A 56,795-nucleotide genomic window follows, 5' to 3' on the forward strand; every position below is an offset into this window, starting at 1 on the left:
GCTGCACGAGGGGGAGTTCCTCGAGGTGTTGGACGTCGTGAATCCGGCACCCGCAAATTTGATCTTTTTCGATCCCTATTCGCCGAAGAAAAATTCCGACATGTGGACGCCCGAAGCGTTCGCGAAGTTGCGCGCAAAATGCGATAACGAGCGGGGCGCGCTTTTGATGACCTATAGTCGCGCGACGCCGATTCGCGTGGCGCTTTTGCAGGCCGGTTTTTTCGTGGGCGCAGGCGCAGGAACGGGTTTGAAAGATGAAACCACTCAGGCTGCCACAACTCCCACGCTTTTGTCCAAAGTCTTAGGCAAAGAATTCTTGGATCGCTGGAGTCGGTCGCAAACGCCCTTCCCGTACGGGCACGCCGGTCAGGATCTCGGGGCTTTGCGCGCGGAGCTGGAAGCTCATCCCCAATTTAATTCATGACAGGTCGGTGCCCCTCTGGCACGCTGAGTATTGGTGTTTTTAATTCCCTTAAGTCTTCGCGACATTTCGCTTTTGCGCGAACCCAGCGAGCGCGTACCGCTCGGCGAGCGTCATGATTTCGAGGCCGGCCTTGAAATGCTGACCGACGACCGCCTGATCCGCGCGGACCTGAAGGCCACCGTGATCCCGGGCGATTCCGGGGAGCTTCGCCAATTTCAGTTCTTCTGGGATGATCCGACGCAGGTGAAACCCGTTCGCGTCGAAGCGCTCGAGACGCGCGTCGACGGTCCCCTTAACTTCAGCTGTTCGCACTGCGAAAAGCGGGGGCGCGCCGCCGACAGCTGTCCGCACCAATGGGCCAGTTACGTCGGCCTTTTCCAATCGATGACGGCGCCGCCGGAAGACTTAAAGACGCCGCTTAAAAAGTTCGCGACCGAGCTGCGCGCGAAACTCAATGCCGCGGCTAGCGATCCCCAGTCCGACGAAGCTCCCAGCGGTGATTTCGCGGACGTGCAGCTCGAGTCGCTCAGCCTGGTGCTGGACGAAACGGGTCTTCTGCAAGGGGCGTCACTTCCGCAATTTTTGAACCTCGATCTGTCCCAATTCCGTCTGACGGAGCCCGACAAGGGGCGTGAGCTTCATTCACCACGTCTTTGGAATTTGCCCGAGGTGTTCCGCAAGCGGATCATCGCGAGTTCCGGTCACCAGATGAACGAAGTGAACACGCAAAATCGCGTGACCGAGATGCTCCGCTACAATTTTTCGAACGGGATGCAGATCAACGCGAAGTTTATTTTGCGTCACCCTTTGCACCGGCGGGTTCCGGGGGATCTGCTCCCGCAGCCGCAAACGCAAGGGGCCGAAGAGGTGTTCGCGCAGTGGCCGCTTCTGCAGCGGATGGAAGGCATTTTCGTCAGCCAGAATCTGCTGGAGCCCGTGAAGGTCATGCAGGCGTTGCTCGCCACGATCGCGCGCAAGCTCGATAAGGATCAGATCAAAGTCTATCTGCAAACGCAGCACGGGGGCGCCATGGCGCTGAAGCTCGAAAGTATCGAGTTCAACCCCGAGCGCGAACTCGATTGGCGGGTCGACTTCAAAGAAAAGAAAGAACTTGAAACCGAAATCAAGTTGGTGAACTTCCGCAATGAAGAGCTGCAGTTTTTCGAAAGCTTCGCTTTGGAACCGAAGAACGGCGTCATCATCGTGCACCCCTGGCTGCGCGAATTCCAGCAGCTCGAACGGACGCTCGCGGGATTGAGCCCGGACTTGAAAATTCAAGTGCGCGGCATGCCCGTGATGGATCTGATCGGCGAGTTCGATACCAAGATCGTCCTGCGCTACTTGCGTGGACGCACGATCCCGGTGAAGGTCACCGGCGAATCGCGCACGCTTTCGGCGGATAAAAGCCTGACGGAAGTCCGTCTGGACGATCAAGGGCGTTTCTTCATTCAACACGAAGCCCGCGTCATGGGGCAGGTGAACCTGGTGCGACGAGGGTTCAGCATGCAGAGCGTGCTTTATCTTCAAGCCCTCCAGCAGGGATTGCCGTTTTTCCTGAAGTCCGAACCCAAAGATATCGCCTCGCGCACGAGTTCGCGTCGTGACTGGGATTTGAAGCTGCTGAAACATCTGGGCATCATGCAGTACATCTTTTTCGAGGTGCTCTCTTTGCATTTCGACGGCACGCTCAGCGACGGCACGAAAGCGACGCCCGAAACGCTCTTGACCGAGCTGCACCCGAAGCTGCAGCCGCTCTTGATCGCGGGCGGTGGCGGCACGCTCGTGAAAGATCTCGCGCTGACGGACCTGTGTTCGAAGCCGGTGCTGACCGCGTTCGATGAGTTCGTCAAAATGACCTTCCGGACGCTCTCGCAGAACGAATCCTTCTATTCCGAATCGGGCGAGATCATCTTAGAGGGCGCGGTCGAGCGCGAATTCCGCATCATCTTCGAGCTGATCAAACGGATCGCGTGGGTGACGAAAGGCGAAGTCTTCCGCCGTTCCCGCACGGGGATTCTGCAGAAGATCACGATCCCCGAAAAAGAGGGCGATCCGCGCCTGCGCGAAACGCTTTTCCACTTCCCCGTTTCGGAGGGCTCCGAGGCCGCGTCGAATTTGCACGTGTCCATCGAATGCCTGCAGCCGCTGATCCCGTTCGGCTTCCGCATCTTCTTCCACGACCAGCCGTTGCAAGAGCTGGGGGAAGACGAGTTCCAGGTCGACTTCGCGCTGACTTCGGAAACGGACGAACGTTTCTTCAATTGGTTCGAGCTGAACCCCAAGTTCTTCCTGCGCGGTGAGGAAGTGAATCCCGACCAGTTCCTGAGCTTGGGCGGCGGCGGGGTCGTCGAGTACGCGGGTAAGCTCTACCTCGTGCCGCAAAAGCAGCTCCCTTCGCTGCGGCGATTGGAGAATTTCTGGAAGAAGCTTCAGAAGGGCAAAGACGGTCCCGACGGTCCCAAGAAAAAGGGACCGCAGATCTACCAATTGCCGCGTTCGCAGACGCTGGAGCTTTTGGCGCTGCGGGCCTCGGGCGTGAAACTGCGCGGAGATGAAAACTGGCAGCGCCTTTGCGAGTTTTACGACAATCTCGGTCATGTTTCGCGCGACTTGAAATTGCCGGCGTCGACGACGGCCGAACTCAAAGAGTACCAGAAGGCCGGCGTGCGCTGGTTGCAGGATCTGTATCAGCTGCATCTGGGCGCGCTCTTGGCCGACGACATGGGCTTGGGAAAGACGCTCCAGACGCTCGCGTTCATGGACGACCTGCGGGACAAAGGCGAGCTCGGCCAAGCGCTACTCGTCGTGCCGTCCAGTTTGATCTTCAACTGGGAGCAAGAGGTCGCGAAATTCACGCCGAAGCTGCCGCTGCGGGTTTTTTCGGCGAAGGACCAAGATCGTTTGGGAAAGGCCTTCGCGCGCGGCGAATCCCAGGTCGTGATCACGACTTACGGGCTGCTCATGGAGCACGGTCAGTTCTTCAGTCAATACCGTTGGAAGATCTTGGTCTTCGATGAAGCGCAGAACCTGAAAAATATCACGACCAAACGCACGAGCGCGGCCCGCGCGTTGACCGCGCAGTTTAAGATCTGCCTGACGGGAACGCCCATGGAAAACCACTACGGCGAGTTCTATTCGCTCGTGGATCTTTTGGTGCCGGGAAGTTTGGGAAAGATCGACGATTTCCGTCGCAAGTTCGTGAACACCGAAATGGTCACGCGCGAAGAGATCGACGATCTGAAACTGAAAATTCGCCCGCTGCTTCTGCGCCGGACAAAAAAAGAGATCCTCGATCAGCTGCCCGAAAAGCAAGAGACCAAAGTCAGCATCGCGTTCGAGGACAAACAAAAGCAGATCTACCGCGACATCGCGCTGTCTTACAATCAACGCGTCCAGGAAACGATGAAGGTCGAAGGCGAAGCGAGCGTGCAGTTGCAGATGCTGACCGCGCTGCTGCGTCTGCGTCAGGCGTGTTCGGATCCGGCGGCTTTACCGAACGTGAAATACGATAAAGTCCCGCCGAAACTGGAAACCTTGATCGATTCGTTGGGTGAGATCGTCGAAAGCGGCGAGAGCGCGCTCGTGTTCACGCAGTTTTTGCAGACGCTCGAACATACGGAAAGCCTGCTCAAAGCGCAGGGGATTCCGGTTTTCGTTCTGCACGGGGGCGTCCCGACCAAACAGCGCCAAAAACTGCTGGGTGATTTTCACGCGCTGAAAGGCGGCGGCGTGATGCTGATGACGCTGAAGACGGGCGGCGTGGGTCTGAACCTCACCAAGGCGAGCTACGTTTTCCATCTGGAGCCGTGGTGGAACCCCTCGGTGGAAAATCAGGCGACGGACCGGGCGCACCGTCTGGGGCAAAACCGCGCGGTGCAGGTCTTCCGCTACATCATGCACGAGTCCCTCGAAGAAAAGATCGAGCTCCTCAAAGAACGTAAGGACCGCAAGTTCCAGGCGCTGTTCACCAGCACCGAAAAAGAGGTCGAAGTGGGGTCGGGCGGGGCTTCACTTTCCAAAGCCGATTTCGATATGCTTTTGGGAATCGGGGACGGCTAAATCATGGCCGCAATGTCGACCGCCTTCATCTTCGCCTACCGCGCGCTTTCGGTCTTGCGCGTTCTGTTCGTCGTCCTGAGCCTCAGTTTACTTCCCGGATTGATCGAGAATTTGGTTTTGCCCTATTCGGAGGATTTCGGTTCACTCGATAATTCCCGAGTGAACGGTCAGTGGGCGCGTCTGCACGCGCAGCTCGAGAGCCCTAGAAATTTCGCGGGCCTCGATGATGAGGGCCGCCGACGAGTCCTGACCGCCTGCCAATTGACGGCGCAAAGTTTATGGAGCCTGGACCGCGCGATCGCGGGCGAAATGCACGCGGATCAGGGGCGGCGTAAAGAGATCCGCGAGATGATCTTGAATCTCGCCGAAACGGTGCTGAAACCTTCACTGCATTTCGCGCCGGAAGTCACGGCGACACGATTTCCCGCGGGCGGGTACTCGGCGTATTACGGTCCCGTGAACGTGGTCCTCGTGGTGCATCGGCTTTTGACCGGAAATTCCCGTTGGGATCGCGAAATCGAAGGGATTTCGACCTACCTTTGGCGCGAAAGTCTGCGTTGGCCTTCGGGTTTGATTCCGCCGCTCGCTCCCGCCGCGCAAGCTGCGGCTTTCATCGCGGATCAAGCCGTCGTGCTGTTCGCGATGAGTTTGGTTCAGGATCTGAAGAGGGCGCCGTCGCCTCCGGCCGAACCGCGCTGGTCCCCGGCGCCGAAACCCGTGGCGAAAAATCCGCGCCCCAAGAAGAAGGCGAAAACGGAGCCGATTCCAGGGCAGGTCGGGGCGACTCCCGTCGTTCCGTCGCTTCCCGAAAATCCGCGTCGTCCTTGGCGTCTGCCCGAAGGCGCGGTCACGCCGCTACACGCGTTCGCGCAGGCGCTCGCGCAAAATCCCGTGAGTCGGCGCAGCGGACTTTATCCGGCCGGTCTCAATCACGAGCATGCCGATTTGCCGCGGGGGTCTTCGACGGCCTACGCATTGATTCATTTGGCGCGCCCGATGCCCGAAGGGGCCGAGGCCATGTACACGAACTTCCGGTCGCAGATGTTTCGTCGCGCGGCCGTGGGGGGCGGCTTTCGGGAGTGGCCGGTCGGACTGGAGCGGGGGCGCGATGCCGACTCGGGGTTGATTTTTTGGGATATCGGCATGGCTTCGTCCGTTTACGGTTTGGCCAGCGCGCGTCGGTTCGGGGACGTCGACTCTTACGACGCGATTTTGCGTTTCACCAATTGGATCGGCGGGTATTGGGAGTTCGGTCAGGGGCGGCGTTACCTGTTGATCGATCTGCCGCTGGCGCTGATGAAAGGTCTTCGGCCCGGATCCCGCGGAAGTTACGAGGCCCTGCAGTTCTTGGCGGACGCCCGGCTATTTCGCGCATTCACCCTGGTCCCGGAAGTTCGACGCGGGGGCGAAGACGGGCGTTACCGGGATCGTCGGTGGCCGTGGACCGAGGCCATCCTGCTGATTTTGGGGGTGACGGGCTGTTTTACCGCGACCCAAGCCCGTCGACGCATCGACGATTGGTTGAATCGTCGTGAGCACCGCGCGCCATCGCTTTGACCGCTTGCGCTTTGCCGTTTCGGGTGAATAGGATTCACGCACAACCAATCTGAAACTCCCGGGGGGGAACATGGCATACGGATATGCTGGATGTTGGGCCGCAGTGATTTTGCTCGTGACGGGTCTTGCGCAAGCGAAGCCGGTTCCGCAAAAAAGCTTAAGTCCTGAGCGCATTCAAGTTCTGAAGTCCTATCACCAAAAACTGAACGCTTCGCCGCTTTTGCGGACGCCGATCCCGGCGACCACGCCCGAGCGCCCCTTCTCTGAACTGGAGGAAGCGGGTTACCTGTTCTTCAGCTCGAACATGAACTACAACTCGCGGATCGCGAAACACGAAATGGCGAAGAATCTTCCCGCCGGCGTGACGCTCGTCATTTTCACCGAGCCCGGAACGGATGCCGCGCGCATTCGCCGTGAGTATCAAGGTCTGATCGAACCCGAGCGCCTGAAAGTCGTGGAACTCGAAGACGCCTCCAGCGGTTTCTGGACCCGCGACGGTTTCCCCGTGCCGATCTGGGGCGTGGATCGCGGCATGAACCTGGTGGGCGCGAAGTACTACCACGGTTTCGAGCCGGACGAAGCGGTCAGCGGTTGGTTCGGTGGACGTCTTTCGGAGCATCGCTATTTCTTCGAGGGCGGAAACTTCGTGACGAACGATCAAGGCGACTGCCTGACGATCGATAACGAGCTTTCGGTCGATATTCCCGACAGCATTTTCCAAACCATGTATGGTTGCCGCAAGCTGGTGCGCTTCCCGCACGAAAAAGGGATCGGTCACGCCGATGAATCGCTGAAGTTCGTCACCAGCGACACGGTCATCACCGACAGCGCCAACTATCAAAAGACGCTCGAAAGCCACGGCTACAAAGTGATCCGCGTTCCGCGCCCGCAGCGCAAGTACGAAACCTACATCAATTCGCTGCTCGTGAACGGGACGATTTACGTGCCGATCTTCAATCAGAAAACCGATGACGAGGCGCTCAAGGTCTACCGCGACGCGGGCTTCACGGTGATCCCGATCGAAACCATTCAGCTGGCGAACAACGGTCTGGGCAGCATCCACTGCATCACCATGACTTACCCGCCGGCGCCGTTCGAGATGCTGTTGAAACGTCTGGGCGCGCGCGAGCTCTAAAGCTCACGGCGGTCCGCTTTGCGCGAGCTAAGGCTCACGACCCTCAAGGCGAAGGAGGTACTCCTTCGCCGATATTCCGCCGGCGAATCCCGTCAGCGCCCCGTTGGAGCCGATCACGCGGTGACAGGGGACGATGATCGATAAGGGATTTCGACCGTTGGCCGCACCCACCGCCCGTGAAGCGGTGGGTTTTTTTATTTGGCGCGCGATTTCGGCGTAGCTGCGGGTTTCCCCGAACGGGATGGTCGCGAGCGCCCGCCAGACCGATTTTTGAAACTCGGTGCCGTGGGGATCGAGGGCGACGCCGAAGGACCGGCGTCGTCCGGCGAAGTACTCGCGCAGCTCTGCGGCCGCCTGGCGCAAGTGGGGATTGGCATCGTGCCCGGGGAGCGGCTCGCTCGCGAAGCGCACGCGGCCTTCGCGATCCTCGGGCCAAAGCACCGCGACCAGACCTTGGGGGCTGGCCACCAGACGAAGGGGACCGACCGGACTTTGCAGGGTCGAAATATGCAGTTCCATCTTCAGCGTTTCCTCTTTCCGGTTTGAGAGAGCGTTTGGGCGTAAAGATGCCACAGGTGAATGGCGGCGTAGGCGCGCCAAGGCCGTAACTTTTCGGTTTCGAGTCCGGGATGTCGCTCAAGGGCGCGCTTCAAAATCAAATCCGTACCGGGAAAGGCATCGGGATCACCTAACGCCCGCAGCGCCATGTATTCCGCGGACCACTCGCCGATGCCCGAGATCTGGCGCAATCGATTTTTGAATCCGGCGAAATCCGCGCCTTCTTCAATCAACAAATCACCACGGGCGATGAGGCCCGCGATTTCGCGGATCGCGCTTTTGCGTTTGGCGGTCGTGCGGAGGCGGTTCATCTTCGCGCGTTGCAGGATTTCGGGCGACGGAAAGCGTCGCGCTTCGGGATGTCCTTCGACCGGCGTGCCGTACTCGCGCACGAGATCCCCCATGAGTTCGCGCGCGAAGGCGACCGAAACGAGCTGCCCCAGCACGGTGCCGATCATCGCCTCGTGGGCCGAGAACGCGCGGGTTACCCGCAGGCCCGGGGCTTTGCGGACCAAGGGGCCCAGCGTCGGGTCTTGATGAAAATGCGCTTCGATCCACAAGGGATCGGAATCCAGATCGAACATCCGCCGGACCTTTTGCGCCAGCGCGAAAAGGGGCGTGGGGTCGTCCGTCCAAACTTTCAAGGCGAGCGCGTTCTCGGCGGCCAGGTTGCTGACCTGAAACCAACCCTGGGCGAACGCGCGGGCGTAGGTGACGTCGTCGATGAACTCGACTCCGGGGATCTGATGGTGGCGGAAATATCCCAGGGCGTGCGCCCAGTCGAAAGGGGGACGGTAAGCGAGTTTCAAAACGAAGGCGCCCGCCTCGGATTTCGGTTGGCCCCGGTGCGTGCGCGGCGACTCTTTGAATCTTTCAAGGAAGGCGTCGTTGAAACGTCGAAGCGAGCCGAAGCCCGCGGCCAAGCAGACCTCCGTCATGGGAAGTTCGGTTTCGCGAACGAGCTTGCGCGCGAAGTTCAAACGTTGGTCGCGCATGATTTTTTTCGGGCTTTGTCCCAGCTCTTTCTCGAAGAGTCGACGCAGGTGTCGGGCCGAGACGCCGAAGCCTTCGGCGAAGTCCTCTTCGCTTTCCAGGAGGCGGAGGGGATCGTGAATCGCGCGCAACGCGCGTTGCACGAGGGCCGAAGTGCCAAGCCAAGCGGGCGAAGCGGGGGCGGCTTCGGGACGGCAGCGTTGGCAGGGTCGGTAACCGGCGGCCTCGGCCTTGGAGGACATATCGAAAATCTCGATGTTTTTCATCAAGGGCTGGGCGGGACAAATGGAACGGCAATAGATGCCGGTGGTTCTCACCGCCATAAAAAGACGTCCGTCAAATCGCGGATCGCGCCGACGGATGGCGGCGGCCTCCGCCGGGGTCGGGCGTCGTCCGGAGAGGGGGATTTGACGTTGCGGAGTCTGTCTTTGGGCCACGGCGACAACCTAACCGAAGTCCTGCGAAAAAACTCGCCATTTTCGGACATGGTCAAAAAAATGCGGGGACCGCCTTGACGAAATTTCGAGGGCTCCCAAATTGATGACGTGGACGAGAAGTCCCGAATCAGAGAAAAGGAGAAATGAACATGAGACGCGCCATGATGGTTCCCTACGTCACCCGCCGCGCATTGGCGAGTGATCTCTTCACTCAGATGAATCGTGAATTCGATCGCCTGTTCGAAGATTTCGTTCCCGCCCAACGCGAAGCTTGGGAAAATCGCGAGGCCTTGGCGAACGCGCATACCCACGAAGACGAAAAGTTCTTCCTGGTCAGTGTCGATATGCCGGGCATGAAACGCGAAGATATCAAAATTGAAGTTCTCGATCACATTCTGACCGTGACCGGTGAGCGTAAAGAGCGCAGCCCGGCCCGTCAGTACATCCTCAAGCGCAGCTTTTCGCTGCCGCGTGAGGTGAACGCCGAAAGCGTCGAGGCGAATTACGAAGACGGAGTTTTGAAACTCTATCTGCCGAAAGTCGAAGCGCCGCAGGCCCGTCAAATCGAAGTCAAAGCCGGTCAAACCGGTGTCTGGGAGCAACTTGCGGCCACCCCTCAAGCCCAAACGAAGGCTCCCACTGAAGGCTCCCAGCACTAAACGCGCGGAGCTCCCTCCATCGAAACCCCGGCCGTCGGCCGGGGTTTCTCTATTTCAGGCTCCGGTAGAATTCCGAACGATCCGGGCGACAGCCGTGGCAAAATCGGATAGATTTACGCTGTGGAAAATTCGGACACGACGAAATCGAACTGGATCAAGACTTCACTCATTCTGGGAACGACCGCGGCCCTCGCGTTGGTTCTGCCCGATGAGCCCGTCGACCCCTGGCAAATCCTCGACCTCAAAAAAGTCATGTACGTGATCTTCGCGCTCGCGTTTTTGCAGACTTTGGCGGGCGTGGTTGTGGACAAACTGGGCTCGAAGGCGGGAATCGTCCTGTTGGGATTTTTGGCGGGTTTGGTCTCGAGCACGGCGACGACCGCGACCGTCGCGCGCCAGAGCCGGGATTCCAAAGACGAGGACACCAACGCCGAAACCGTCGTGCTGCTCAGCGCGACGCTCGCCATGTTGTGTGAGGCGGCGGTCGTACTGACCATCTCGCTCAGGCCACCCAAGCCCCTCCTTTACCTGATGTTTCTGGCACCGATTCTGGTTTGTTTGGGGCTGACGTTGACGCTCACCCGGCGGGTACGTCACATGCCCGAGCAGCTCCAACCGCAGGGGCTTCAGCTCAAACCTCTTTTGAAATTGGCCGCATTTATCATCGGGATTCTGGCGCTCTCGAAGTTCCTGCGGGGCAGCCTGGGTGACGCGGGACTGATGTTCTTAACTTTTGGCGTTTCGCTTTTTGAAATTCACGGTTCGATCATCGCGAACATCCAGCTCGCCAACGCCAAGGTCATCGAGCACTCCACGTTGATCGGGCTGTTCTCTTTGAGCGTCGCGGCTTCTTTCGTTTCGAAGATGGGCCTGATCACGATCTTGGGCTCACGCGCCCTCAAGGTGCGCATCGCCTGGATCACGTTGATCATGATCGTGACCCAGGCCTTGAGTTGGGCGCTCGTCCGCGGGCTGCTTTAAAGGAAGCTAGGGAGCTTTGCAGTTGAAGAGTTCGTCGTTCGTGAACTCGAAACGCAAAGAGCCGAGCATCAGAATTTCCGAGCCTTCGCTGTTCGCCGACTCGGTCGCGAGACCTTTCACGCTGGATGAGCGCGTGGTGACGACGCCATTTTCCATGGGGCCTTTGTAGTAACGAGTGACCGTCACGTAAGCCATGTCCACGCCATCGACATTCAGTTTTTTGAATTCATAGACGTTGTTCGGCAGGTCCGCGACGTTTTTGCACTCGAACTTGCGTTCGGGCCAAGCATGGGCGGAAGCGGCGGCGAGGGAGATCAGGGTCAGGGTGATGAGTTTTTTCATTTGGGGTCCTCCGGCTCCGATCATTGCGCGGGAGGCCCCAAACTCAAGCGATTGCGGATCGCGTTAGTTCCAATCGTCGTATTCGTCTTCCGGGTGACCATCTGAGCCATCATAGTTTTCATCTGAGATCGTGACGACGAGCTTGTGCCACGGGAAACCCCATTCGTCCTCACAAATGACCTCATAGTCGCGCCAGAAGCCTAAACCTTCGAATTGCTTTGGTTCGGTGCCGATCGGCGTGGTTCTGTCGATCAGATCGTTGGTGAGGAGGTAGTTCACCCTTTCTCCAAAGTAGTGACGGAGTTTGAATTCCGATTCCATCGACTTTGAAAACGAGGTCGTGCCGAACGTAAACCCGACGATTCCGGTATTGGCGGGGAACCCATCGACGAGGTAAACCGCGGCTCCGCCGAAACACTTCGGACTTCTTTCGTGAAAGGGCGCATCGCATGGAGGAGCGGCGGTCTCTCCCGGCGGGATATAAACGTTGTCACTTGCGCGTTGGTAGACGTAAGGAAAAAAGCTAATCGCGCGGCAGCGGTCCGGACGATTCGTGGCCCAGGTGAATTTAGTCGACGAATAGAAGAGACGTGCCTCTTCGATGCTGAGCGAGCAGGTCGTGGTGGAGCCGCGAACTGCGTTGGGCTCGACTTCGCAAACTTTATGCGTATGGAAAACCGGGGCGGGTGTGCCGTCCCAAGCCGTCGAGACCTCCAAGGTCAGCGGCGAGAGCGTCGCCGGATCCGGAGTGGGGGTGGGCGTCGGAGTCGGCGTGGGCTCGACAACCGAAGAACCGTCATTGGAACCACCGCCCGGAGGGCTGCAACCCAGCGCGAGTCCGAGGCCCACAAGAATACCCATCAACACAGCGGCTTCCGCGATTTTCAGAGAGGCTTTCATCATGATTCGAGCGTCTCATAATTTCCGGAAGGCCCGCAACGGGACCCCTCGCTAAAGGTCGAGGCTTTCAAGTCTTCTTAAGCTGATTCCAGCGCTTTTCCGCGAGCGCTCGCGCCCAGGTAAATTAAGAAAGCCAAAAGCACCGCGCCGACGGACAAAAGAATCAGCCACTTGAAATCCCCCGTCTGGGGAAGCAGGCTCGCGAGCCCCAAAAGTACGAAGGTCATCGCGTTGTTCAGAACGCTCGCGAAGCCGTTCACGCGGCCGCGCTCACCCGCCGCGATGGACTCCTGTCGCAGTTGCGTTTCGCCGAGCATGAAGCCGTAAAGCCCGATGCGCGAGAAAAGAACTGCGCCCAAAAACGCGAAGGTCGTGAAGCTCGTGAGGGCGAAAAACTCCGCCCGCGCGAAGGCGAGACCCGCCCCCACGACGGTGATCGTTTGGAAGCCCAGAAAAATCCCCGCGGCGCGGGTCAGCCCGAAGCGCCGGTACGCCAGCGGAAAAAGAAACGTCGCCGCCAAACCGAAGAAAGCGCCGGCGCCGCGAAAAAGTCCGATCTGCCATTCGGGAAGTTGCCAGGCGTCTTTCAAAAATCCCGTGAGCAGCACACCGTGCGGACTGAGTGCCGAAACCCATAACAGCGAGTACGCGATCATTACGGGCGCCACGCGCTGCGTGCGGAAAAGCGCGTAGCCCGCACGGACGCGCGCCGCGAACCCCAAGCGCGTTTCGGTGCTGATCTGGACGTTCGCGCGCGAGAGCTCGGGGCGATCGCGAAAGACCGAATCGAGGATCAGCCATTCGGGCAGAAACGAAATCATGTTCCACGCGGCGACGGCCGCGAATCCGTAAAGGGGCGAAGTGAAGGCCACGATCAAAAGTCCGGCCGCGACCGGCGCGCCCACTTCGGTCGCCAGGTCCACTTGACGAAAACGGCTATTGAAACGGGTCAAAGCGTCGCCCACGAAAAGCGACGGCGCCAAATCGGCCGCGATGGCGATGTCCATCAGGATGGCGCCCAAACTTCCGAGGACTCCCGCGCATGTCAGCGCCGCGAAGAAGAAAAAGAATTCGAGATCCCCGCGGGGATCTCCGATCAGCGTGAGTCCGACCAGACTCCCCAGCACGCCCAGAAACTGAAGGCCGAGTCCCCAACGCGTCACCCACCGGCGCGAGCGCGTGTCGATCAGTCCCGCGATCCGCGGGGTGAGCAGAAGGCTGAGCGCTTTCACGCCGAGATAAAAAAGCGACGCGAGATCCAGTCGCCCCGGCCACAGGGCGAGCAGCGTGAGCGGCAGCGCGAAGTCCCAGGCCTGGTCCCCCGCGCGGGTGAACAAGCGCCCCCAAAGAAGGCGCGTTTCGATGCGCACTTTTTAAAGTCCCAAACGATCCGCGGTTTCCAAGTGACGACGGAACGCCGGGCGGTCTTGGCACAGGTTCACGTAAGCTTTGAAACTCGCGCGTGCGGGAATCGCGTTCGTCATCAAGGCGTAGCTCAACTGCGACGACAACGCGAGATCCGCCGTCGAGAAACGGTTTTTCAAAACAAAGCCGTCCCGAATGGCGTGTTCGACCGTATTCAGCACCGCTTCGAACGTCCCGTGGCCGATGTAGCTCGACGGCGGGGTCTGCGCGCGCGGGAAAATCTGATCGACCATGCCCGGTTCGAAAACCGAAGGGGCGAAGAACAGCCAGCGGTAGTAAGCGCCGCGCTGGGGATCGGTCACGTCGGGCGCAAGTCCCGCCTGCGGGAAGGCATCGGCCAGGTAGGTGGCGATGGCGGTGCCTTCCGTGATGACGACGCCCCGGTGCTCGATCATCGGAAGTTTTCCCATGGGATTTTTCGCAAGGAACGCGGGAAGTTTCTGCTCACCCTTCATCATGTCGATCCGCTTGACGTCGTAGGGCGCGCCGACTTCTTCGAGCATCCAATGGATGCTGCGGGCGCGGGACATGGGGTGATAGTAAAACGTGACTTTTTCGGACATGAAGCCTCCCTGATGAGGGGAAGCTTAGCGGGAGATGTCCTGATGTCAATTCGTGGGTTGACTTGCCGGTTGCCGATCGCGCGCGGCTTCTTCTTCGCGGACTTCACGGGCGTTGGAGCGCAGCATGAAGCTCTTCTGCATCGCCTTCAAGAGGACCACGGCCTCGTCCAAGGCTTCGACGGCGCGACGGCTGGAGCGCGGCAGATCCGGTGCGACTTCGGCCAGCGCGGGCAACAGCACTTTTGAGCTTTCGGTCAGGACCGCCAGATTGGCCACGAGCTTTTCGAGATCGTCCGCCATTTTGGGAGCGCGGGATTTGATCTCGGGCAAGAGCGCGTTGAGTTCGCGGGTCGTGATCGAGAGCTCTTGCATCACGATCGCGAAGCGGTCGTCTTTGGTCGCCTGTTTCGAGAGTTTGACGACTTCCATGGACATCGTATTCATGTTTTTGAGCAAAGGATCGATGCGATCGAAGATGCGCACCAAGTCCGCCGTGCGGTTTTTATCCAGGAAGGCTTCGGCCAGGAAACGCAGGTTTTTGACCATCTCGCCCATTTCGCCGAGGGCCGACCCCAGGCGACGACCGCTCAAGAGTGTCATCAGATCCACCGTTTCGGCGGAAGCGACCTCGCCGCCGAGTTCCACCGCTTCGGCTTCGGGCGAACCGACGGTCAGCTCCAGAATCCGTTCGCCGATGATGAACGGACGCACGAGCTGTGATTGCGAGTCGCGGCGAATTTTGTTCGAAAACTTCGAAAACACACGGAACTCGACTTCGATTTTGTTGTCGGCGCGAAGCTCCACGCTATCGACCGCACCCACGCGCAAGCCCGCCATGATGACGGGCGTTCCGGTATGAAGTCCCTCGGCGCTTTCGAACACCGTGCGGAAGGGCGTTTTGGATTCAAACCAACCTTGTTTCACGGCGATGCCGATCATCGAGAAAAGAATCCCGCCGATGGCGACCAGTACGAAGAGGCCGGCGACGCGTTCGAATTTGTTGAACTTCACCCGCATCATCATGCCGCGACCGCTTTCTTTTCTCCGGAATCGTCTTCCGCTTCATGGAGGTAAAGTTGACCGTTGTCGATGGCGACCATCGTGGGGTTCACGACGCTCATGAGTTTGTCATCGAATGAGCTCAGGAAAACGTGACGGAGTTCACCTTGCTGACGAAGTTCATCGACTAAATCGAAGAATTTGAGCGCCGTTTCCTGCCCCAATCCCACCGACGGATCGTCCAGCAAAAGGATCTGCGGATGCATGATCAAAGCGCGAATCAGACAAACGAGTTTGCGCACGCCGCCGGGAACGACCGAGGGGCGCAGGTGTTGGTATTTCGAGATGCCGAGATCTTCCATATAGATCATGGCCCGTTGGGCGGCTTCGTTGGGCGACAACACTTTATGGTACAGAAGCGGGAGCGTCAGATTTTCCTCGAGGGTTTTGTTGTAAAGGACGCCGCCCAGGTCGAAGCCGTAGCCGATGTTCAGACGGTAAGGCAGGAATTCTTCGAAACTCATTTCGCTGACATTTTCGCCGTTCATGACGTAGGCGCCCTGTTCGGGAATCAGTAGACCCGCTTGCAGTTGCAAAAGCGTCGAGCGCCCCGCGCCGCTTTCGCCTTTGATCCACACGATCTGATCCAGCGGAAAGTCGAAGGTCGTGTTTTGGAAGATCTTCGCGTTGTTTTCGAACCCGAAGGTCAGGTTTTCGAAACGGATATTGTCGACACGCAGGCGGTGAAGTTGGCTCATCCCAAAACTCCCAGTTTACGAAGTTCGTTCAGATAGAAAAGAGCGGTGACCGAAAAATTGAAAACCACGACGTAGATGATGGCTTTGACGACCGCTTGGGTCGTCGCGATGGGGACTTCCGTGGGGCTGCGGCCGACGGAAAGGCCTTGGTGACAGCTGACCGTGAAGATGATGATACCCGAAAAGGTGTTCTTCAGAAGGAAAAGCCCCAAATCGCCGACCGCGATCGCGCGCGCGAGCGAGTCCGCGTAAAAGCCGAACGGCAGATCGTGCAGCATGCGGGTCAAAAGGTAGCCGCCCAAAATCGAAATCAAGGTGAAGTAAACGGCCAGCGAAACGACGCTGATGACTCCGCCCAAAACGCGCGGGAAGACGATGTAAGACAGCGGATTGATACCCATACTTTCCAGCGCTTCGATTTCGCGGTTGGCGCGCATGTTGCCGATTTCCGAAGCCACCGCGGTGCCCGAGCGCGCGATCACCACGAGAGCTGTCATCAGGGGGCCGAGTTCGCGGACGATGATAATGACCAGAAGCTTTCCGATCATCTCGGTGCCGCCCAGCAAATTCAAATTCGTGGAGCTTTGCAGGATGACGACGCCCCCCGCGCCGAGCGCCAACACCGAGATCAACGGCACGGCTTGCCAGCCGGTGAAGTAGATCTGCGAAGAGACGACGCCAAAAAGCGTGCGCAAACTCTGCGTGCGATCGACGATGGCGGCGCGAACCGAAAGATAGAACGTGAGCAAAACGTGGAGGGTGTACTCCAAGTTGCGGGTCACGTGTCGGCCAAGGCCGTCGATCTGGTTGAAGAGAAAACTCATTGGATTTCTCTTCGGAATTTGCGGGGCGCTTAGAAAGCCCAGACCGAGTAGAACATGGTCTTCATGACCTCGGTCCAGTATTCCGAGAAGTTGGAATTACGGACCAAAGGGGGGACGGGGTGTTTCGTGATGGCGATCGAGTCCGGGAAACTGCTGTTGAATGTCTTCGTGGCCCGGTACATATGCAGTTGCGAGGTGATCAGCTCCAGTTTGCGACACCCTAGACCTTCGACGATGGGCAGCGACTGTTGGGCGTTGCCGTAGGTCGTGGTGGAGCGTTTTTCGAGGACGATCTTGTCCATATCGGGACCCCAAACGAGATCCCAGGGCGTCACCAGATCGGTGAGCTCCGTCGTCGGGTGCACGCCCGCGATGATGAGGTGACGCACTTGTTTGCGCGCGAGCATCGCGAAGCCCTCGCGAATGCGGTGGGGGCCGCCCGTCAAGACGAGGGCGCAGTCGGCGTCGGTGTCCGTATCCCAACTGGCCATGACCTCGTCCTGCAGTCGGCGGTGCGTTTCCACCAGCAGCAGAATGAACAGGCCCGCGAGGATGAAGCCGACGCCGATGTAGCGACTAGCCTTGAGCAGCCAAGACTTCAATTTCGACCTTCACGCCCTTGGGAAGTCCCGCGACCGCGACGGTCGAACGGGCCGGAGGATTTTCGGGGAAGTGTTTGCCGTAGATTTCGTTCACCGTGGGGAAATCCTTCATGTCGGTGATGAAGATCGTCGTTTTCACGATGTTCGAAAATTTCAGGTTCGCGGCCGCGAGCACGGCTTCGATGTTCTTCATGACCTGCACGGTCTGCGCGGCGACGTCGTCGCCACCGACCGTCTGGCCCGAGGCGGGATCAAGCGGGATCTGTCCCGAACAGAACACGAGGTTTCCGAGTTGGATCGCCTGGCTGTAGGGACCGATCGCGGCGGGGGCGTTCGCGGTGTGGATGACTTTTTTCATGTGCGACTCCTTAGAGGTAAAAGAAGATGCCGGCGCCCAAGAAGGACTGGCCGAGCGTACGGAAACGGACCTTGTCGACATTGGAAACGCCGATGCCGGCTTCGAGGTTGAAACCCAAATTCTCAAGGCCGGGCAGGAAGAATTCGGTCGCGACGAGCGCGGAAAGCTCGTAGCCGGATTTTTTGACGGTGGCGACCTCTTGGGTCAGCAGGGTGAACGCGCCGCCCATGTAGAAGTTGAGCTGATCTTCCTCGAAAATGCGTTTACGCAATCCCAGCTGCAGGCCGAACTTGGAGTTGTTCTCTTCGGTGTCGATGCCCAGCGCGCCGGTCATGCCGAATTCCGAGTTCGGGTAGTAGTTCATCGCCAAGGCGGGAAGTCCCGCGATCGCCATCGAGTCCCGGAAGCCGAGACCGAGCCGGCTTTCCATCATCTTGCCTTGCGCGACGAGCGGCAGGGCGAGGAACGTGAATGTGGATAACAAGACCAAGCTAAAGCGGCGCATAATCCCCCCGTTTATCGATGTGGGCCAAGGCGGCCATTTGAACGTGAAATTGCGCTTGCTTCAAGGGGGGAGATGAAAATAACCTTGCATGCATGCCGTCACTTCCGCAGCCCTGCGGAGAGCGTAGGCAAGATGGGGATGTAGCTCAGCTGGGAGAGCGCTTGCATGGCATGTAAGAGGTCGTCGGTTCGATCCCGATCATCTCCACCAATACCAACCCTAAGTACACCGCCGTCCTCAGAGATGCGGGGTGGACACTTAGGGTTCTTTTTTATGGCATAGACGTTGTTAGATATGGCCTCGGAGTTTTCTTCCGAGGCCATTTTTTTAGGTGGGATTGGCTGAACAGTGACCCGCTCTTTGGCAGTCACATAGTAGGCATAAAGCCCTTCACGAGTGTAAACGAGGCTATCCACAAGGCGACGGATAAGACGGCGTTTCATGGCATGGCTGGCTTTCGTCCAACCTTTCTTAAACTCGTGAGCATTGGATTCAATAACAGAACGGCTGGCCCTCGCATCGTTGATTTCATCAATTTTTAATAACAGATTCTCGCGGTCAGATACTAAGAGCCGCTTTTGTGCTGCCAATTTCTCAAGTCGTTCTTGAACAAGATTGATGACATCGGGGTTTTGGGAAACCTGTTCCATGAGCTTCATGGCTCCTTCGATTTCACCTTCGACTCCTACAATCTCGCGCTGAACGCGGTCACGCTCAGACACAAGATCGCCTCCTTCTGCGCCAATAGATTTTTTCAAATTGTCTTCCACAAGATCAAAATGGCCGCTACGGAAAAGAATCTTGACCGGCCGGGAATTTTGCTACCACTTACAATGTTAAAACCTAGCTGACAAGGTTCATGTTCACCGTTCGCGTTTCTGGTGCTTTCGGTGGTCTTCCTCCGAGTGACGAATGCGGTCTAACCTCGTTGTAATGCCGACGCCACGATTCGATGACGACCCTTACTTCGAGTAACGAGTAAAAGATTTCACCATCGAGAAGCAGATAGCGCATTTTGCCGTTGAACGATTCGCAGTAGCCGTTCTCCCAAGGTGATCCGGGCGCGATGAAGAGCGGCTTCACCCTCAGCGTCTTGAACCAACTCAAAAGTTTCTTGGCCACGAACTCAGGGCCATTGTCTGACCTGATGTGCTCGGGAATTCCATGTTCTATAAACAAATCAGCTAGAGCCAAGATCACATCTTGCGAACGAATACGCCGAGCGACGAAAGATGCAAGGCACTCTCTCGTATACTCGTCGATAATGTTCAAAATTTTGAATTTTCGCCCGTCGTGAGTTTGCTCAGAAACAAAGTCGTAACTCCATACGTGATTGCGATGAGTAGGTCGTAGCCTGATACAAGAGCCATCGGCGAGCCACAGTCGTGCACGCTTCGGTTGCTTCTGCGGCACCTGAAGGCCTTCTTCACGCCAGACCCGGTGAACAGCATCGCGGCCAACTTCGAACCCTTCAAGCTGCATCATCGACGTGATCGTTTTGTATCCGTAGCGACCGTATTCTCCAGCAAGCTCCACTATTCGCTCGTGGGCTCGAACTCTGGCTGGATCCACAATCGGAACGTAACGTTGAGTTGTCCTGATTTGCCCCACGACGCCGCACGCTTTTCTCTCCGAGACCTTGAACATCTTCTGTAGATGGATCACGGCCTCTCGACGGCGAGCGGGGCTTAGAAGTTTCCCGAAGCGACTTCTTTTAGCATGGAGTTTTCCAACGCCTGATTTGCGACGATCTTTTTGAGCCGAGCATTTTCCTGCTCGAGTTCTTTGAGCCGCTTAGCTTGATCGACTTTCAAACCGCCGAATTCGTTTTTCCAACGAATCACGGTTTGCGAGGTCACGCCGATTTTTTTCGCGGCCTCTTCGAGAGTTGCGCCACGACCTTGTTCGAGCTCGACAGTTCTGAGGTGCTGAATAATCTCTTCGGCTGAATATCTTTTTCTAGGCATCTGAATCTCCGACTTTCTGGTCCGAGATTAACATTGAATCTGGACCGGGTTAAGCCGGCCAGGTCACGCCGAGAAATTTCCAAGCTGACTTTCCGTTGTCGGGCAAACTTCACGATAAGATTTTGTTCCTGGCGAAGTAGACCAAACCATTGCACCCTTTGCCGTCATTCCAGCAACACCGCAAGTAACGACATCGCGGAGAAAGTTTGCGGTTGCTTTCACGCGGCCTTCTTCCATGCGAGCATTTATCTTCAGGAGATCACCCAACACAAGGGTTTGGTTGTCGATGGTCCAATAACCAGAAACAACCCTCTCTTTATTGCGTTTATGCGTGTAGCCGTTTGCGGTGTAGCTCTCGATTTCCTTTTCTTCATATTGCGCGACGAACTTGCGATCCGGAGTAAGTACAACCCGTACCTCGGCCAAGAGGTCATTTCCTCTTTCTGATTTTCCAACCAGCGTATCTTCGATCAAAAGATACTTGAAGTAGACGCCAGATTTTCCTCGACAAGTTCCTTGTTCGGCATACATCAATTTATTGAAATCGAATTTATCCTGCGGAACATAGTCTGGCTGACGATTCGGAACTGGCGTCGGCTTACCCGTATTTGCAGACTGCGAATGTCCACTTGATTTTTCTGAGCAAGCCACAAGGCTCACACTCAACAACATTAAAAACGTAACGATTGCTTTTTTCATTTCACACCTCTTAGTGATTTTTGTTTCAGCCGTTGCCAATCAACGACTTTCGAGGTGTGCGTATTTCAATGAGTGGGCCATACCAGAATACCTGCAAGGAACAAAACTTAACTGCCTGTAATTGCAGAACTATTTTCCGCTCTAGGGGCGTTAGTTATTCTGCAAAATTCGAGTTGTAGTTCCAGATTTTTGCAGGGCAATCGGCGAATCTTACAGAATTTTATGGACTTAGAAAATCTACGAAAACTTGGACGTCCTACAGAAAATCGTATTGATCTCTGCAAATCGTAGTAGAGAGATATGCACGCCGAGACATCGCGAACGCTCCTGACGAGTAGACCTCAAAGAATGTTATTTCGGGTTGATACAGAAAAATAGGAATGTACCCAGAGTGATTCATGATGACTGCGCGCCGGGTTCTATACGTCGCTATTATGTAATCAATTGCGAGTTTTCGCGAGCGAAGATGCTATCGAATTTGTAGAGCTTTGTAGGGCTGAAGAATCTATTTTTGCGATTCGACGGGCGTGGCGTCCTCCCTCGAAATTAGTATCAATCCAGGTGTCTACGATTGTTAAAAGCTGATCCTCACCGATGAGGCGCTGGCCAATTGATATTGCGTTTGAATCATTGTGCATCCGAGCAAGTCTTGCCATTTCGACGTTTAGGCAGAGACAGCATCGGACGCCCCTGAATCGATTGGCGACGATGGCCTCGCCGTTGCCCGAGCCGCCCAGAACAATCAGCCGATCAACCTTCCGCTCTTGAAGGGCTCTTGCGGCCGGAGCAATGTAGTCGGGATAATCACAAAGCTGCTCATCACTCGTTCCAAAGTCCTCAAACTCAATCTGCTTAGACGATAGATATTTTTTCACGAGCTCTTTGTATTTGAAGCCAGCATGATCTGAGGCAATGGCTATCTTCATGTGACCGCTGTCTCCACTATTCACACATCGACGTGTCGTGCTCTTGGCAGACAGCGATTTCCAAAGGTGACCTGACCTCCGGCAACTTCTTTGCGAGATCCCTGAGCGCCGTTCTCAAGCCCTCTTCAACAACAGGATGATAGAATGGCAGCTGAAGCACTTCTCCTACTGTCATTTTTTGAGAGATCACCCATGCAAGGGAGTGCGCGATGTGTTCACCTGATGGAGCGAAAAGTTCAGCTCCTAGGAGGCGATTATTTCTCTTATCACCATAAACTCTCAGGTGGCCTTTTTCACTCAACATCACGATTGATCGACCCTGGCCTTCGAAGCTAACTTCTCCATATTCAAAATCTATTTTTTCCTTCACGAGATCGCTGTAGCGTTTGCCGACCGTCGCGATATTCGGGGAAGAGAAGGTGATTCCTAGCCAAGTTCGTCTTTCGTACTCTTCCGCCTTCTCGTGACAGGCGTTATAGCCTGCTATCGCGCCATCATCAGCAGACTCATGCAGAATTGCTTTTACTCCATCGACATCGCCCGCGATGAAGATGTTCTGTGCATCACGCAACTGGCAGCTCTTTGCGTTAAAGTAGGGAATTCCGCGCTCATCGAGACTGAGCCCGAGGTTTTCGATGCCAAGATTCGATAGATTAGGTTGTCTGCCTACCGAAATCAGTGCCTTTTCGACAAGATATTCTTTGTCCGCAGTCTGGATGGAGAGCTTATCATCCTTTCTGGAAAGAGTCTGCACGCCGGAAAAATCAAGACTCATCTCTTGCGACAATTTTTCAGACGTATATTCAATCAGCTTTGGATCGCTCAGACCTGCAATTGTTCGGCCTTGAGAAATTCCAACCACATCAATGCCTAGGCGGTGCAACGCCTGGCCAAGCTCAATGCCGATAACCCCCAAGCCGATGACCCCAATAGATTGAGGTACTTTACGAAGTTCAAAGAACGAGTTCGTATCGATGAAAAAATCTGAAAACGCCAGCCATGGTTTCGGTATGACCGGACTTGATCCTGTCGCGATAATTATTTTCTTTCCACTGATTTTTTCGTCTCCAAGATCAACGACGTTCTTATTTACAAACCGGGCTCTTTTTGCAATAAAATGCTCATTTTTCCACTCTTCCATTCCACCAAGCACAGACCTGACGAATCGGTCTCGGAGTTTTCGCGTGTGGGACATGACTTTTTCGGAATCAATTTTTAAAAGCTCAGATCCGTCTATACCAGTTTCCTGAAACGAATTTCGTCGATGAAAATCGTTAGCTATCTGAATAAATGCTTTTGAAGGCATGCAGCCTACACGAGCGCAGGTCGTCCCTAAAATTCCGTCATCAATGATGACATAGCTCTGCGTATATTTAGAGACAACTTTTCTCGCAGACAATCCAGCGGTTCCTGCTCCTATGATTACAACGTCGTAATTTTTCATTTATATTCCTTAACTATCCAATATCGAAAAAATCTCAATCGAACCTGAATTTTGATTTTCGCTCACCTGCGAAATCCGTATTGGTGTAGATGTTCATTCTCTCGATTTTTCATTCTGGCGAGACTTCAGTGAGAATATCGTTCGCGTTTAGATTGCTAAATTTATCCGACCCTGTATGCCTTCTGCGCTTCTTGCGGCAGTTTTTTGAGCCACTGCGAAACGCTGAATCCTTTTTTGGCGTCGCTATTAAGTTTAGTAAAATACAAATGCTCATCCCACCTCGAACCAAAATCTAATTCCGCCAAACTCACTAATTTTTCATTTCGGCGAAGTCGATATTTTTGGTGGTAATCTTCCGCAGCCCAAAAGTAGGCCTTTTGATTTCCTGCCTCGATCACTTCCGGCGCGTTTTCTTTGCCCAGTGCTTGAGTCAACTCCTCAGCTACTTGCTTCTGTTCCTGATCAAACACGAACAGGATCGGGCGATACTGACCCTGCTTTTTACCGGGAACAAACCACGATTGAAAGTTGCCAACCAATTCTCTGTGGCTGATTTGGTTTTTGTCATAAATCACCCCTTTAACTTCGCATGGCCTTTAATATCGCGGTAGCTCGGCTCCAGAGTGGAAGCACCCGCATAACCTACGCGCGTTTGGACGACCCCGGTCATTCCGCCAAAGTTAGCATCAGGCCCCCAGAAGCAACCCATCGCGAAAACCGTTTGATTTAGCTTTCCTGCTTTAACGGCCTCCTCAATCGCCTCTGGAGTCGCAAAACTATAGTTCTCAAGGACGTCTTCTTTATTCAGTCGTTGTTCCAACATATTTTCCTCCTAACTTTCGAGAATTGTGGCCACTCCCATGCCGCCAGCAGTGCAGACGACAATGAGACCACGTTTGCCAGGTCCGGCTTTGTGCAGGATTTTCGCCAGTACCGCGACAATTTTAGCTCCAGTCGCGGCAAAGGGATGTCCTAGCGCGACACTACTCCCTCGCACATTCAGTTTCGAGCGTTCAATTTCTCCGAGAGGCTCGGAGCGACCGAGCCGCGTTTTACAATACTCTCGAGACTCCCAAGCCTTCATTGTGCAAAGAACTTGTCCGGCAAACGCTTCATGGATTTCGTAAAAATCGAAATCTTGAAGTTTCAGATTGTTCCGCTTCAACACTTCGCTGACCGCAACGGTCGGAGCCATGAGCAAACCTTCACCAGAGACGTAATCAACCGCCGACGTGTGCGAGTCCACAATCTTTGCCAATAGTGGCCAATTGTTCTTCTTCGCCTCTTCTTCTGAAGCCAGGAGGACGGTAGACGAGCCATCGGTCAGGGCACTAGAATTGCCCGCGGTTAGCGTGCCTTTTTCTGATCTGTCAAAGACTGGCCTCAACTTGGAAAGTCTTTCGAGCGTCGTGTCTCCACGCAAAATCCCATCGGTGTTTTTGCCAAGAAAAGGAAAAACCAAATCGTCGTAGAAGCCTTCTTTGTAGGCTTGAGCCGCATTTCGGTGGCTCGCCAAAGCCAATTCATCTTGCTCTTGGCGAGAAATTTTCCACTCCTTCACCATGAGTTCGCAGTGCTCTCCCATCGACTTGCCAGTGCGAGGTTCCACGACAGCTGGTAGTACGGGTTTAAAATCGTTTGGTTTGAAATCCAATATAACCTTGATCTTGTCGGCGAGTTTTCGAGCCGAGTTCAATGCGATCAATTTCTTCGAAAGACCACGACTTATCATGATTGGCAAATCGCTGTTGCTGTCGACACCACCTGCGATGCCACTTTCTATTTGGTAACTTGAAATCTTATGAGCAATCTGGATGGTATTTTCCAAACTGGTGCCGCAAGCCCGCTGGACGTTGTAAGCCGGAGTATTGGGATGAAGGCCTGAGGACTGCACAACTTCGCGGGCAAAGTTCCAGTTCGCCGAACTATGCATGACAGCGCCAAGGGCAACATCGCCGACGGTTTTTCCCGCCAAGTTATATTTGTCCACCAAGCTCTTAAGGCTCGCTATCATCAGGTCCGATGTCGTGACATCTTTGTAATCTGTCATTGATTTCATAAAAGGAACTCGTGCTCCTCCAATGACATATGCGGTTCTTGTTTTCATAATTTCCTCTCGGGCTTTGTGTGCCGCTCAAAAACTTCTCCGACCTTCACGTCGTAAGATTCAAAAATATATTCTTTGCCAAGCATCTTCGCTTTTTTGTGCTCAGGATGCTTGTCCCATGCTTCGAAAGCCTCGCGAGTCAGAAATTCGACCACCAGCACATCTTCGCCATTGGCGGAGGTAAACCTTTCGTGCTTGCCGTATCCCGGAATCGCCGCCACGAGAGCGGACATTTCGGAGTATCGTCTTTCAAATTCTTCTATGTGTTGTTCCGCCACACGGCTGCGGAAAATCGCAATAACCATTGTTCTAGTCCTTATAAACTCTATTCAAATAAATTTCGCTATTTCATCAAAGATTCCAACCACTTGTCAAGATCTTCGAGCTTCGGATTTCTTAGCTTTTTGGTCCCAATCAAAATGGTTGGAAAGTTCAATTTTGCGGTCGTGTAAAGTGATCTCAATTCGTTCGCAGCCGCATCGTCTTCATGAACATCCAGAAAAACGAATTGGACCCCTTTCTTCTCTAAGTGAGAGCGATAAAGCTGGGTTTTATGGCATTCTTTATGTCCGAACAGCTTAATCGACACGTCCTGTTCCTTTTTTCCTTTCAAAGAGCTTGGCGTATTCGCCATAACCCTCCGCTTCGAGCTTCGCCTTTGGAACAAAGCGAAGCGAGGCTGAGTTCATGCAATAGCGAAGGCCAGTTGATGTGGGGCCGTCGTTGAAGACATGGCCCAAGTGCGAGTTGCCGTGTTTGCTTCGAACTTCAGTGCGCGTTATGCCGAACTGACGGTCTGATTTCTCTACTAAATTCTCTTTCACAATGGGCTGGGAAAAACTCGGCCATCCCGTGCCTGAATCGTATTTGTCGAGAGAGCTAAAGAGAGGTTCGCCGGAAACCACATCAACGTAGATTCCTTCCGCTTTATTGTCCCAATGCTCATTGTTGAACGGCCGCTCGGTTCCAGATTCTTGCGTGACGTGATATTGCATGGGAGTTAGCGTCTTCTTAAGATCTTCCCGGGCCTTCGATTTTGAATCCTCTCCGTCCCATGCTAGAGCGAGTTGGGCTAAGACAACCGCTGTCACGGCAAATACCATTAAAAAATTCAGTTTCATAAATTCCTCCACTTAAAAGATTATTCGACGAACTTCAACGACTCCGAATTGATGCAGAATCGGACTCCGCTAGGTTCTGGCCCATCCGGGAATACGTGACCCAAGTGAGCGTCGCATACGTTACAAAGAACTTCGATTCGACGTCCGTAGGTCATGTCCAATTCGTATTGAATGACATTGTCCTCGACAGGCTCGGAGAAACTTGGCCACCCGGTTCCCGAATCAAATTTTAGATTCGAGTCAAAAAGTTCGGTATCGCAACCCGCACACGCATACCTTCCGGCTTCATAAAAGGAACACAGTTCACCCGTGTGAGGCCGCTCCGTGCCCTTTTTTCGCATGACGTGAAATTGCGCCGGCGTGAGGACCTTCTTCCATTCATCTTCGCTTTTTTCGACTCGTCTTGGTGGCGCGGGAGTGCCGTTGTCGAGATGATTAGTGATACTTTTCCAGGTGAACATAGATTACTCCTTTGATTTCCTTTAGTTTCCAGACTTCTATTAGCCCTCAATCCACGAGAAGAAGTCAGTAGCTCCGCCGATAAATTTCCCATTCACAAAGATTTGGGGAACGGTTTGATGATTTGTTTTTTCCTTCAGCTCCATATAAATTTTCGGGTCATCGTCCAGACGCACTTGTTTGAAGTCGACCTTCTCAGCAGTTAGATAGTTCTTCACTCGCGTACAAAACGGACAATGGTCCTTCGTGTAGATCACGACATCCTTCAGCTCTTTCATCTCTTTTCCCTCATTAGTTAGGTTCATTGTTTAGTCTCTTTCAAAGTGGCAGGAGTAACCGTTCGGGTGCTTCTGCAAATAGTTTTGGTGGTATTCTTCGGCATCGTAGAAGCCTGATTCCCTCGCCACGTTCGTAACCACAGGGTTCTCGAAGCGACCTAATTCGTCCACTTCCTCAATAACGTCTTCAATAACCGATTTTTGAGCATCGTCCCGGTAGAACACCGCAGAGCGATACTGGGTTCCTATGTCGTTACCTTGACGGTTCTTCGTGGTCGGATCGTGAATCTTAAAGAAGTAATGGAGTATCTCTTTAAGAGAGATCTCGTCTTCGTCGTATTCCACGCGGACCGCCTCAGCGTGACCGGTAGCGCCTGTTCTAACATCGGCATACTGTGGATCGTCAAAATCTCCGCCGCTATATCCAACTCTGGTCGCTGTTACGCCGTCTAAACTTTTCAGAAGTTCCTCAAGACCCCAGAAGCATCCTCCAGCAACGATCACATAATTCAGTTTCATATAGCCTCCTTCATTTTCAGCTCTCAACTTATAGAATTGACTTTAAGGCATAAAAGGGTGGAATAATATGCTCGATAGTTCGGATAATATGACTTATAAGCCAACTGCGGAGTATTTATGGATGTCCTCAGTGCCATTTTAGATAAGGTCCAGCTCACTAGTAGCTACTGGTATCGGACGTCGTTTGCTGGTGATTGGGGAATCAATCTTCCAAAGGAAGATAATTTCGCCAGGTTCCACATCGTGACTCACGGCGAATTTTGGTACGAAGTGCCGAAACTCAAACTCAAGGCCCTGGCAGAACAGGGAGACATCTTGATTTTGTTTAAGGGAATGGAGCACACCATGACAAGTGCTCCAAAGATCAAGGCTGAGACCGCTGTTGAGTTTAGAGCTAAAGGTCATCTTACTGAGGCACAGGTTCTTGAGTATGGTGATCAGAGCAAACTAAAAACGAATCTCGTTTGTGGGCATTTTTGTTTTAATGGTGGCCCCGATCATCCATTTCTCAATTCTCTGCCACAAATCGTTCATGTCAAAAGTGTGGAGAACGCCCATTCGCCGTGGCTCGCAATGCTCTTAAGTATGTCCGAGCATGAAGCCAAGTCTGGCTTACCGGGTAGCAATGCTCTGGTGAGAAAATTGACCGAAATCATTTTTGTTCAAGCCTTAAGAATTCACATGCACAAGGCTAACAAAAAAACGGGGTTCTTTCGGCTGATCGAAAATCCTCACATCAGTAAGACGCTTGAAGCAATCCATCAAGGTCTTGAGCAGAAATGGGGCCTCGAAGAACTCGCCGAAATTGCGGGAATGTCCCGCACCAACTACAGCGTCAAGTTTAAGGAGCTGTCCGGAATGACACCTCTTGATTACCTAACGTATTGTCGTCTTGAAAAGGCGAAGCAACTTCTTACGGAATCCAGCAAGTCAGTACCCGAGGTAAGTGAGGCAGTTGGTTATCCGGCTCATGAACATTTTCAGAAACTCTTTAAGAAAAAAATCGGTCAAACGCCTAGCGCATACCGAAAAGCGAATGCTTGAAAGGTTGAAGTATGATTAAGAATTCCACGCCAATTAACACCGTCGCTTTCTGGGTGATTCTCATCGGAGGCGCATTCTGCCTGCTGATTCCTATGGTTGCGCCGATGCTACCCATTCAATACCTGAAAGGATACGGTGACATTGGAAGCGCTATTGGAGGCATATCGAGCCCGTTCGTACAAATCCTTGGCTCAGCAGTTCTATTTCTAGCCTTGAAAGCGCAGATTGATGCAAACGGAATCCTTCACTTGCAGATCGAAAAAGAAAATAAAAAAGAGCAGTTGAGGCACGAGATAAATCAACTTCATGAACTTTATTTGTTCGTCGAGAGGAACATTAAAAATTTTAGTTACGATCAAAAAATGATTGTTGATGGCAAGTCGCAGAAAATCCTTTTGCATTCACGGCGAGCAATTAAGTGTTTCATCGAAGATTTAGAGAATCTCGAAGTTGATATCCATAATGATGCTGACGTGCTGATGTACGACGGGGTCAAAGAAATCATGAGCATCTTGAACAGTGTTGAGCTTTTTTTCGAGAAGATTAAAAACAGCAGCATCGAGGCCTATCACAAAAATTTTCACAAAACCTTGATGCAACATGAGCTTCTATTCAGCATTTTCCCATATCAAGAATTGGACAACAAAGCACACTTAAAGCAGGAGCCTTGTCCCGAGTGCGGTGAATATCATGCGAACTATCCACCTCTTATTTATGATCGCTTACAGGAGATTAAAAAAAGTTTCTTTTAAAATTATGAACTTCTGAAATATCGATTGGGCAATTTAAGTGGGTGTTCCTAGAGGAAAACAGCGTCACGGAGAAAGTTTAGACTTTTCGAAATAGGTTGCTCACACGGCTTTACATGAACTGTTTCTCTTGTTTTGTATACATTCAGGCTGACGTAATCCTTTCCTCCGGCCTCCTCAGCATACAGTTTGAAGCTGTTTCCGTCGTTAAAAGTGCTTTTATTAACAATATAAATTCGGTCCTGGTACCGAGCTTTAGAGATGCCATCACGTATTATTGAGATTTTCTGAAAGAACCAATCTGGAAAGACATTCGAATATTGATCGGGATTCTTCTCTTTCATGAGGAAAGACTATTACGCTTCTACATAGGGTATCTAGTCAACGAAAACCTTGTGAGACAGACATCTAAATCTGAACAGAATGGCTCCGCATTTTGAGTTGAAACTCAAACAAGCGATTGTCCAGTCTAAGCATTCTAAAAGGAAGGAGGAAATTGATTTTTTCAATTATTGAATACAAATCGTTGCTTCGATTCATTTGCTAATCACTTCAAGTTCTTCGTACCAGACTTTGAACTCTGCAAATTCCTCACTAGCGCCATAGATTTCCGAAAGCCATCTGACAAATTCTAGTGTGGGAAAGCCAGCACCAAAAAGGAAACCCTGGGTGATCTCTTCGGTGATATCGTTAGTGCTATCCTCGAATTTTTGGATGAATGCAGGTGTGAATGGAAATTCCAGCCAAAGAGAAGGGTGTCGGCGCGCAAGCACTGATAGATCATTGTGAGAGTTCAAGAGAAAGCATGTCTGTTCTTTCGAGACGCGACGATGCTCGCGAACAATTTTGATGAACTCACCACGGTAGCGCCTGTGCTTCGAGCTGGATTCTGGGCTCGCATTAACCATTTTCTTCTGAAGAGGTCGGAGTCGGCGCGGAAGCGTTTCAAATATTTTCGTAACTTGTTTCGGTTTCTTTTCTTCAAGCGATTGAGTTCGGAAAATGGCGGCGACTCTCCAGTGCTTCTCCTCATTTCGCAACATCAAGTGTAGATGGTAGTGCTTCTTTGCTCGCATCTTCACGCGCCAGAATGCACTTCGCAGCTGCGATCTGAAGCATCTTGCAGGATTTAGAGATTTTTGTACTAAAATCTCCCAAAGACCAGGCGCTTTTTTCGGCGCGACTACCGCAACAAATTTTTTGTATTCAGCTTTGGGAAGAGACACAACTTCGTCATGTTTCATCGGCACTCCACAGAAGCGAAAGCCCGCAAGTGAGAGCTAGATTCATGGAGGTGTTTAATAGGCCCCAAGAAGCATGGCGCTGATCCAAGAACTTGGTGAACTGTGTGTGCGTGAAAGGTTAAAAACTGCAACATTTTGCTCAAGCGAAGCTCCTTTCGGCCCATTTTTTAGGCACGCGACCTTTTGGATCGCCGCATCTATAGGGAAAGAATAAATAAAATAGGATATAACCTATCATATATGAGCCTCATATAAAAGGCTCATATATGGCCAGTCAGCGATTTAGGTCACGAATAACCTAAGTCTATGAAACCACGCGATAAAAATTCCACCTCACCCCGATCTGACGCAGAATTTCGACTTCTCAAAAAAATTGGACAGCGAATTCACAAGAAGCTGCACGATTTAGACAAGCCCGTTGAGTGGCTGGCCTGGGAAAGTGAAACTTCCAGGGCCACGGTACGAAGAATTTTTGATGCTAACAGGAATGTTGGACTACTAACTTTGGATCGAGTAGCCCACGCGCTCGGCTACAAAGATGGAGTAATTGGTTTACTCAACGATCTTTAAGTAGAAGGGCCACTAGCCCCCTTCTTGCTCGATGAAGTCTTCAAGAGTTTGGATGCTGAAGTAAGTAGATCCATTGTCGAAGGAAAGGATGTTTCCTTCGGATTCCTCTACGGATTCATAATCGCCTAGCGCACAACGCCAGCCCACAGGATCGTTTTCTTTCATTAGAGTTACCGTATCGAAAGTCATCCAACCAACTGTGGTTTCTTCAGGATAGCACTCACGCATAGATTGCTCGAAAGTCTCTTCTAGATCGACCGCTTCAAGCTCAGCTTTCAGAATGTGCTTGATGATCCAGTCGGTGCCGTATTCACAGCCGACTTCAGGTAGTAAGCGCATGAGATCATCACTGCCACAAGATTTGCAGCAGCCAGTGGGAGCCTCTTTATAGCATCCGTAGCAGAATGGAATGGAGCGATTAAGGGCAATTTGTTCGAGTTTTTGTTGGATTTCGTTTTTCATAGGAATCTCCTCTTTAGCGTTGTCGTTTCCCCTCGTTTTGAGGGCTTCTTCGCCCTGGCCTTGGAAGCCCGACGAGGGGAAAAGGAAGAGCAGGTAAATTCCCTCGGACCGACTAGCGAAGCGGGAAGCGAGAGTGAGTGCCAGGAGCGTTAGCGTATGGCGCGAGGGACGCGGAGGGACGAATCAGGGAATTTGTTGGAACGACCGCCAGCAACGCTAAAGAAATCAGGAGATGCCGAACGAATCCGGCAAATCCTCGTTCTCTTGCCCACTGCTACTTCTTTACTGGTAGAAGCATAGGTCGGCCCCACTTGGACGCTTGCGAGTCCTTGAGAAGCTGATATTGGGCCACGCGCACTTGCTGGATGAACTTCGGGAGCTGTCCGGTAGCTGCGGCAGCAAGAGCAGCGGCCACGGCGATTTGAATAAGTTTGTTTGGAATCTGGATCATGACTATTTCTCCTTGTTTTGAGTTTCGTGTTTAATGATTTGGTGAACTGTTTCATGGTGCCAACGCAGCCCTCGACGGGGTGGAACTTTGCGGTCATTCAGGTGATTTGCGATAGCCGTGAGGCTCTTACCTGACTGCCACAGCCTGAGAATTTGAAGGACATTTCTATATTCTTTGGGGTCTTTCACAAGCTGACCCTCTAGCCTTGCGTAGCCATAGCGTTGGACAGGAGAGCTTGCTTGAATGGTCCGCTTCGCCTTCTTAGTTGGCTTTCGGTTGCCAACTCTCAAGGTTAGTCCACTAGCGGTAAGGGCTTGTCGAATGGAACTTTTCGCAAAGCCTGTCTTGCTCTCTATTTCGCGTAGAGTATATCCGGCCTCGTAAAGAGGCGCGGAAACCTCGAAAATCCGCTCTTGTGATTTTGGAAAAAACTTAATAATATCATGGGGTATATTGAACTTTAGTGGCGGTGTACTTAGCTGTGCTCCACGTCCACCATTCGTCAGTCTTTTCGAACCACCGACTTTTAAAAATTTGGAAAGCGGTTGGGATTCTTCAAATGACTGAGAAATACAATAAAACAGAGCTACAAGAAGCTCTGAAAGTTTTAAAATCCCTTCTTGATAAATGCAGTAAGGCCAAGACTTCCGTAAAAGAGAAATCCTCGCAAGAAACCCTGCTTGCTCGTCAACTGACACTCCGCTTGAGCCTTCGCCGTAGCTCGATCTCTAGCGAAAACGCTCGATCTGTGGTTTGAGCGTTTCCCAGCACTCTCGTGTGTATTTGCGGAAGAAGAAGGGTTGAAGCGAACGGCCACGCGTATTTTTCGTCAATATACGTTGCTTCAACCAAGGCATTTGGAAGCCCGACCACTCGCCGCCAGGAAGTGCAAACAAGTTGAACCTCAAAGCGGGAAAGACTTCAAAGAAAAGGATCTCGCGTAATTCATCGATCGTGTATTTTGAGTCGGCGCAGGCTTTCGCCATTCTTTCGAAATTGATCTCGGTATCCATAAAGAGCATTTGCATCGCATCCCAGACCGGTTCTCGATCGGCGACGTCCTCTTCGATCTTTTTGGCGGCGACAGATTGACTCATATTCACGAGTTTCACGTTGAAGACATCTTCGGTCAACAGGTCGCCGTTTGGAAAGAGAGGCGCGACGCCTTACTTCGCCGCGCGGGTGGAGTTGCCCCGCACCGTATTGCCATCTTCGTCCACGCGGATCATGTGCTCGACCGGTAGCTTGTAAATCACGTTCCCGGTGACGACGTTGTCGCGGGCGAAATCGCGGTTGTCGACGCTGCTGCCCCACGGGAAGCCGGCGTCCATTTCGCAGTACGAGCGGCCGCCGTTACGCGAGGCGATCCAAATCGACGGATCGCGCCCTTGGTAACGGTTGTAGTAAAAGAAGTTGTTTTCGATGCGGTTGAAAGACGCCGTCGCGTGACGAATCGTGCCGCCCTCGCCGCAGTTACGGTAAAGAAAAATTCCGCCTTCGCTGAGCCCCGACAGATAGTTCCCGCGGATCAGATTGTGGCTGGAGGCATCGACGGCGATGACCTCGCGTGAGGTCTTCACATGCAGTTGGTTGTTCTCGATGCGGTTGTGGGCGGACTCGGTGTCCAAATAGATGGCGACGCTCGAAGAACGGCCGTTCAGCACCGAGTGGCGTAAAGTGAAGTAGGTCGTGCCCGGCGAGACATAGAGCGGAATGCCCGCGTTTCCGGTGATCGTCGTTTTTTCGATGAGCACGCGAGTCGGCGCGGCGGCGCGCGCGCGTTCCGTATGGCGCTCGTCTTCGCGGGACGAAGCGCGCAGGTTTTCGCCCTCGCCGTTGCGGTCCATGCCGTAGATCCGCACGCTGCCGGTGATACGGCAGTTTCGGATTGTCACGTCGCTGGGTCGTGACCAGGTGGCTTTACCTCGCGCATCCATTCCCTTCACGCTGCGGATGAACAGCGCTTGGCCATTTTCGGCGATCAGGCGCGCGCCCCGACAGTCGAAGGTCAGTCCGCTCGCGGCCGCGCCTTCGATGAGCACGCGTTTGGTGATGACGTCCGTGGATTTCAGTGTGGGCGCGCAGCGAATGCGGATCTGGGCCTCACCCCGAGTGGCCGGAGCGAGAAGCGCGCTCATCGTTTTGGGGCCGCAAGTGGGGGTGGCGGCGTGGACCATCGGTCCCGCCGTCAGAAGAGTCAGAATCGTGTAAAGGGCGCAACGCATGGAAGCCTCCGATCGAGTCTTTAGCGTACGCGGGGGGTGGTGGTCATTCCAGTCACACGCCGCACGCGATCGCCTCATTCCGGGATGGGGGCGGAGGATTTACGCCCCATTTTCTTGGGATCTGTCCCAGAATCGGTCGCCGGACCCGGACCTGGACTTTGCATTTGGCCCAGGATGATGAAGATGATCGAGGACTCCCGATCCATGACCGCATCTTTAGGGCCCCATCTTGAAAGCCAATTTTCTAGGCTGAGCGCGCTCTGGCGTAAGAAAAGTCCCCAAACAAATCACGCGCGCATCGATGCCCACGTTTCCCTCACTTCGGAGCTCGATACGTTGATCCTCGAGATTGCGCGCGGCATGGCGCGAAACGAAGACCGTCTTTCCAGCGAGGCGATCCTGGCGGTGAACCGCTACCACGAAGGTTTTCGTAAGCTCGGTCGCAAGGACGTTCACCGACTGACGCAAGATTTTTCATTGTGGCGTGAAATCGTTTTGGATGAATTTCTGGAGGGGCCCGTTCGGGATCCTCGCGAACTTCATCGCTTCTTGCACCTCTTGGATGAGGCCGCGACACGGGCGACGTCCGCTTTTTTCGAGCGCGCGCGCGTCGACTCCGAAAGAAAACTACGAATCGAAAAGCACAAACTGGCCGCGCTGTTCGACCAGACACCGGCGGCGTTAGCGCTCTGGCGCGGCGAAAAACTGATCTTCGAAAAAGTGAATCCTGAATACCAAAAGATCTTTCCGCAACACCAGCTGGAAGGTTTGCCGTGGGAGATCGCGCTTCCCGAACTCATGGATCAGCCCTTCGGCGAGATCCTGCGTGAGGTCTTGCGGACCGGGAAGCCCTACATCGCCAAAGAAATGCGTTGCCTGATTCCCACGTCGCCCGGCGGTCCCATGGAGGAGCGTTATTACGATTTCACCTACGCGCGCATCCTCGACGCCGAAGGGAAGCCCTACGGTATTTTCGACCACGCCGTCGACGTGACCGAAAATGTGCGCGCTCGCCGTCGTGCCGAAGAAAGCGAGCAGATCCTGAAGCTCACCGCCGATGCGGTGCCCGCGTTGATCGCCTATCTGGATCGCGATTTCAATTACCGTTTCGTGAATAAGGGATACGAAGAGTGGTTCGGACATCCGGTGGAGCACTACATCGGTCGTCCGGTGCTGGATATCGTGGGTGCCGAGGTCTACGCGCGGGTGAAGGGGCGGTTCGAGCGGGCCCTCGCCGGAGAGATCCTGCAGTTCGACGAGGAAGCGCATTATCCCCAGGGGGTCCGGCAAATCCGCGTCTCTTACGCGCCGGATGTGGACCCCGCGACCGGCGAAGTCCGCGGGATCGTTTCTCTCGTGCAAGATGTTTCAGAGCAGAAAGCCGCCTCCGACGAACTTCGCTACGCGAAAATGAAGGCCGAGGCCGCGAACGAGGCGAAGACAAATTTCCTCGCGAACATGAGTCACGAAATGCGCACGCCGCTTGCGGCGATTCTGGGGTTCGTGGATGTCCTGAAGGATCCGAACTCCACGCGCGCCGAACTTCAACGTTATCTCGACATCATCGAAAGGAATTCAGGGCAGCTCCTGAGCATCATCGACGATATTCTGGATCTCGCGAAAGTCGAGTCGGGTCGGCTGGATTTTGAGAGCGTCCGGGTTTCGCTTCCGGGTCTCTTGGCGGACTTCGCGTCGCTCATGGGGTTTCGCGCGCGCGAGAAAGGGATCGCGTTCCGGGTCGAGGCCACGACCGCGATTCCGAACTGGATCGAGACCGATCCCATGCGTTTGCGGCAGATCCTGACGAACGTCGTCGGGAACGCCATCAAGTTCACCACGCACGGGCAGGTCACGCTCCGGCTCGAGGTGAAAGACGAGAAGCTGAGCTTCGAAATCGAAGACACCGGGCGCGGGATTTCGACCGAACAGGCCGCGGTGCTTTTTCAACCTTTCATGCAGGCGGACGCGTCGACGACCCGAAAATTCGGCGGAACGGGGTTGGGGTTGGTTTTGACAAAACGTCTGGCACGGTCGATGGGTGGGGATTTCGAGTTGAAGCGCAGCCAGCTCAACGTCGGAAGCACGTTCGCCGTGTCGGTCGCCGTGCGGGTTCCGGAGAAGACCTCTTGGTCCGGTGCGGGCGAAGTTCATTTCTCTTCGCGGGCGGTCACGTCCTTGCCGATCAAGACTCCGCCGCTGCAAGGCCTGCGGGTTCTCGTCGTCGACGACTCTCCGGATAACCAGGCCCTCCTCGGCGTTCTGTTAACGAAATCCGGTGCCGAAGCCGAGTTCGCGTCCGACGGCGCGGAAGGGGTGCAGAAGGCGCTCGACGGCAAGCCGGATCTGGTTTTGATGGATATCCAGATGCCGCGGATGGACGGTTACCAGGCCCTGGCCGAGCTTCAACACCGGGGGTTCGACACGCCCGTCATCGCGCTCACCGCGCACGCCATGAAAGAAGAGCAAGAACGCGCCGAGGCGAAAGGTTTTACGGACTTTGCGACCAAACCGCTTCAACGCGACAAGTTCATGGAAATTTTGGAACGTTACCGCCGTCACTAGTTCCGTGCTAAATCTGAAGCATGCGCCAAATCCTGATCCTCGGTGGAACCCGTTTTTTCGGACGTCATCTCGCACAAAAACTCGTCGCGCGCGGCGATGAGGTCACTTTACTAAGCCGCGGTCGCGTGGACGATGGCCTAGGGGATCGCGTTCGTCGGATCACCGCCGATCGCACGCAACCCGATGAGCTTCGCGCGGCGCTCGGCACGCGCGATTGGGATCTCGTCTTTGATCAGATCGCGTTCACCGCGGCCGAGGCGCGCGCCTTGGGCGAAATCCTACGCGGTCGAACGGAGCGCCTGATCTTCACCTCTTCGCAATCGGTTTACGGAATGGGGGCGGGGCTCGCCGAAGAGGCCTTCGACCCGCTTCGGGCCACCTACGCCACCGCGGTCAGCGCGCAGGACGATTACGCCGAAGCGAAACGTCAAACCGAAATCGAATACATGAAGTGCGCGGCGCTTCGGCCCGTTCTGGCGCGGATGCCGCTCGTGATCGGTGTCGACGACTACACTCAGCGTTTGCGCTGGCATGTGGAGCGTGTGCGTGAAGGCAAACCGATCTTCCTACCGAATCCGCAGGCGCGTTTGGGTTTCATCCGCTCGGACTTCGCCGGTGAGGTGCTGGCGCAACTTGCGGATAGCGCGCTCGTCGGTCCCGTGAATACGGCTTGCCCCGGCGACATCGCGCTGGAAGAGCTTCTCGGATGGATCGGCGAGGCTGTCGGGCGGCCGGTCGTTTTTGCGGACGCGCCCACGGATGAGAACCACTCTCCCTATGGTGTGCCGGAAACGTGGACGATGAGCTTAGCGAAGCTCGAAAGCGTGGGGGTGCGTGCGCCCGAGCTGCGGCACTGGCTTCCGGAGTTGATCACGACTTTGGCGCGCGCTTAAACGCGCGAGTTAAATGGGGCCCGCGAAGCGGATCCAGGAGTAGGCCGCAAACACGATCAACGAGGCCAGGCTTGCGATCAGCACCGCGCCCGCGAGCGCGTCTTTCGCGAAACCGATCTCGGGATGATGTTCGGGATGCAGGCGATCGATCATCGCCTCGACGGCCGAGTTCAAAAGCTCCAAAGAGATCACGAGCGCGGCGGCTAGCGTGAACACCGCGATCCAGGGGGCGGGTGTTTGGTCCCAAACGCAAAACACGATCAGAAAAACGACCGCCGCCGCGTGTACCTTCAGGCTCGCTTCGCGCCGAAACGCCGCGAGGACCCCGCGGCCCGCGAATCCCAGACGTCGGCCGAAGTTTTGTCCTTTGGCCGAGCTCATAGAACAAGCACCAACGAGCCCGCGAGAATCAGCGCGCCACCCAGCCAGGTCTTCAGATCCGGGCGTTCACCCAGAAAAATCACGGCGAGAAGGATGGCGAACGCAACGCTCAGCTTATCCACGGGCGCGACTTTGCTGACGGGACCCAATTGCAGCGCGCGGTAATAGCATAGCCACGAGGCCCCGGTTGCGAGTCCCGACAGCAATAAAAACCACCACGTCTTGGAGCTCAGCGACGTCAGGCCCGTCCATTCGCCGCGGTAACTCAAGATCAAGGCCAGAACACCCAAGATGATCAGACAGCGGATCCAAGTCGCAAGATTCGAGTTCACGCCGACCACGCCGAGTTTTCCGAAGATCGCCGTCAAGGCCGCGAACAGCGCCGCGCCCAAAGCAAAGATTCGCCAGTCGTCCGTGGGGAACATCTCGCCTCCGTGCCCCAAGGCTAACGGGGAGCGGAGCGCCACGCAAGAAGCTTTCCGCGTGCCTCGGCCCCGCGCCCGCGGTAAAGACGGGGGATGCCGATCAAAATTTATGAATACTCGAATTGCAGCACTTGTAAGAACGCCCTCAAATTCGCGGAGGCGCGCGGCGTGAAGTACGAGAAGCTTCCCATCGTGGATCAGCCGCCGACCGTCGCCGAGTTGAAAACCATGCTCGGACACTTGCGCGAGCAAGGCTTCGACTTCAAGAAGCTCTTTAATACGTCAGGTGTGCAGTACCGCGAGCTCGGGATCAGCGAGAAAATCAAAGCGGGCATGACCGAGGCCGAAGCCTTAAAACTCCTCAGCACGAACGGCAAACTGATCAAACGCCCTTTTCTCTTAACGGCGAAGGGCGGAACCGTGGGTTTTGATGCGAAGACCTGGGGCGCTCTGCTGTAAGACGCCCGGCCTTCAAGCCGCTTTCTGGCCTTCGATGGTTTCGCGTAATTTCTGAATCGTGACGTTCAAAGACGCCGACTGCTCGGACAGTCGCGTCGCCGCGTCGGCGGATTCATGACTGCGTCCCGCGTTTTGCTGCGTGACTTGATCCAGCTGGTGCATCGCTTTGGTCAGCTCCCGGACTCCTTGATCCTGCTCACGACAAGCCGTCGAAATTTCGGCCGCCATATTCGAAACCTGACCGACGTTCGTCACGATCTCGGACAGGACGCGGGCGCACTGCTGCGCCACGGTCGTCCCTTCCTCCACGCGCGATTGGCCAGAGGAAATCAACGCCCCGACTTCGGTTTGCGTACGGTTCACAATGGATTCGACTTTACTGAGGCTGACCTCGAGCAGTTCCCCGATCTCTTGCGAGGCGCTGCCGCTGAGCTGCGCGAGTTTGCCGACTTCCTCCGCGACGACCGCGAAACCTTGGCCGTGTTCGCCGGCGCGTGCCGCTTCGACCGAGGCGTTGAAGGACAAGAGCTGCGTTTTAAAAACGATGTCGTTGATGACCTGGGTCTTCGCGCCGATATTTTGGATCACGGCGACGATCTCGGCCATCTCGGTGCTGGATTGGGTGATACGTTTCATGATGTCGCTGTTGGCGTCGTGGATTTGCGTCATGGATGTCATCATCTGCGCCATGACCTCGTGGCCGTGTTCGGCCTTCCGGCGCGACTCGGCCGAGGTCGAAGATGTCGAGTTCGCGTTCTCGGCGTTTTTCGCGACCATGCTGCTCATCTCTTCGATCGAGGCCGAAGTCTCTTCCAGTGACGAAGCCTGGCGCGAAGCCGAGTCGGAAAGTCCACGCGCGGTGCCCGCGATCTGCTCGGACGCGGTATTGACGTCTTGGCTTGCCTCGGTGAGGCTCGATACGACTTGGGTCAAAGTGCGTAAAGGACCGCGCAGCGAAAGCGATGCGATCAAGACGGCGCACACTCCGCCCAGGATGATCGCGATGATCAACCAGCCGGCGGGATCGATCCACTGGCCTTCCACGCGCGCCGCCGCGACTTCCGCGATGTTTTGCGAGATCGCGACCACGCCGTGAAGTTTACCGTCGCTCCAGTTTTCCATCGGGTAGCCCAGGATGTCGCGTCCGTCGCCCCAGGGGCTTTTCTCGGGGGCTCCGTGGCACGTCATGCAGCCCTGGCTTTCGCTCAAGCGAACGGGGCGGTACATCTTGATGACGCCGTCCTCTTTCACGATGAGTTCCCGGAGCTCCGGTTCCTTCTCGAATTTTTTCAGGATCTCGATCTCGGGTGCGGTCGCCTTGTTCTCTTTGCGACGGGGATTTTCCGCGAAGATGCGAAATTGGTAATGATCGTTTTCAGAGTTTTTACTGCCGATCATCATGGTCGCGAAGATCGGGACCTGCTGCAGGATCTCCATGCGTTCCGCCTCGCTGAAGTGTTCGGGCGAGGAATGTTTCTCGCGCATGCGCAGGACGACGGAATCCAAACCTCCCTGGCGCGCGACGTAGTCCGTGGCGGCTTCCAGCTGGCGATGGATCGTGCGTTCACGCGCGATGATGCCTTCTTCCAATTCCTGCGCGTTGAAATGCAAAAAACCGAGAATGGCGACGATTGAACAGAGGGTTCCGGCCATGGCGACGATGGCCAGGATGCGGACTTTGAGACTCAGCTGCTGAAACATAACCTCTCCAAACGTGAAGATCTAACGAACACGCTTTCGGTCAATACGCGTGTAAGTTGAGAGGTTAGTCGGTCCTATTTTTACGGATTCTTAAGGTCACGGACGCGAAAGGTGACGAAGTCGGCCTTCGGTCGAGGTGAAGACGCGGGCCCGGCGTGCGGGCCCGTCTCAGAATGAGGGACTATTTCTCGTTCGTGAAGTTCACGAACTCTTGGAACAGACCTTGCGAGTACTTGATCAGACCGAGGGCCAGGCCGCGGTCGCACGAGTTTTTGTCGGCCACATCCGACGACGCGCCCGCGATCAAATCCGTCAACGCATCTTTCGCTTTCAACGCCGCGCCGGTCGCGCCGCCGCCGATTCCCGAAAGCAGGTACTGACGAATCAAGGTGCCCTTCACGCCGGTGAAGAACTTCGAACCCATCGCGATGTTCGACAAAAGGACCACGCGGGTTTTCGCGCCTTCCGGATAGAATGCGAAGACGGTCTTCGCGCCGCGCACCAGGTGATCGGCGTAGATCGCCTCTTGCGTGATGACCGCAGCCGGACGGCGACCGAAGTAGGCTTCGGCTTGTTGCATATCGGTGGATGAATTGAAGTCGACGCGGCTGATGACGTAGATCGACTCGTTACGGAGCTTTTCTTTGTCGGGGTTTTTCGAGAAGTAGTCGCGAATCCCGTCCTTCATGACCGCGCAGCCGTAGTCGCGCAGATCGAACACGGACAGCAGATAGTTCCGCGACAGATCGAGCGATTTGTAAGCGATGTGGTCCTCTTCCAAGGCTGAAGCGACGAAGCTTCCGGGAATCTGGAAGTGGTAGTGATCCAGGTCGACGACTTCCGCCATGTTGGCGACGCGCTCGGCGGTCAGGTTCATTGAGTTGAAGTCGCGATCGATCAAGGCGCTCAGCTTCACTTCCACGACGTGGGTGGTCGCTTCGCTTTGCGCGAGCATGGTCGCGGCGTCTTTGGACATCTTTTCGATTTTCGCGCGGCCGCCTTCGTTGCGTGAGTTCACGACCTCGGCGAACTCCGCGGCTTGGTTTTGGTACTGCGAAGCGCTCAAGGTCTGGGGTGCGGGCATCCGCAGGCCGCCTTGTGCCATGCCACGCAGCACGGGGGCGACTTCCATCGCGAAGGCTTTGCCCGACGCTTGGGTTTTCCATTCCGGGTAGGGGCGGTAGCTGTAAGCGTAGGAAGCGCGGTTCGGCTTCGTGTCTTCGAACATTCCGAAGTTTTCGCTTTTTTCGCTGAAGTTCAGGGTGGGGGCGGCGAAGGCGACGGTGCCGCAGCAGAGCAGCGCGAAGCCAAGGACGAAACGTTTCATTACAAACTCCTTATCGAGGGGGGAAATCATTGGACGCAACTTTGGTTATCAGTTTCGGGAAGCGGAATTCCCACGGCATCGCGACGAAGCGCGCGGGGGAAATATTCGGTGATGGCGTTCGAGGGCACGCGGCAGATCCCGTTGGTCGCGCGGTATACGCGACCCGAGCCGGGATCGATCTTTTCGGCGCGGATGTCCGGAAGCTCCGACGGCAGCGGCAACGGATCTTCCAGTCCTTCGGGATGAAGCTTGTAGTAAGCCTCCATGAAGTTCTCGAAAATCGGCAAGGCGACGTTTCCGCCGGTGCGTTTGTCGCCCAGGTCTTTATAGATCTTGGCGTCGTCGTAACCCACCCAGATCACGACGGCGATTTTGTTCGTGAAGCCCGCGAACCAAGCGTCACGGCTGGAGTTCGTCGTGCCGGTCTTACCGCCGATCAAGTGTGACCAACGCGCAATCCGCGTCGCCGTCCCTTGCGACAAAATCCCCTGCATGATGTAACGCAGCTGCGCGACCGCGCGGGGATCGACGTCGGTGATCGCCTTGAAGGCCTCGGGTGCCCGCGCGAAGCCGTACTTCAAAGAGTCGCGGTAAGCGTGCAGCTCGTTCCAACGTTCCAGCGAGCGGTCGATCAGGATCGGGTCGCCGTTCTTCAGAACTTCCTTCAAAAAGACGGCGTCACGACGAAGCCCGCCGTTTCCGATGGCCGCGTACATCTGCGCCATGCGCAGTGGCGTCGTCTCGTAACCGCCCAGCAAAAACGGGAAGCAGGGTTCGTGACGTTTCAAAGACGGCAGAAGTCCGCGCTCGGGATACGCGCCGAAGTGCGCGGCCAGGTCGTAGATCTCGTCCAGCGTGCGGCTCAGCGGCACGCGCGCGTCCGCGGCGATATCGCCCAAGTCGGTGAAACCACCCGTCGAGCGGAATCCGCTCAACCCGATGAAGAGATTCATGAGCGAACGGTTCACCGAGTCCTGCAGCGCCGTCCGCAAGGTCATCGAGCCAGGTCCCGCCGAGTAGTTCTTGGGCGTCCACACGTATGGGCAGTTCGGCACTTTCGGGAAGCGGACCGGATCGTTCGACAAAACTTGCGTGGGACTCACGCCCTTGTTCAAAGCGTACAGGTAGGTGATCGGCTTGATCGTCGAGCCCGGCTCGCGCAAAGAGACCGTCGCGCGGTTATTTTGCGCGAATTTGCCGTAAGGTCCGGCGCTGAAGCCGCCGGTCAAAGCGAGGACGTCACCGGTCTCAAGATCCAGAACCACGCCCGCGCCTTGCACCTTCGGCACGCGGCCCAAACGCACGCCTTCGGCGCCGCCCAGATTTTCGACGAGCGCGAGGTCGTAATCCTGCAGGCGCTGGAAGATCGCGCGGTCTTCGCCGCGCACGGGCACCGCGACGCCGGTCTCGAGCGTCCACTGGTTCGTGCGCGGAAGTTTCACCGCCATCAGCCAGTTCGTTTCGGGGTAGGGGTGAGCGACCTTCAAGCCGAAGAAAATTTCCGACAGCGAGGGGATCTCGTCGTCTTCATCCTTCGGGGTCAGGCGCGCTTTGATGTTCACGTTTCGCCCGGTGGTTTCGTCCAGCCAGGGGCTCCACTCCAGACGCGCGCCCCGGTGCCCGGCGGTCGTCGCTTCATAGTTGATGAGTCCTTGTTGCAGCGTCCGGGTCAGGATCTCTTGCAGGTCCGAGTCGTAGGCGGTCTGGATGTCGAAGCCGCCCAGAAGCCAGCGCGGGTCGCGCGCGTGCTGACGTTTCAACCGCGAAAAGTCGTTCGTGATGTGGCCGGTGAAATAGCGCGACAGAACGCGCCGACGATCGGCGCCCGCTTTCGGGATGACGTTCATGGGCTCGGCCTGCGCGGCCGCCTTTTCCGCGGCCGAGATGAAGCCCTGCTCTTCCATGACCTTGATCACGGTATCGCGACGAAGCTTCGCCTCTTCGGGGTTGCGGTGAGGATTGTATTTGCTGATCCCCTTCGGCAAAGCGGCCAGCAGCGCGATCTCAGAGAGTGTGAGCGTGGCCAAGTCTTCTTTGCCGAACAGATCGATGGCCGCCATCTTGACGCCTTGGGCGTCGGGCGTGAGGTCGATCAGGTTCAGGTAGTAGGCAAGGATCTCGTCTTTCGAGTAGCGCTTCTCGACCATCGGGATCATCAAAATTTCTTTGAGTTTGCGGCGCAGCGTGCGCATGCCGTGCGTGCGCTCGATCTCGACGTCGTCGTTGAAGAACGCGTTTTTCACGAGCTGCATGGTGAAGGTCGAGCCGCCCTGCTTCGAACCCTGCACGCCGCCGTAATAAAGCCGCTTCACGGCTTCGAAATCGAAACCGTTGTGGTCGTTGAAACGTTTGTCTTCGATCGCGGTGAAGGCTTGGTACATCCGGCGGGGGATCTCTTCGTGACCCGCGAGCCGGCGCCGGTGGCCTTTACCGATGTAGCGTTTGCCGTTGCGTTCGGTGAACGAACGGTCAAAGATTTCGCCGATGCGCTGACGGTTTTTGTCGAAGACGAAGCTCGCTTGGGGCATTTCCGGAAGCTCGTTGACGTTCGGCAGCTCCTCCAGAAGTCCCTGCAGGTATTTGTACCCGCCGGTGAAATCGACCTGCGCGGCGACCGCTTTGCGATCGACTTTCCAGTGACAGAGGGCGGTGACGACTTTGTAGACGTCCGAGGTCACGAGCTCACCATCGGCGGCCTCTTTCAGGACCTTGCCGACGAACTCCTGCAGTTCGGGTTGTAAAAGCACGACGAGCTTCGAGCCCAGATCGTCGCGGTTCGCGGTCTCGCCGCGCATCCACTGTTCACGCTCCAGGAAAATGCGGTCCTGCAAAGCCGAGCAGATGTGGTTGAGCTCGGGGACGAGCTCCGCGTTGGACATCTGCAGATAAGTCGCGAGCGGTTTGGGCTGAAAACGCAGCACTGCGGCGACGTCGCCATCGGTCGCGCAGTGCATTTCCGCCGTGTTCATTTCATTCTCGAGGCTTTGGCAGACCTGTTTGTACTTCGCGCGGTTGTCCTTCAGGCGTTCGCAGCGTTTTTGCGCGTACTGGCCTTTGAGTTCCTCGTATTGCGGACAGGCGTTGCGCTCGGCAACCGCCTTCACGGCGGCGTCAATGGCGGATGGGTCGATCGGTTCGATCAACTGACCCAGCGCAAGAAGTGCCGCGACGACGATGTCTGCGGTAGAGCCCAAACTCATCATGGTGCTTTAGCCTTTACAGTCGCTCATGAGCCCGCGCAGACGGGGCGCGGCGCCCGCTTCGCGGCGCAGTTTCAGTTTGAGGTTTTCGAAAAGAAAGGCCTGCGAGGAGTCCTGACCGAAACGGCAAAGACTGCGGCCCAAACGCGCAAGCTCACCATCGGCGAGATCCGCGAACTGACGGAAAAGCGAAGTCGCCGCGAAAGCCTCGGCGCCGGTACCGCTTTCGATCATGCGTTCGAATTCGAGGTGGGCACGTTCGACCAAACGGGACTTCAAGGTTTCGTCCGCGGGGTCGAGCGCGGCGCTGATGATTTGCGTTTTCGCGAGGGGATCCAGACCCGGCAGCTCCATCGCGCGCATGAGCGCCTGACCATCGGGAAGTTCGGCCAGCAGATTCGCGGCCAGGGCCGCGTGACCCGGCGACAGGCGCAGGACCGCCAGCAGCAGGTCGCCCGCCGCTTTCACGTCGGTCAATTCATCCAGCTGGATGAGCGCCTCGAGTTTTTCGAGATGATCGAAAAGATCCGTGTCCGAGCGACGGTGTTTGCACGCGTTGCGCGGCAGACGGCACGCGAGGTCCGCGCGCAGCTCTTCCAGGATACCCGATTTTTCGGGCGAAGGGGACGTGGCCGGGGTCACCGCGTTCAGGTGCGCCGCGATCTCGGCATTTCTTTGCTCGAGCTGCTCAAGTGTGTCCTCGAGCGCCGCGACGCCGTCGGTGGACGCGCCACCGGCGACGGACGTGCGGCCCGCGCTCCAGAGCGCGAGGCCCGCCGCCAGGACGAGCATCAAGATCAGCATGAGGATACGCGGATAGCGCAGGATCACGGCTCCAGGCTCCAGGTTTTCGCGTCAAGTTTTCCGCCGAGTTGGATGCGGGGCTCTTGCGCGCTCCGGCCCGAAAGCCAGGTCTGCACGAAGCCGCCGTACTCTTCCACGGGCACGTAACGGGTCACGCCGCCGCGGGACTTCACGACTTTCACTTCCACGATGCGCACGCCCTGAACCTTCGCGTAGTCGGTGCCGGCCGCGTCGACCGCTTTTTGTCCGGCGACGGGTGTGGCGCGCTGACCGTCTTTTTGGAAGAGCTCGCAAGCCACATAAGTCTTGTTGATGGACGCCGCGGTCGTGCGGCGATTGCCGCGCACGAGTTGCCACATGCCGCCGCGGAACTGGCCGGTTTTGAGTTCCGGCAGGAAGCGGGTGACGACTTCATCCGAAGGCAGATGGTTCGTGAGGACGGTGACCACGCGGCGAACGGGGCATTTCGAATCGTCGCCCAGATCGTAAACCGCGCGACCATTGTCGTTCAGTACGCTCTGTTCGCTGAGGGCGAAGGCGGGCATGTACGCGGCGGTGCCGGTTTCAACGCCTTGGCCATCGACACGCGACACTTTGACCCAACCGGCGCGCATCGCGACCTGCGGATCGCGCGCGTCGATCGCCAGGATCTTCACTTGCTCACCGCTCATCACGAGGCCCTGGATCTTTTGATCCGCGCGGTCGACGGGCGACGCGTAAAGCTCGGCGCCTTCCCACGACAGGACTTCGCGAACTTCGCCGACCTTCAAGGTCAGTCCTTGCAGCTGTGCCGCCGACGGAGCGGGCGTGGCGAACCGGTACTTCGAGGTTTGGAAGCTCGCTTCGCGCGCTTTCGCGGTCGACGCCGTATAGTCGTGGGCCAGCACGCGGATCAGCGCTTTGACCAAACGATCGCGGCGCGCGTCCAGGTTCTGCTCGCTATTCAAAGTCGACATCTCGCTCATCAACGCTTCGACCGCCGCGCGCTCGATCAGATCTTGCGCTTGGGCTTGGTGCGTTTTCGGCAAGGTTTGATCCAGCACCGAACCGCGGAACTGCAGCTGCGCCGTCAGCGCGGACCGGTAGCTCTGACCGGCCGCGACCGCTTGGCACACGCCCTGCGCGCGCGCTTTCATGTCGGCGCCGGTTTCCCAATAGCCGACCGCACCCGTCATCATCGGGAGGACGGAATTCGCGCCGGCCTCCGCGCAGCTCACCGCCGCGGGATCGAGCAGACGGCTCATGCTGAGGTCGTAGTTTTCAAAAATCGCCCGTACGCTCATTTCGACGTAAGCCGCGACGTCCAGCAGGACGCCGTTTTCGATGGCGTTCTGGAAGCCGGTGAAGGGCATGTGGAACATCCCCCAGCGGCCCGCATCCGCGGTGGCGCCGGTTTGGATGACGTTCGAGCGCGCAAGGTAGATGCCCGTGTCTACCGAATCGAATTTCATGCGGCTCGAGCAATCGGTCTCGAGGAACCAGCCCATGTGTTTCGGGCTTTGGTAAGTCGCGATGACCTGTTTTTGCGACTCGATGTCCGCGTTTAACTTATCCCACGCGGCATCTTTGTTTTTCTGGGCCGTATCGATCTGGGTTTTGTAAGCCGCGAGCTGCGTTTCTTCCTTGCGCAGCAGTTCGAAGGACTGATCGCGCAGCTTCGACGCTTCGATCAAGGCGCGGGTCAGGTGCGACAGCACGTACTCGGAAAAGTTCGAGTGGCGTGAAGCCGTCTGGTAGCGCTCGTTCGCGGCGGTCGCGGCGGCCGTGCGGGCGTTCAGCTGCTGGGTGAGTCCTTTTTGATCGTCGCCCAGCTGCTCGTTCACCGCTTGGATTTGCAATTTCAAGGTGTCGATCGCGCGGCCCACGAACTCCGATTGGGTCAGGATGGCCGAAAGATTCGATTGAACTTGGCTGCGGCTCTGCAGGATTTGCGGCTGACGGATTTTGATCGCGGCGATGCGCGCGCCCCGCGCGGGGGTCTGCGCGATCAGCGCTTTCACTTCCGATTCGGATTTTTCGGTCGACATCAGACCGGTCTCGAGTTTGTGCGCGACGGTTTGCAGCTCTTGCAGTTCGGTCGCGAGCGTCGCTTGCTCGTCGTTCAGTTGTTTTTCGGCCGCGAGTTGCAGTTCGCGATCCGCGCTGAGTTTGCGCAGTTTCTCTTGGTTCGCTGCGAGTTCGGTTTCGAGCTTCGCGCGCTGGTCTTGCAGCGCTTGCACCGCACCGCGGACGGCGGCGAGCGCCGCTTCGTCGGTTTTCAGTTGGATGTCGGCTTCTTGCAGAACGCTGAAGTCGCCGCGGGGATTTTGCATGTTCTCCGTGGTGAATTTACGCCACTGCTCCATCAGGCCGTTGGTTTTGAAAACCTCTTCGGCTTTCGCCATGCACGCCGCTTCGGGCATGGCGGTGCCGCGGCTCACGCGGTCTTTGATGGTGCTGAAGCACGCCATCGTGTTTTCGATGAGCGTCGATTGCTCTTTCACCTTCGCGGTCAGGCGTGCCAGCTCGGCCGTCGACTGTTGGTGCAGGCCGATCGCTTCGCGCAGACCCATGGCCAGGCGATCCTGTTCGGCGCGCAGTCCATTGATCTTCGTTTGCACGTCGGCAAGCGGTGCGACCGAAAGTCCCGCCGCGCACTGTTTCAGCGCCGACTCTTGGAAGTGCTGCAGGTCCGAGGCTTTCATGGCCTGAGTCAGCGGCAGCACGAGATACGGAAGCGTCGCCATACGGGTCATGGGGCGCGCGAAATTGCGGCTCAGGTCCTCGAAACCTTCCGGCAGACGGCCCAGCTCTTCGAGTTTCGCTTTGTCGAAATCGACTCCGCGCAGTTCGGCCTCTTCGACCAGGCGGCGCGCCTGGGCGGGGTTCATGCCCATCTGTTTCATGGACTCTTGCAGCACGCGTCCGGTCATCAGACGGTAATAGAGTTGCGCGTTGATTTCGTTGAGCACCGGGCCGCGGACGTCGAGGCTTTTCAGCGTTTCGACCGAACCTTGCGAGACACCATTTTTCTGGAGCAGAAACCAATCCTGCGCGCCCAGGCGGACTTGGGCATCGCCCTGGGACGAGGCCTTCAGCGGCGAGAAGCCCACGTCGGCCGGCAATTTTTCACCGGGAAAGAGCCACTCGGGGGACTGAGCCCAAGCGAGCGAGGGGAGAGTCAGCGAAACAACCAGAGCGTAACGAAGACGAGCGAACATGCGCGAGTTCCTTCCAAGGAGCGTCGGTTTCTAAATTTGGACACGCCGTATCACGATCCGTGATGCCTCGGAATTAAACTGCTGATTATCTAGGCGAAACTGCAAAAGTAACACGTAGCGGTAAGATTTTGGAACCACTCCAAATGGGTTTAAACTGGCGCTCAATGCTTTGGGACTTCTTCTGGCGTTTTCTTTTTTCCAAACGGGCGGGGTCCATTGTCCGCAAGATTTCGTGGCTGAGCTTCGCAGCCCTGACCGTGAGCGTAGCTTCGCTTGTGATCGTCATGGCGGTCATGAAGGCGCTGAACACCAATATCCGAAATCGCCTGCTCGCCGTGGAACCCCACCTCGTGATCGAGATCACGGACAATAACGAATACAAAACCGCCATCGCCCAGATCGAAGAGCGCCAGGTGCTGAAGCCCGAGTGGCGGGTCTTTCCGTTCGAAGTACAGGACGTGATCCTCCGTTCAGTCGAGGGACGCTTTCGCGGCGCGGTCGCGCGCGGACTCACGCCCGAATCGCTCGACTGGATTTTGTCGGAGATCAAACGCGCCCAGCAGAACGAACGCCGCGAAGAGGGGCCGGTCACCGCGCCCGAGATCAACCCCGACGGCACGGTGCTGGGCGAGCGCGGCGCGCTCGAAGCGGGCGAGATCATGGCCGGGCTCGATCTCGCGCATTCGCTGGGGATTTTTGAGGGCGACTCGCTGACCGTGGTCGCGCCGGAGGGGCTTATGCTTCCCGCGGGCGAGACGCCGAAGTTTGAGCGCGTGATCGTCAAAAAAATTCTCAGCACGAATCTGCAGGACTTCGACGGCGAGGGGCTTTTTTATCTGCAGAACAAAACGCTGCCGAGCTTTCAGTCCTCGGCTTCGCTTCGTCGCGGTTACGAGATTTGGACCGAGGACTCGGCGGGCGCGATCGAACTGAAAGAGGATCTGATCCGCCGGCTCGAAGGTTTGCCGGTGAAGGTTCAGACCTGGCAGGACCGCAACGCCGCGCTTTTTCTGTCGTTGAAACTCGAAAAGCTCGTGATCGGGCTTTTCCTCAGCATCGCGTCGCTCGTCGCGGGCTTTTCGCTTCTCACGGTGCTGGGGCTTTTGATTTCGCAGAAAACGCGCGAGATCGGTCTGCTCCAAGCCATCGGGCTTTCGCGGCGGGAAGTTTTCTTTTTGTTTCAAGGGCTCGGCGTGCGGCTGACGGGGCTTGGACTTTTCTGCGGCTCGTTCATCGGTCTCGTGATCGCGACCTACATGGAACTTTATCCGCTGAAGGTCCTTCCCGACATCTACTACGATTCCACGGTTCCCGCCGAAGTGGATCTGCCGTTCGTGATCGTCATTGTCATTCTGGGCTATCTGCTCAGCTACTTCGGCGGCCTTTTGATCACCCGGCCCCTGGCGAAATTCCAACCCACCGAACTTTTACGGATGAAAAAGTAGGAGGCTTCTTTTGGCGACTCAACCGGACCCGATTGAATTTCCGACCGTCGCCGAGCGCGGCGTGCGGCTGGCCGCGATGGCGATGGACGCGGGCATTTGCCTTTTCGTCGGTGGTTTCCTCGGCGCGGTTTTACGGATGATGAAGCTGAGTGAAGCCTCGCTTGCGAGCGCGTCGGTGCAGATCGCGTGCATGCTCGCATTCATCGCGCTGCCGCTCGTGAGCGTCGTCAAAAAGGCTTCGCCCGGTAAGATCATCATGGGGTTGCGTCTCGCGAATCCGCAGGGGATGGATCTCACCGTCGGGAAGATCCTTTTGCGCGAGACCTTCGCCAAAGCGATCGGTCTTTTACTGTTGGGGCCGGTCTGGATTTTCACCAATGCGCAAAACCGCGCGGCGTGGGATTTCGCGGTGGGCTCGGTCGTCGTTCCCGAACGCCGTCTGTCGCGACCGCCCGAGGACGAGGTGATGGAAGACATCCCCGAGCCCGGCGATCTTTCCGAAGCCTCAGTGTTTTCTAAAAAATAACGTCATCACGTCCGTCGCGCTCGGCCCTTTCGGACTGAAGAACGGAATCTCGGTTTTAAGCGTCGGCTTGAATCCCGACCACGCGTGGGGAAGATCGTCGATCATCAGGAGTTCGCCCCCGCCGCCGAACTGCTCCAGGGCGAGGCTCGCGTGTTTCGGATTCACGACCTTGTCTTCTTCTCCGTGAAGGATGAGGACGCCGCCTTTGAAGTCTTGGGGCGCGCAGGGGCCGGCGGGAACGCCCGTCGGGCCGTCGCGAAGGACTTGGTCCGCTTCGCCCAGGCTTTTGGCGCTCGCGTACACGGGCGCCGAGTGAAGGGCGACCGCCTGGATCTTCTTCGGGAAGCAAGCGGCGAGTCCCGCCGCGGTGGCGCCGCCGCTGGAGATGCCGGTGACGTAGATTTTTGGGCTTTTGAGCCCCAGGCGATTTTCCGTCGCTTGGATCTCATCCATGATGAATTTCAGTTGGCCGCCGGACGCGACTTGATTGGCGGGACTCCACCACGACCAGCAGTTGATCGCGTTCGACTGCGCGGGGACTTGCGGATAGAGCACGACCCAGTTGTTCGCGTCGGCCACGCGGTTGAAACCCGTGCCGAGCGCCATGGACTCCGCCGCCTGCAGGCAGCCGTGAATGACGACCAACAGTTTCGCCGTCGCGGGATCGAATTTTTCTGGCACGTGAGTCAGGTGCGCCCGGGCCGTCGTGGACACGGCGACCAGCAGCGCGCCCACGAGAAGTTTCGGGAGCGCCGATCTCATCAGACCGGCGCCTGGTCCCGTCGGTCTCATTAGACCGACACCTGAAAGTCCCGCAAAGCGTTGTTCAGCGAGGTCTTCTTGTCCGTCGAGGCCGTGCGGTAGCCGATCAGGAGCGCGCAGGGCACGCCGTAAGTGCCGGCGGGGAAGGCCTTGGTGAGCGTGCCGGGGATGACGACCGCTTGGGCGGGCACGCGGCCCTTCCAGGATTTCTCTTCGTCGCCGGTGACGTCGACGATCTTGGTCGAAGCGGTGATGGTGACGCCCGCGCCGAGGACCGCGCCCTGTTCGACGACGACGCCCTCCACGACGATGCAGCGTGAGCCGATGAAGACGTCGTCTTCGATGATGACGGGCGAAGCCTGAACGGGCTCCAGGACGCCGCCGATGCCGACGCCGCCCGAGAGGTGGACGTTCTTGCCGATCTGGGCGCAAGAGCCCACGGTCGCCCAGGTGTCGACCATGGTGCCCGCGCCGACGTAAGCGCCGACGTTCACGTAAGAGGGCATCAGGATCGCGCCCTTCTCGACGAAGCTGCCGTAGCGGGCGACGGCCGGGGGCACGACGCGGACGCCTTCGTCGCCGGTCCAATGTTTGACGGGGATTTTATCGTAGTAGTTGAAGTCGCCCGCGCTCATCACGTCCATCTGTTTCAGGCGGAAGTAGAAAAGGATCGTCTGCTTGATCCACGCGTTGGTGACCCACTCGTTATCGATCTTTTCGCAGACACGGAGCACACCGCGGTTCAGATCCGAGATGACGCTTTCGACGAGGTCTTCGCGTTCGGGCGTGAAGGGATGTCCTTGCGCGAGGTCTTGGACGAGGGCTTCGATTTTCGCTTGGCGGGGATCTTGGGTCATGAACTAACTCCGTGACGCGCGGTTCGCCGCGGTCCATTTGAGGGCTTCGCGAACGGCGGGGACGTGAATCTTCACGACCTCGTTCAGCGCCATGTCTCGTTGAATTTCGTAAGTGAGGGTGGGGACGCCGCGCTCAAGGCCCGCGTAGGTGCCGAGCGAGCCGGGTGTGGGATAGCCGATGTCATCGTCGATCTTGTAGCCCGTGATTTTCGCGAGCACTTCGGCTTCGCCGCGACAGTCACCGTTCGTGTTCAGCACGGGATTCCACGAGTGCAGCGAGATGATGAGATCGGGTTTCACGTTTTCAAGATAGCGCATGATCGCCTGGTTCTCGGGTTCGCTGCCGGCGGCTTTGCCGGGAGAGTAGCGGGGCGCGCGCGCGACGTCGGTCCAATCCTTCGTCGGCATGTTGCGGTTCAGGTCGACGCCGTTCCCGTTGGTGCGGGCCTTGTCGAGAAGACCATCCAGATTCACTGCGGGCACGAGGGTCACGCGGACGTTCGCGGTGAAGCTCTCCAGGAAAGATCCCAGCAGTCCGTGGGCGGCCGCGATGCCTTCGGGTTCGTCGCCGTGAATGCCGCCCAAAAGCAGGACGCGGGCGCCTTTCGTTCCGAAGTCGAAAGCGGGAATGGGGCAGGCGCGCGCGGTTTCACCGAAAATCCAGGTTTTTTGCAGGCTCATGGGATCATGAACTAGCACAGCCGCTTTCGGATTGGCAGCCTCAAACCCAGGTTAGGGAATCGATTTTATGGGGCTGGAGCAAACGCTCGGCCTGCGCTTGGACCGCGGGGTTGAAATCCGTGGTGAGCAGGTGCACTTGCCCCCGCGATCCCGAACCCTTGCCGACGCACGGACGGATCGCCTCCGCGATGGCGGGGCCGGAGTGGATCAGTTCGACGCCCGCGCCCGCGGCTTTTTTGATCGAGGCTTCGAGGATCGGGTAGTGCGTGCAGCCGAGGATGAGCGTGTCGATGTTCTCGCGAAGCAGCGGCTGCACGTAGCGGTAGACGACGAGGTTCGTGATCGGATCGTCGACCCAACCTTCTTCGGCGAGCGGGACCAGCAGCGGGCAGGGGTTCGCGACGAGTTGCGCGTCGGGATCGAGCTCGCGCAGTTTTTTTCCGTAAGCGTCGCTGAGGACGGTCGCGCGCGTGGCCATCAGGCCGATGCGTTTGGTGTTCGTGCGCGCGAGCGCGAGCTTCGCGCCGGGTTCGATGACGGTGAAAAGCGGCACGCCTTTCCAGTCGCGTTCGCGAACTTGGGTGCTCGCCGAATTGCACGCGACAACGAGGGCTTTCAGTTTCACGTGGGTACCGAGGTACTCCATGATCTGCACCGCGTACTCGCGGATCGTCTCGGGAGATTTGCTGCCGTAGGGAAGGCGCGCGGTATCGCCGAGGTAAACGAAGTTCTCTTCGGGATAGGCTTCGATGAGCGATTTTAAAACCGTGAGTCCGCCGAGGCCCGAGTCGAAAACGCCGACGGCGGGAAAGTCTTTCGCGAAGGGAAGTGCGGCGGCGGGCGAGGTCGATCCGAGTGCGGACATCGTGAAGTCTCCTTCTTCGCCGCTGAAAAAACAAAAGGCTGCAGGGGCAGCCTTTTGAGAAAGAGTTCCGAAGAATTCTCTCGAAACCAACAACAACGGCTCGAGGGTCAAAACCTTAGAGCTAATTCAGGTTACGGCGGGGCCCTGGAGGGGTCAACGTCGTCGTCCAAAAATTTGGACAAGGTCACGTTAGGACGTTGGTCGAGGCGCGGTGTCGATGGCCGCCCGAATTTTAAGCGGTTAGCGGCCCAGACCGTGGGCCCGCGATTCGGCCATGCCGCTCGGGCTCATCTCCATGAAGCGGGCATTTTTCGCGATCTCGGAAAGGGCGGTCGCGTTGAGGTATGACATCCCGCTTCTGATCCCGCCGGTCACCTCCAGCACGACGTCCCGGACGTGGCCTTTGATCGCGACCTGATGACTTTCGCCCTCGGGCGCCATGCCCTCCGGAACGCCGCCTCGCCAGCTGACCTGGGCCGCTTTGGAGGCCATGCCACGATATTGTTTCTTTCCGTTTTTGATCTCGCCGGGGGTTTCGAGCGTGCCCGAGAGCATGCTGCCGAGCATGACCGAGCTTGCGCCCGCGGCGAAGGCTTTCACGATGTCGCCGCTCGTGCGCAGGCCTCCGTCGGCGATGATGGGGACTTGGTGTCGGTGACCGACCTCCGCGCAGAGCGCGATCGCCGTCAGCTGCGGGACGCCGCAACCGGTGATGATCCGGGTCGTGCACATCGAGCCGGGGCCGATCCCCACTTTGATGGCCGAGGCGCCGTACGCGATGAGCTCTTCGGTCGCCTCGGGCGTCGCGACGTTCCCGGCGATGATCTCGACGTCGGGGTTTTGGTCTTTGAGCGCTTTCATCGTGTCGAGCATGGCGACCGAGTGGCCGTGGGCGATGTCGATGGTCAGGATTTTCACGCCCGCTTGCAGAAGCAGCCGCGCACGCTCGCGGTCCTCTTCGTTCACGCCGATGGAGGCCGCGATGGTCGCGACGCCCGCGTCTTTGAGCGCTTCGACGAAGCCGACTTGCGCCGCGGGCGAGGCGAAACGGTGCAGGATGCCCAGGCCGCCCAAGCGGTCCATGGCGAGCGCCATCTCGGTTTCGGTGACGGTATCCATATTGGCCGAGATGAGGGGGATGTCGAACGCGTATTTTTTCGTGATCTGCGTGCGCAGCGAAGGGTCGCGGCGGCTGCGGACTTCGGACTTCGCGGGGGTCAGCAGCACGTCGTCGAACGTGAGTCCGCGTCCGCGGTTTTTAATGTCCGTCCACTTGAAGTTGAGTTCCATGCGCGCGCTCCCAGAGTTTGAGGAGCAGCCATTGAAGCAAAATGAAAAGCAGGACGTCAACGCCCGTGAGCCCGATGGCCGTGAGCGGAGAATCGAAGTACGAGCGGCGCTCGTCGAGGCTCGTGAGCGTGAGCGGAAAGATCACCCAGAACAGAATCAAAAGTCCCAAGAGGCGTGGCCAGACGCGGTAGAAGACGCGGCGGCTTTCCTTCAGGGCGTCGCGCCGGCCCTTTTGGTACTCGGCATCGAAGCAGACCACCCACGGCAGGAAGGCGAGCTCAAAAAGCCGCACGATCCCGGGAACGATCAGGAGCAGACTCCACATCATGATGCTCCCGAAAGCGCGGAGCTGTTCGCGAATGAGGTCGCCGCCGTGATCGCGGATGAAGCCGAGGGTCGTACGGTCGGTGGCGGGGGGCGGAAAGGGCCTTGCGCCGTCCGAGACGTCGCCCACGTGAAAGTGCGGCGACTCGGGCCGCTGGTGCCAGCCCGCGAGCACCATGAGCGTGGCCACGATGGGCGTGAGGAGCGAACTCACGAACGACAGCGCCGCGAGCGACCAAACGCGGGCCTGCACGCCCGTATCGCCCATCATCGCGGCATGGGTCGCCCGCAAGATCCATTGGTCAAAGATCTGCGTGACGATGAACCAAACGAAGAGCGCGACGCCCACACGTTTTAAGGTCAAAAAATAAGCGGCTCTTAAGGTCATCGCCGTGGATTCTCGCGGGGGGCGGAATCCCTTGTCAACGCGGGCGTGAGGTGATTGAGTGGAGGATCAGTCGACGCACCTGCCCCGGTGGCGAAATCGGTAGACGCAGCAGACTTAAAATCTGCAGCTTCGGTTAAACGGGCGTGCCGGTTCAAGTCCGGCCCGGGGCACCAAATGTCAAGCTCTGCGAACCAACATTTCTGGTTCGGTTTTCAAATAAAAGTCGATTCGCCCCTAAACCCCTAAAGGGGAAGAGCCAGCCCCTTTCAGGGCCAGCTCTCGCTCAAAATGTTCTTTATCCACGATCCAATGGATTTTCACCGTCTCAGTGCCCACTTCGACTTTATGGATGAACTTTTTA

55 protein-coding genes, 2 tRNA genes and 1 pseudogene (1 of these 58 running past the window's edge) are annotated in these 56,795 nt (G+C 56.5%); 15 read left to right on the plus strand and 43 right to left on the minus strand.

Annotated features, from left to right (window positions below):
- The 4 genes from KF767_14430 to KF767_14445 form a co-directional block, all read left to right on the plus strand.
- Positions 1 to 424, plus strand: a 424-nt coding sequence (locus tag KF767_14430; GenBank protein ID MBX3019081.1) for a hypothetical protein, incomplete at its 5' end; no start/stop codon positions are given.
- A 33-nt stretch (positions 425 to 457) separates the two neighbouring features.
- Positions 458 to 4,483 carry a DEAD/DEAH box helicase gene (locus tag KF767_14435; GenBank protein ID MBX3019082.1) on the plus strand — a complete coding sequence of 1,342 codons (4,026 nt, stop codon included), beginning with the start codon at positions 458 to 460 and terminating at the stop codon, positions 4,481 to 4,483.
- 3 nt (positions 4,484 to 4,486) lie between these two features.
- Complete coding sequence (locus tag KF767_14440) at positions 4,487 to 6,040, plus strand: hypothetical protein (GenBank protein MBX3019083.1); 1,554 nt, start codon at positions 4,487 to 4,489, stop codon at positions 6,038 to 6,040.
- A gap of 70 nt (positions 6,041 to 6,110) precedes the next feature.
- Positions 6,111 to 7,175 (plus strand): agmatine deiminase family protein, encoded by a 1,065-nt coding sequence (locus KF767_14445; protein MBX3019084.1) that lies wholly within the window; start codon positions 6,111 to 6,113, stop codon positions 7,173 to 7,175.
- A gap of 27 nt (positions 7,176 to 7,202) precedes the next feature.
- Here KF767_14445 and KF767_14450 read toward each other — a convergent pair whose 3' ends face one another.
- A complete protein-coding gene (locus KF767_14450; GenBank protein ID MBX3019085.1) occupies positions 7,203 to 7,694 on the minus strand; it encodes a methylated-DNA--[protein]-cysteine S-methyltransferase in 492 nt (163 codons plus the stop codon).
- 2 nt (positions 7,695 to 7,696) lie between these two features.
- Positions 7,697 to 9,163, minus strand: a complete 1,467-nt coding sequence (locus KF767_14455; protein MBX3019086.1) for a DNA-3-methyladenine glycosylase 2 family protein — start codon at positions 9,161 to 9,163, stop codon at positions 7,697 to 7,699.
- A 161-nt stretch (positions 9,164 to 9,324) separates the two neighbouring features.
- On the opposite strand from KF767_14455, the gene KF767_14460 reads away from it, so the two are divergent.
- The gene (locus KF767_14460; GenBank protein MBX3019087.1) at positions 9,325 to 9,822 is read left to right on the plus strand and encodes an Hsp20/alpha crystallin family protein; all 498 of its coding nucleotides are present in this window, start codon (positions 9,325 to 9,327) and stop codon (positions 9,820 to 9,822) included.
- A 120-nt stretch (positions 9,823 to 9,942) separates the two neighbouring features.
- Positions 9,943 to 10,803 carry a DUF4010 domain-containing protein gene (locus KF767_14465; protein ID MBX3019088.1) on the plus strand — a complete coding sequence of 287 codons (861 nt, stop codon included), beginning with the start codon at positions 9,943 to 9,945 and terminating at the stop codon, positions 10,801 to 10,803.
- Between the two features lie 6 nt (positions 10,804 to 10,809).
- On the opposite strand, the gene KF767_14470 is transcribed toward KF767_14465, so the two are convergent.
- The 10 genes from KF767_14470 to KF767_14515 form a co-directional block, all read right to left on the minus strand.
- Positions 10,810 to 11,145: a hypothetical protein gene (locus tag KF767_14470; protein MBX3019089.1), complete on the minus strand. Its 336-nt coding sequence runs from the start codon at positions 11,143 to 11,145 to the stop codon at positions 10,810 to 10,812.
- Between the two features lie 63 nt (positions 11,146 to 11,208).
- Positions 11,209 to 12,048 carry a hypothetical protein gene (locus KF767_14475; protein ID MBX3019090.1) on the minus strand — a complete coding sequence of 280 codons (840 nt, stop codon included), beginning with the start codon at positions 12,046 to 12,048 and terminating at the stop codon, positions 11,209 to 11,211.
- 74 nt (positions 12,049 to 12,122) lie between these two features.
- Positions 12,123 to 13,415, minus strand: coding sequence for an ABC transporter substrate-binding protein (locus KF767_14480; protein ID MBX3019091.1), 1,293 nt, complete (start codon positions 13,413 to 13,415; stop codon positions 12,123 to 12,125).
- A gap of 3 nt (positions 13,416 to 13,418) precedes the next feature.
- Positions 13,419 to 14,033, minus strand: coding sequence for a glutathione S-transferase family protein (locus tag KF767_14485; GenBank protein ID MBX3019092.1), 615 nt, complete (start codon positions 14,031 to 14,033; stop codon positions 13,419 to 13,421).
- A gap of 45 nt (positions 14,034 to 14,078) precedes the next feature.
- On the minus strand, positions 14,079 to 15,050 hold the full coding sequence (locus KF767_14490; protein MBX3019093.1) for an MCE family protein: 972 nt from the start codon (positions 15,048 to 15,050) through the stop codon (positions 14,079 to 14,081).
- A gap of 2 nt (positions 15,051 to 15,052) precedes the next feature.
- Positions 15,053 to 15,772 (minus strand): ATP-binding cassette domain-containing protein, encoded by a 720-nt coding sequence (locus KF767_14495; protein ID MBX3019094.1) that lies wholly within the window; start codon positions 15,770 to 15,772, stop codon positions 15,053 to 15,055.
- A 14-nt stretch (positions 15,773 to 15,786) separates the two neighbouring features.
- Positions 15,787 to 16,614: an ABC transporter permease gene (locus tag KF767_14500; protein ID MBX3019095.1), complete on the minus strand. Its 828-nt coding sequence runs from the start codon at positions 16,612 to 16,614 to the stop codon at positions 15,787 to 15,789.
- Positions 16,615 to 16,643: 29 nt separating this feature from the next.
- Positions 16,644 to 17,216, minus strand: coding sequence for a YdcF family protein (locus KF767_14505; GenBank protein MBX3019096.1), 573 nt, complete (start codon positions 17,214 to 17,216; stop codon positions 16,644 to 16,646).
- A complete protein-coding gene (locus tag KF767_14510) occupies positions 17,191 to 17,574 on the minus strand; it encodes a RidA family protein (GenBank protein ID MBX3019097.1) in 384 nt (127 codons plus the stop codon). Before KF767_14510 ends, KF767_14505 begins: the two co-directional genes overlap by 26 nt.
- Positions 17,575 to 17,584: 10 nt before the next feature.
- On the minus strand, positions 17,585 to 18,079 hold the full coding sequence (locus tag KF767_14515) for an organic solvent tolerance protein (GenBank protein MBX3019098.1): 495 nt from the start codon (positions 18,077 to 18,079) through the stop codon (positions 17,585 to 17,587).
- Positions 18,080 to 18,213: 134 nt separating this feature from the next.
- On the opposite strand from KF767_14515, the gene KF767_14520 reads away from it, so the two are divergent.
- Positions 18,214 to 18,289 (plus strand) — tRNA-Ala (locus tag KF767_14520).
- 633 nt (positions 18,290 to 18,922) lie between these two features.
- On the opposite strand, the gene KF767_14525 is transcribed toward KF767_14520, so the two are convergent.
- The 11 genes and pseudogenes from KF767_14525 to msrA all read right to left on the minus strand — a co-directional run bounded on the left by KF767_14525 (position 18,923) and on the right by msrA (position 27,599).
- Positions 18,923 to 20,046 (minus strand): IS3 family transposase gene (locus KF767_14525; GenBank protein ID MBX3019099.1). Its coding sequence is split into 2 segments (ribosomal slippage): positions 18,923 to 19,782 and positions 19,782 to 20,046, totalling 1,125 coding nucleotides; the frame shifts between segments, so codons are not numbered across the junction.
- A 63-nt stretch (positions 20,047 to 20,109) separates the two neighbouring features.
- Positions 20,110 to 20,745 (minus strand): hypothetical protein, encoded by a 636-nt coding sequence (locus KF767_14530; protein ID MBX3019100.1) that lies wholly within the window; start codon positions 20,743 to 20,745, stop codon positions 20,110 to 20,112.
- A 440-nt stretch (positions 20,746 to 21,185) separates the two neighbouring features.
- On the minus strand, positions 21,186 to 21,671 hold the full coding sequence (gene rpiB, locus KF767_14535) for a ribose 5-phosphate isomerase B (GenBank protein MBX3019101.1): 486 nt from the start codon (positions 21,669 to 21,671) through the stop codon (positions 21,186 to 21,188).
- Positions 21,672 to 21,687: 16 nt separating this feature from the next.
- On the minus strand, positions 21,688 to 23,115 hold the full coding sequence (locus KF767_14540; GenBank protein MBX3019102.1) for a dihydrolipoyl dehydrogenase: 1,428 nt from the start codon (positions 23,113 to 23,115) through the stop codon (positions 21,688 to 21,690).
- 161 nt (positions 23,116 to 23,276) lie between these two features.
- Positions 23,277 to 23,938, minus strand: a pseudogene (locus KF767_14545) (peptide-methionine (S)-S-oxide reductase).
- A gap of 9 nt (positions 23,939 to 23,947) precedes the next feature.
- The gene (locus tag KF767_14550; protein MBX3019103.1) at positions 23,948 to 25,222 is read right to left on the minus strand and encodes an acetyl-CoA C-acetyltransferase; all 1,275 of its coding nucleotides are present in this window, start codon (positions 25,220 to 25,222) and stop codon (positions 23,948 to 23,950) included.
- Entirely contained in the window at positions 25,219 to 25,527 is a 309-nt protein-coding gene (locus KF767_14555) for an antibiotic biosynthesis monooxygenase (GenBank protein ID MBX3019104.1), read from the minus strand. The genes KF767_14550 and KF767_14555 overlap by 4 nt, the downstream gene beginning before the upstream one ends.
- Before the next feature lie 273 nt (positions 25,528 to 25,800).
- Complete coding sequence (msrB, locus tag KF767_14560) at positions 25,801 to 26,343, minus strand: peptide-methionine (R)-S-oxide reductase MsrB (GenBank protein MBX3019105.1); 543 nt, start codon at positions 26,341 to 26,343, stop codon at positions 25,801 to 25,803.
- 20 nt (positions 26,344 to 26,363) lie between these two features.
- Positions 26,364 to 26,804: a peptide-methionine (R)-S-oxide reductase MsrB gene (msrB, locus tag KF767_14565; protein MBX3019106.1), complete on the minus strand. Its 441-nt coding sequence runs from the start codon at positions 26,802 to 26,804 to the stop codon at positions 26,364 to 26,366.
- A 39-nt stretch (positions 26,805 to 26,843) separates the two neighbouring features.
- Complete coding sequence (locus KF767_14570; protein MBX3019107.1) at positions 26,844 to 27,080, minus strand: glutaredoxin; 237 nt, start codon at positions 27,078 to 27,080, stop codon at positions 26,844 to 26,846.
- A 30-nt stretch (positions 27,081 to 27,110) separates the two neighbouring features.
- Positions 27,111 to 27,599, minus strand: coding sequence for a peptide-methionine (S)-S-oxide reductase MsrA (msrA, locus tag KF767_14575; GenBank protein MBX3019108.1), 489 nt, complete (start codon positions 27,597 to 27,599; stop codon positions 27,111 to 27,113).
- Positions 27,600 to 27,716: 117 nt separating this feature from the next.
- Here msrA and KF767_14580 point away from each other — a divergent pair, with 117 nt between their 5' ends.
- Positions 27,717 to 28,643 (plus strand): AraC family transcriptional regulator, encoded by a 927-nt coding sequence (locus tag KF767_14580; protein MBX3019109.1) that lies wholly within the window; start codon positions 27,717 to 27,719, stop codon positions 28,641 to 28,643.
- Between the two features lie 11 nt (positions 28,644 to 28,654).
- Positions 28,655 to 29,395: a hypothetical protein gene (locus KF767_14585; GenBank protein ID MBX3019110.1), complete on the plus strand. Its 741-nt coding sequence runs from the start codon at positions 28,655 to 28,657 to the stop codon at positions 29,393 to 29,395.
- 533 nt (positions 29,396 to 29,928) lie between these two features.
- On the opposite strand, the gene KF767_14590 is transcribed toward KF767_14585, so the two are convergent.
- From KF767_14590 to KF767_14615, 6 genes are all read right to left on the minus strand, one after another.
- Entirely contained in the window at positions 29,929 to 30,636 is a 708-nt protein-coding gene (locus tag KF767_14590; GenBank protein MBX3019111.1) for a hypothetical protein, read from the minus strand.
- 582 nt (positions 30,637 to 31,218) lie between these two features.
- Complete coding sequence (locus tag KF767_14595; GenBank protein ID MBX3019112.1) at positions 31,219 to 31,668, minus strand: hypothetical protein; 450 nt, start codon at positions 31,666 to 31,668, stop codon at positions 31,219 to 31,221.
- A gap of 274 nt (positions 31,669 to 31,942) precedes the next feature.
- Entirely contained in the window at positions 31,943 to 32,119 is a 177-nt protein-coding gene (locus KF767_14600; GenBank protein ID MBX3019113.1) for a hypothetical protein, read from the minus strand.
- 2 nt (positions 32,120 to 32,121) lie between these two features.
- Positions 32,122 to 32,817: a recombinase family protein gene (locus KF767_14605; protein ID MBX3019114.1), complete on the minus strand. Its 696-nt coding sequence runs from the start codon at positions 32,815 to 32,817 to the stop codon at positions 32,122 to 32,124.
- A gap of 30 nt (positions 32,818 to 32,847) precedes the next feature.
- Complete coding sequence (locus KF767_14610) at positions 32,848 to 33,216, minus strand: hypothetical protein (protein MBX3019115.1); 369 nt, start codon at positions 33,214 to 33,216, stop codon at positions 32,848 to 32,850.
- A 69-nt stretch (positions 33,217 to 33,285) separates the two neighbouring features.
- The gene (locus KF767_14615; GenBank protein MBX3019116.1) at positions 33,286 to 34,344 is read right to left on the minus strand and encodes a right-handed parallel beta-helix repeat-containing protein; all 1,059 of its coding nucleotides are present in this window, start codon (positions 34,342 to 34,344) and stop codon (positions 33,286 to 33,288) included.
- A 204-nt stretch (positions 34,345 to 34,548) separates the two neighbouring features.
- On the opposite strand from KF767_14615, the gene KF767_14620 reads away from it, so the two are divergent.
- Together KF767_14620 and KF767_14625 are read left to right on the plus strand one after the other, a co-directional pair.
- Positions 34,549 to 36,906, plus strand: a complete 2,358-nt coding sequence (locus KF767_14620; GenBank protein ID MBX3019117.1) for a PAS domain-containing protein — start codon at positions 34,549 to 34,551, stop codon at positions 36,904 to 36,906.
- Between the two features lie 20 nt (positions 36,907 to 36,926).
- Positions 36,927 to 37,799, plus strand: a complete 873-nt coding sequence (locus KF767_14625) for an NAD-dependent epimerase/dehydratase family protein (protein MBX3019118.1) — start codon at positions 36,927 to 36,929, stop codon at positions 37,797 to 37,799.
- Between the two features lie 9 nt (positions 37,800 to 37,808).
- On the opposite strand, the gene KF767_14630 is transcribed toward KF767_14625, so the two are convergent.
- Positions 37,809 to 38,180, minus strand: a complete 372-nt coding sequence (locus KF767_14630) for a diacylglycerol kinase (GenBank protein MBX3019119.1) — start codon at positions 38,178 to 38,180, stop codon at positions 37,809 to 37,811.
- Entirely contained in the window at positions 38,177 to 38,605 is a 429-nt protein-coding gene (locus KF767_14635) for an EamA family transporter (GenBank protein MBX3019120.1), read from the minus strand. Before KF767_14635 ends, KF767_14630 begins: the two co-directional genes overlap by 4 nt.
- Positions 38,606 to 38,698: 93 nt before the next feature.
- Here KF767_14635 and KF767_14640 point away from each other — a divergent pair, with 93 nt between their 5' ends.
- Positions 38,699 to 39,064 (plus strand): Spx/MgsR family RNA polymerase-binding regulatory protein, encoded by a 366-nt coding sequence (locus KF767_14640; protein MBX3019121.1) that lies wholly within the window; start codon positions 38,699 to 38,701, stop codon positions 39,062 to 39,064.
- A 12-nt stretch (positions 39,065 to 39,076) separates the two neighbouring features.
- On the opposite strand, the gene KF767_14645 is transcribed toward KF767_14640, so the two are convergent.
- The 5 genes from KF767_14645 to KF767_14665 all read right to left on the minus strand — a co-directional run bounded on the left by KF767_14645 (position 39,077) and on the right by KF767_14665 (position 49,296).
- Positions 39,077 to 40,765 (minus strand): DUF3365 domain-containing protein, encoded by a 1,689-nt coding sequence (locus KF767_14645; protein ID MBX3019122.1) that lies wholly within the window; start codon positions 40,763 to 40,765, stop codon positions 39,077 to 39,079.
- Between the two features lie 181 nt (positions 40,766 to 40,946).
- A complete protein-coding gene (locus tag KF767_14650; GenBank protein ID MBX3019123.1) occupies positions 40,947 to 42,092 on the minus strand; it encodes a hypothetical protein in 1,146 nt (381 codons plus the stop codon).
- Between the two features lie 26 nt (positions 42,093 to 42,118).
- Positions 42,119 to 45,295: a transglycosylase domain-containing protein gene (locus KF767_14655; GenBank protein ID MBX3019124.1), complete on the minus strand. Its 3,177-nt coding sequence runs from the start codon at positions 45,293 to 45,295 to the stop codon at positions 42,119 to 42,121.
- A gap of 6 nt (positions 45,296 to 45,301) precedes the next feature.
- Entirely contained in the window at positions 45,302 to 46,123 is an 822-nt protein-coding gene (locus tag KF767_14660; GenBank protein MBX3019125.1) for a hypothetical protein, read from the minus strand.
- On the minus strand, positions 46,120 to 49,296 hold the full coding sequence (locus KF767_14665; protein MBX3019126.1) for a hypothetical protein: 3,177 nt from the start codon (positions 49,294 to 49,296) through the stop codon (positions 46,120 to 46,122). The genes KF767_14660 and KF767_14665 overlap by 4 nt, the downstream gene beginning before the upstream one ends.
- A gap of 164 nt (positions 49,297 to 49,460) precedes the next feature.
- Between KF767_14665 and KF767_14670 the strand changes: the two genes are divergently transcribed.
- Positions 49,461 to 50,741 carry an ABC transporter permease gene (locus KF767_14670; protein ID MBX3019127.1) on the plus strand — a complete coding sequence of 427 codons (1,281 nt, stop codon included), beginning with the start codon at positions 49,461 to 49,463 and terminating at the stop codon, positions 50,739 to 50,741.
- Positions 50,742 to 50,751: 10 nt separating this feature from the next.
- Entirely contained in the window at positions 50,752 to 51,267 is a 516-nt protein-coding gene (locus tag KF767_14675) for an RDD family protein (protein ID MBX3019128.1), read from the plus strand.
- Here the strand turns inward: KF767_14675 and KF767_14680 are convergent.
- The 6 genes from KF767_14680 to KF767_14705 all read right to left on the minus strand — a co-directional run bounded on the left by KF767_14680 (position 51,247) and on the right by KF767_14705 (position 56,434).
- Entirely contained in the window at positions 51,247 to 52,029 is a 783-nt protein-coding gene (locus KF767_14680; GenBank protein ID MBX3019129.1) for a hypothetical protein, read from the minus strand. The two genes, KF767_14675 and KF767_14680, sit on opposite strands and share 21 nt — an antisense overlap.
- Positions 52,030 to 52,058: 29 nt before the next feature.
- The gene (locus KF767_14685; protein MBX3019130.1) at positions 52,059 to 52,886 is read right to left on the minus strand and encodes a 2,3,4,5-tetrahydropyridine-2,6-dicarboxylate N-succinyltransferase; all 828 of its coding nucleotides are present in this window, start codon (positions 52,884 to 52,886) and stop codon (positions 52,059 to 52,061) included.
- A gap of 3 nt (positions 52,887 to 52,889) precedes the next feature.
- A complete protein-coding gene (locus KF767_14690) occupies positions 52,890 to 53,567 on the minus strand; it encodes a DUF2817 domain-containing protein (protein ID MBX3019131.1) in 678 nt (225 codons plus the stop codon).
- Positions 53,568 to 53,607: 40 nt separating this feature from the next.
- Positions 53,608 to 54,432 (minus strand): glutamate racemase, encoded by an 825-nt coding sequence (gene murI, locus KF767_14695; protein MBX3019132.1) that lies wholly within the window; start codon positions 54,430 to 54,432, stop codon positions 53,608 to 53,610.
- Positions 54,433 to 54,672: 240 nt separating this feature from the next.
- The gene (locus KF767_14700; GenBank protein ID MBX3019133.1) at positions 54,673 to 55,722 is read right to left on the minus strand and encodes a guanosine monophosphate reductase; all 1,050 of its coding nucleotides are present in this window, start codon (positions 55,720 to 55,722) and stop codon (positions 54,673 to 54,675) included.
- Positions 55,691 to 56,434, minus strand: coding sequence for a hypothetical protein (locus tag KF767_14705; protein ID MBX3019134.1), 744 nt, complete (start codon positions 56,432 to 56,434; stop codon positions 55,691 to 55,693). Before KF767_14705 ends, KF767_14700 begins: the two co-directional genes overlap by 32 nt.
- 81 nt (positions 56,435 to 56,515) lie before the next feature.
- On the opposite strand from KF767_14705, the gene KF767_14710 reads away from it, so the two are divergent.
- Positions 56,516 to 56,607, plus strand: a tRNA-Leu gene (locus KF767_14710).
- Between the two features lie 61 nt (positions 56,608 to 56,668).
- On the opposite strand, the gene KF767_14715 is transcribed toward KF767_14710, so the two are convergent.
- Positions 56,669 to 56,795, minus strand: partial view of a hypothetical protein gene (locus KF767_14715; GenBank protein MBX3019135.1) — the 3' portion only. Its footprint extends 32 nt past the window's final position; only the last 127 of its 159 coding nucleotides appear in the window; the start codon falls outside the window, past its right edge; its stop codon occupies positions 56,669 to 56,671.

This window comes from Pseudobdellovibrionaceae bacterium, assembly GCA_019637875.1.
Taxonomy (GTDB): domain Bacteria; phylum Bdellovibrionota; class Bdellovibrionia; order Bdellovibrionales; family Bdellovibrionaceae; genus JAHBUW01.

What these genes read in the sequence shown, in the direction of transcription:
- KF767_14440 (MBX3019083.1), top strand. Translation starts at nt 4,487, where the DNA reads ATGGCCGCAATGTCGACCGCCTTCATCTTCGCCTACCGCGCGCTTTCG.
- KF767_14445 (MBX3019084.1), top strand. Translation starts at nt 6,111, where the DNA reads ATGGCATACGGATATGCTGGATGTTGGGCCGCAGTGATTTTGCTCGTG.
- KF767_14450 (MBX3019085.1), bottom strand. Translation starts at nt 7,694, where the DNA reads ATGGAACTGCATATTTCGACCCTGCAAAGTCCGGTCGGTCCCCTTCGT.
- KF767_14460 (MBX3019087.1), top strand. Translation starts at nt 9,325, where the DNA reads ATGATGGTTCCCTACGTCACCCGCCGCGCATTGGCGAGTGATCTCTTC.
- KF767_14470 (MBX3019089.1), bottom strand. Translation starts at nt 11,145, where the DNA reads ATGAAAAAACTCATCACCCTGACCCTGATCTCCCTCGCCGCCGCTTCC.
- KF767_14475 (MBX3019090.1), bottom strand. Translation starts at nt 12,048, where the DNA reads ATGATGAAAGCCTCTCTGAAAATCGCGGAAGCCGCTGTGTTGATGGGT.
- KF767_14485 (MBX3019092.1), bottom strand. Translation starts at nt 14,033, where the DNA reads ATGTCCGAAAAAGTCACGTTTTACTATCACCCCATGTCCCGCGCCCGC.
- KF767_14490 (MBX3019093.1), bottom strand. Translation starts at nt 15,050, where the DNA reads ATGCGGGTGAAGTTCAACAAATTCGAACGCGTCGCCGGCCTCTTCGTA.
- KF767_14500 (MBX3019095.1), bottom strand. Translation starts at nt 16,614, where the DNA reads ATGAGTTTTCTCTTCAACCAGATCGACGGCCTTGGCCGACACGTGACC.
- KF767_14510 (MBX3019097.1), bottom strand. Translation starts at nt 17,574, where the DNA reads ATGAAAAAAGTCATCCACACCGCGAACGCCCCCGCCGCGATCGGTCCC.
- KF767_14515 (MBX3019098.1), bottom strand. Translation starts at nt 18,079, where the DNA reads ATGCGCCGCTTTAGCTTGGTCTTGTTATCCACATTCACGTTCCTCGCC.
- KF767_14530 (MBX3019100.1), bottom strand. Translation starts at nt 20,745, where the DNA reads ATGAAAAAAGCAATCGTTACGTTTTTAATGTTGTTGAGTGTGAGCCTT.
- rpiB (MBX3019101.1), bottom strand. Translation starts at nt 21,671, where the DNA reads ATGAAGATAGCCATTGCCTCAGATCATGCTGGCTTCAAATACAAAGAG.
- KF767_14540 (MBX3019102.1), bottom strand. Translation starts at nt 23,115, where the DNA reads ATGAAAAATTACGACGTTGTAATCATAGGAGCAGGAACCGCTGGATTG.
- KF767_14550 (MBX3019103.1), bottom strand. Translation starts at nt 25,222, where the DNA reads ATGAAAACAAGAACCGCATATGTCATTGGAGGAGCACGAGTTCCTTTT.
- KF767_14555 (MBX3019104.1), bottom strand. Translation starts at nt 25,527, where the DNA reads ATGGTTATTGCGATTTTCCGCAGCCGTGTGGCGGAACAACACATAGAA.
- msrB (MBX3019105.1), bottom strand. Translation starts at nt 26,343, where the DNA reads ATGAAACTGAATTTTTTAATGGTATTTGCCGTGACAGCGGTTGTCTTA.
- msrB (MBX3019106.1), bottom strand. Translation starts at nt 26,804, where the DNA reads ATGTTCACCTGGAAAAGTATCACTAATCATCTCGACAACGGCACTCCC.
- KF767_14570 (MBX3019107.1), bottom strand. Translation starts at nt 27,080, where the DNA reads ATGAAAGAGCTGAAGGATGTCGTGATCTACACGAAGGACCATTGTCCG.
- msrA (MBX3019108.1), bottom strand. Translation starts at nt 27,599, where the DNA reads ATGAAACTGAATTATGTGATCGTTGCTGGAGGATGCTTCTGGGGTCTT.
- KF767_14580 (MBX3019109.1), top strand. Translation starts at nt 27,717, where the DNA reads ATGGATGTCCTCAGTGCCATTTTAGATAAGGTCCAGCTCACTAGTAGC.
- KF767_14585 (MBX3019110.1), top strand. Translation starts at nt 28,655, where the DNA reads ATGATTAAGAATTCCACGCCAATTAACACCGTCGCTTTCTGGGTGATT.
- KF767_14590 (MBX3019111.1), bottom strand. Translation starts at nt 30,636, where the DNA reads ATGAAACATGACGAAGTTGTGTCTCTTCCCAAAGCTGAATACAAAAAA.
- KF767_14595 (MBX3019112.1), bottom strand. Translation starts at nt 31,668, where the DNA reads ATGAAAAACGAAATCCAACAAAAACTCGAACAAATTGCCCTTAATCGC.
- KF767_14600 (MBX3019113.1), bottom strand. Translation starts at nt 32,119, where the DNA reads ATGATCCAGATTCCAAACAAACTTATTCAAATCGCCGTGGCCGCTGCT.
- KF767_14610 (MBX3019115.1), bottom strand. Translation starts at nt 33,216, where the DNA reads ATGAGTCAATCTGTCGCCGCCAAAAAGATCGAAGAGGACGTCGCCGAT.
- KF767_14615 (MBX3019116.1), bottom strand. Translation starts at nt 34,344, where the DNA reads ATGCGTTGCGCCCTTTACACGATTCTGACTCTTCTGACGGCGGGACCG.
- KF767_14620 (MBX3019117.1), top strand. Translation starts at nt 34,549, where the DNA reads ATGACCGCATCTTTAGGGCCCCATCTTGAAAGCCAATTTTCTAGGCTG.
- KF767_14625 (MBX3019118.1), top strand. Translation starts at nt 36,927, where the DNA reads ATGCGCCAAATCCTGATCCTCGGTGGAACCCGTTTTTTCGGACGTCAT.
- KF767_14630 (MBX3019119.1), bottom strand. Translation starts at nt 38,180, where the DNA reads ATGAGCTCGGCCAAAGGACAAAACTTCGGCCGACGTCTGGGATTCGCG.
- KF767_14635 (MBX3019120.1), bottom strand. Translation starts at nt 38,605, where the DNA reads ATGTTCCCCACGGACGACTGGCGAATCTTTGCTTTGGGCGCGGCGCTG.
- KF767_14640 (MBX3019121.1), top strand. Translation starts at nt 38,699, where the DNA reads ATGCCGATCAAAATTTATGAATACTCGAATTGCAGCACTTGTAAGAAC.
- KF767_14645 (MBX3019122.1), bottom strand. Translation starts at nt 40,765, where the DNA reads ATGTTTCAGCAGCTGAGTCTCAAAGTCCGCATCCTGGCCATCGTCGCC.
- KF767_14650 (MBX3019123.1), bottom strand. Translation starts at nt 42,092, where the DNA reads ATGAAACGTTTCGTCCTTGGCTTCGCGCTGCTCTGCTGCGGCACCGTC.
- KF767_14655 (MBX3019124.1), bottom strand. Translation starts at nt 45,295, where the DNA reads ATGATGAGTTTGGGCTCTACCGCAGACATCGTCGTCGCGGCACTTCTT.
- KF767_14665 (MBX3019126.1), bottom strand. Translation starts at nt 49,296, where the DNA reads ATGTTCGCTCGTCTTCGTTACGCTCTGGTTGTTTCGCTGACTCTCCCC.
- KF767_14670 (MBX3019127.1), top strand. Translation starts at nt 49,461, where the DNA reads ATGCTTTGGGACTTCTTCTGGCGTTTTCTTTTTTCCAAACGGGCGGGG.
- KF767_14680 (MBX3019129.1), bottom strand. Translation starts at nt 52,029, where the DNA reads ATGAGATCGGCGCTCCCGAAACTTCTCGTGGGCGCGCTGCTGGTCGCC.
- KF767_14685 (MBX3019130.1), bottom strand. Translation starts at nt 52,886, where the DNA reads ATGACCCAAGATCCCCGCCAAGCGAAAATCGAAGCCCTCGTCCAAGAC.
- KF767_14690 (MBX3019131.1), bottom strand. Translation starts at nt 53,567, where the DNA reads ATGAGCCTGCAAAAAACCTGGATTTTCGGTGAAACCGCGCGCGCCTGC.
- murI (MBX3019132.1), bottom strand. Translation starts at nt 54,432, where the DNA reads ATGTCCGCACTCGGATCGACCTCGCCCGCCGCCGCACTTCCCTTCGCG.
- KF767_14700 (MBX3019133.1), bottom strand. Translation starts at nt 55,722, where the DNA reads ATGGAACTCAACTTCAAGTGGACGGACATTAAAAACCGCGGACGCGGA.
- KF767_14705 (MBX3019134.1), bottom strand. Translation starts at nt 56,434, where the DNA reads ATGACCTTAAGAGCCGCTTATTTTTTGACCTTAAAACGTGTGGGCGTC.